Raw genomic sequence first — 56,507 nt, 5'->3', positions numbered from 1 at the left:
CTGCGCGGCGGTGAGCAGGCGGCCACTGCGTTGCAACTCAAGAAAAAACCGCAGGTCATTCCAGTCGAACATGTCGCCCCTCTCCCTTGGACATAAGTGCTTTCTGATGCCTGACCCGGCCCCTGTGGCAAGCGAGCTTGTGGTGGCCAACGAGCTTTTTGTGGCGAGCGAGCTTGCTCGCGCTGGGGTGCGTAGCAGCCCCAATAGCTACACCGCGTTTTACCGGCCCCACCGCGTTCACTTTGATGGGGCCGCTTCGCGGCCCAGCGCGAGCAAGCTCGCTCGCCACAGGGGGCTCTATTCATTTCATTTTTGTATGGCGCTGTTTAAAAACGCACAGCAGCTGGGTAAAAACTAACATTTTTAAGACGAAAACTAACAACTAGGATGGGGCCAATAAGAAAAACAAGCGAGACCTCAGATGCCCATTGCAGCTGCTGAATACGATTACGTGGTAGTAGGCGCCGGCCCCGCAGGCTGCCTGCTGGCCAATCGACTGTCCGCCAACCCCGCCCACCGCGTGCTGCTGCTCGAAGCCGGTGGCCGCGACAACTATCCCTGGATCCACATCCCCGTCGGCTACCTGTTCTGCATCGGTAACCCACGCACCGACTGGTGCTTCAAGACCGAAGCCCAGGAAGGCCTGCAAGGCCGTGCGTTGAGTTACCCACGCGGTAAAGTGCTGGGCGGTTGCTCGTCGATCAACGGCATGATCTATATGCGCGGCCAAGCTCAGGATTACGACGGCTGGGCGGCCGAGGGCAACCCGGGCTGGGCGTGGAAAGACGTACTGGCGTTGTTCAAGCAAAGCGAAAACCACTTTGCCGGTGGCTCGGAATTCCACAGTGACGGCGGCGAGTGGCGCGTTGAGCAACAGCGGCTGCATTGGCCGATCCTGGATGCCTTTCGCGATGCGGCGGCGCAAAGCGGTATCGCGCCGATCAGCGACTTTAACCAGGGCGATAACGAAGGCTGCGGCTACTTCCAGGTCAACCAGAAAGCCGGGGTGCGCTGGAACGCGGCCAAGGCGTTTCTCAAGCCGATCCGCCAGCGGCCCAATCTCACCGTGCTGACCGACGTGGAAGTCGACCGCGTGCTGCTGGAAAACGGCCGCGCTTGGGCAGTGGTCGGGCGCCAGCATGGCCAACAAATGAGCTGGAAGGCACGCAAAGAGATCGTACTGTGCGCCGGCTCCGTGGGCTCGCCGGGCATCCTGCAACGCTCAGGCATCGGCCCCTCCAACGTGCTCAAGCCGTTGGGTATCGATGTGCTGCACGAACTGCCGGGCGTGGGCGGCAACCTGCAGGATCACCTGCAATTGCGGCTGATCTACAAGCTGGAAAACGCACGCACCCTGAACCAGATCGCCGGCACCGTGTGGGGCAAGATGGGCATGGGCCTGCGCTACTTGTATGACCGCAGCGGCCCGCTGTCGATGGCGCCCAGCCAGCTCGGTGCCTTCGCTCGCTCCGGCCCGGAACAGACCTCGGCCAACCTTGAATACCATGTGCAACCGCTGTCCCTGGAGCGATTTGGCGAACCGCTGCATGCGTTCCCGGCGTTTACCGCGTCGGTGTGCGACCTGCGTCCGCAAAGCCGTGGCCGTATCGACATTCGTTCGGCCAACCCGGCAGATGCGCCATTGATTCGGCCCAATTACCTCAGCCATCCGGAAGATCTACGGGTGGCAGCTGACGCGATCCGCCTGACGCGCCGCATTGTTGCCGCGCCAGCCTTGAGCCAATTCAAACCGGTGGAATACCTGCCGGGCGACTCACTGCAAACCGAGGCGCAACTGCACGAAGCCGCCGCGCGTATCGGCACGACGATTTTCCATCCGGTGGGCACCTGTCGCATGGGCAACGACAAAGACGCCGTGGTCGACGCCCAACTGCGTGTGCATGGCGTGCCGGGCCTGCGCATCGCCGACGCCTCGGTGATGCCGCGCATCACGTCCGGCAACACCTGCTCACCTACACTGATGATTGCGGAGAAAGCTGCGCAGTTGATCCTTTCGCCGAACACAAGGAGCCTCGCCCCGCAAAAAGAAACGGTTCATGCAATCTGAATAGCGGCGCCGCACCCGGCGCCGACAGTGGAACAACAATAAATAATCACTGTGAGGGTTACCCGATGTCAGAACATGCTCAACCCCTGGGCTCGGCAGTCAGCGCGAGCACCGGTAGCGAATCAAGGAAAGTCATCTTCGCCTCGTCCCTGGGGACGGTGTTCGAGTGGTATGACTTTTTCCTCTACGGCGCCTTGGCGGCGGTGATCAGCAAGCAATTTTTCGCCGGGGTCAACGACACCACGGCGTTTATCTTTGCCCTGATGGCCTTTGCGGCCGGCTTTGTCGTGCGCCCGTTCGGCGCGCTGGTGTTTGGCCGCCTGGGCGACATGATCGGGCGCAAGTACACCTTTCTCGTCACCATCATCCTGATGGGCGTGGCGACGTTCTGTGTCGGGCTGCTGCCGACCTACGCCAGCATCGGCATTGCGGCACCGGTCATCCTGATCGTGCTGCGCATGCTGCAAGGCTTGGCGTTGGGCGGTGAATACGGCGGCGCAGCCACTTACGTGGCCGAGCACGCGCCGGCCGGTAAACGCGGCTTGCACACCAGCTGGATTCAATCCACCGCCACCCTCGGCCTGCTGCTGTCGTTGCTGGTGGTGCTGGCCTGCCGTTACTTCACCGGCGACCAGTTCGAAGTGTGGGGCTGGCGGATTCCTTTCCTGTTCTCCATCGTGCTGCTGGGCATTTCCACCTGGATCCGCATGAGCCTGCATGAGTCGCCCGCGTTCCTGAAAATGAAAGAGGAAGGCAAGGCCAGCAAGTCGCCGATCCGCGAGTCTTTTGGCAAATGGGAAAACCTCAAGGTGGTGCTGATCGCGCTGTTCAGCATCAATGGCGGGCAAGCGGTGACCTTCTACGCGGCGCAATTCTATGTGCTGTTCTTCCTCACCCAGTTCCTGAAGATGGACCCGGCCCTGGCCAACATGCTGCTGATAATCAGCGTGGTGATCGGCGCGCCATTCTTTATCCTGTTTGGCTGGCTGTCGGACAAGGTTGGCCGCAAACCAGTGCTGATGCTCGGTTTGCTGCTCGCTACGGCGCTGTACTTCCCGATCTTCAAGGGCTTGGCGCACTACACCAACCCGGCGATGGACCAGGCCAGCCATCAGGCCCCGATTACCGTGCTGGCAGATCCGGCCACGTGCACCTTCCAGTTCGACCCAGTGGGCAAGGCGCGTTTTGACAGCCCGTGCGACAAGGTCAAGACTTTCCTGGTCAAGCAAGGCCTGCCCTACAGCAGCAGCGCCGCGCCAGCAGGCAGCCCGGTGCAAGTGAGCGTGGGTGATGTGCGTATTGACGGCTTCGACGAAGCCGCCCTGCGCGGCGCCGTGACCCTGGCCGGCTACCCGAGTTCGGCGGATGTGGCTCAGGTCAACAAAGTCATGGTGGTGGTGCTGATCGTGGTGCTGATCCTGATCGCCGCCATGTGCTACGGCCCGCTGGCGGCGTTGATGGTGGAACTGTTCCCGACGCGTATCCGCTACACCTCGATGTCGCTGCCCTACCACATTGGTAATGGCTGGTTTGGCGGGTTCCTGCCCACCGTGTCGTTTGCCTTGGTGGTGTACACCGGCGATATTTTCTACGGCCTGTGGTATCCGGTGGTGGTGACCGGGGTGAGTTTGATTGTGGGGTTGTTCTGCCTCAAAGAAACGCGGCATGTGGATATCAATAACAACTGATCGTCTGCGGGAGGGCGTTGCTTGCTCCCTCCCACAGCTAGGTTTGGGTCAACCACACAAATTGCTGTACATCCATACAGATAATGGTTGCTCAAATCCTTCTGACTAAGCATCCTGCAAGGCATCAACCCAACCTGATGTGATGACCATGCGGCTGTACCTCTGTGAAAAACCCTCCCAGGCCAAGGATATCGCGGCCGTGCTCGGCGCCAGCCGACGCGGCGACGGTTGCTGGGTAGGTAATGGGGTCACAGTCACCTGGTGCATTGGCCACCTGCTTGAAACCGCCCCGCCCGATGCTTATGACGCCAAATACAAGCGCTGGGTGCTGGCCGACCTGCCGATCGTCCCGGAAAAATGGAAGATGCTGGTCAAGCCCAAGACCGCCAGCCAGTACAAAGCCGTAAAACGTTTGCTGGGAGAGGCCCAGGAACTGGTGATCGCCACCGACGCCGACCGTGAGGGCGAGATGATTGCCCGTGAACTGGTGGAGCATTGCCGCTATCGGGGGCCGATCCAAAGGTTGTGGCTGTCGGCGCTGGATGACGCCTCCATTCGCAAGGCCCTGGCTGCGCTCAAACCAGGCGCCGAAACCTTCAGCCTGTATCACTCGGCCCTGGGTCGCTCGCGCGCCGACTGGCTGATCGGCATGAACATGAGCCGTTTGTTCACCTTGCTCGGGCGCCAATCGGGCTATCAAGGCGTGCTGCCGGTGGGCCGGGTACAAACGCCGACCCTGCGCCTGGTGGTGGACCGCGACCGCAGCATTGCCGATTTTGTGCCGGTGGCTTACTGGGCCATTGATGTGGACCTGCGCCACGAGCGCATGACCTTCACCGCTCAATGGCGCGCGGCGGATGACGCCTGTGACGACCAGGGTCGTTGCCTTAACCCACAACTGGCGAGGGACGCGGCCGACGCCATGCGCAACGCTGCCACGGCGCGGCTGGTTAAGCTGCGTACCGAGCGCATGCGCGAGGTGGCGCCCCTGCCCTTCGACCTTGGCACCCTGCAGGAAATCTGCTCCAAGAAGCTGGGGCTCGGTGCCCAGGAAACCCTGGATATCGCCCAGTCACTCTATGAAACCCACAAGGCCATCACCTACCCGCGCAGCGATTGCGGCTACCTGCCGTTAAGCCAGCACGGTGACGCGCCGAAAATCCTGGCCGCGCTGGGCCGCGCGGATCAAGCGGTCAATGAGCTGATGCCGCATATCGACCCCCAACGACGCTCGCGGGCGTGGAACGACGCCAAGGTCAGCGCGCACCACGGCATCATTCCCACCGGCGCGGGCAAGGATGTCACGCAGCTCATCGGCAAGCATCGTGCGGTCTACACCCTGATTCGTGCGCGTTACCTGGCGCAGTTCCTGCCCAACCATGAATACGATCGCACCCAGGCCGATTTCGACTGTGCAGGCCAAGCCTTGCGCGCCGTCGGTAAGGTTGTGATCGAGCCAGGCTGGAAACGCGCCCTGCCCGAGGCGCTGGCCCCCGCCAAAGGCCTTGAGGCACCTGCGCCACAAGCCCTGCCAACGCTGGTGCAGGGCCAGGATTACGCGGTGGCCAAGGTCAACCTCAAGGACCTGTGGACCCAGCCGCCCAAGCCGTTCACCGAAGGCGACCTGATCAAGGCGATGAAAAACGTCGCCAAGCTGGTGGAAGACCCCCTGCTCAAGCAAAAGCTCAAGGACACCACCGGCATCGGCACCGAGGCCACCCGCGCCGGAATTATCCAGGGGCTGCTGGACCGTGGTTACCTGGTCAAAAACGGTAAGGCACTCTCGGCCACTCCAGCCGCGTTCAGCCTGATCGACGCAGTGCCTCGAGCCATTGCCGACCCGGGCACCACTGCGATCTGGGAACAGGCGCTGGACATGGTGCAAAGCGGTGAAATGAGCCTTGAGGAGTTCGTCGCCAAGCAGGCGGCGTGGATGAGCAAACAAGTGGCGCGCTGCAATGGCATGCGCATGACCATCACCGGCCCGGCCAGCCCGGCAGGCCGAGGCGCCACACCGTGGAAAAAGAAACGCAAGACGGCGCCACGCAAGACAACCGCCAACACCACGCGGGTGAAAAAGCCGACAAAAGCTGGATAAACGTCAAAAAAATCCGGCAAATGACGCTTTTCGACGGGTTTAACGCCGCTTTGGACCTTGCAGCACTGTAGGCCGTCTAGGATTCTGTAAGGATCCGCTGACTTCCTAACAACAACACCGGAGTGGCCGCCATGAAAACCGTCGCACAAGTGCTCAAAGCCAAGGACCAGAAAAACCAGGACGTCCACACCATCAAGTCACACCAGACAGTGATGGAGGCATTGATCCAGATGGCAGCCAAAAACGTCGGGGCCTTGCCGGTCGTGGACGAAGGCAATGTGGTGGGGGTGATCAGCGAACGGGACTACGCACGCAAGCTGATCCTCAAGGGCCGCTCTTCCGCGACCACCGCCGTCAGTGAAATCATGAGTTCGCCGGTAATCACTGTCGACAAGCACCAGAGTGTCGAAAAGTGCATGAACATCATGACGGACGGTCACCTGCGCCACCTGCCGGTGGTCGAAGATGGCAAGCTGATCGGCCTGCTGTCCATTGGTGACTTGGTGAAAGAAGCCATTGCCGAACAGGCTGACCTGATCAAGCAACTGGAGCAGTACATCCGCGGCGAATAGGGGAACCCATGCTCGACACGCTGGAACATCAAGAGGACTACCTCGACACCCTGTACCGGGCGATGGCTGAAAGGCGCTTTGTGGTGTTGACCGGTGCAGGCATCAGTACATCGTCGGGCATCCCGGATTATCGCGACAGCGAAGGCGTGCGTCGGGGCAAGGCGCCAATGATGTACCAGGAATTCCTGGCCACCCCACAAGCGCGACGCCGTTATTGGGCACGGGCGATGCTGGGTTGGCCACGGGTGCGCGTCGCGCAGCCGAACAAGGCCCACCTGGCACTGGCCACGTTGCAGCAACGCGGGCGCATCAATGGGCTGATCACGCAAAACGTCGATACGCTGCATGACCAGGCCGGTAGCCATGATGTGATCGAGCTGCATGGCAGCCTGCACCGCGTGCTGTGCCTCGATTGTCAGCAGCGTTGCGAGCGCGATGTGATCCAGCGGGCGATGGAAGATCAGAACCCCTACCTGGCCGGCGTCGATGCCGTACAAGCACCCGATGGCGATACGTTGCTCGATCCTGCCTTTGAAGAACGCTTTCAAGTCCCCCACTGCCCGCACTGCAACGGCGAACGGCTGAAACCCGACGTGGTGTTTTTTGGTGAGAACGTCGCCCAAGAAACGGCCGCCAAGGCAATGGCTGCGGTGCAGCAAGCAGAGGGCTTGCTGGTGGTAGGCTCCTCGCTGATGGCCTATTCCGCGTTTCGCCTGTGCAAGGCGATGGTGGAACAAGGTAAGCCGGTGATTGCCATCAACCTGGGTAAAACGCGCGGGGACGAACTGTTGCAGGTGAAGATCGAGGCCTCGTGCGAGCGATTGTTGCCCTTGCTGGTCGAGCGACTGGGATAGCGACACACCGCCAATCAATAGGTAGGAACTGGCTTATGTGGGAGCGGGCTTGCTCGCGCCCACAGGTTTCCCGGCTGAATTGAGGACCGCGCCCCTTCGACCCACCGCACAAAAAATGACGCCCAAGTCACGTTTTTCCGCATTCTCCCGCCCCCACTACGATTTATGTAGTGCTATAAAAAAATCACTACATAACCGTTGACGTAACCTTTTTACCCTTGCATTATCGAGACGTCTCCCGGATCGGGAGCGTTGGTAACAAGCGTTTTGAACAAGCTCGTCTGACCGCCGAGCTGTTTTTCCCGGATGTGCACTGCCCACAAGGCAGATTGATGAAGCTGACCGGCCCGCAAGGATCGGTACAAGGCGCTCAAACGCTGCTTGTCTTCGTTATGAAACCATTGCGTAGCAGTTCATCAGCAAGACTACATGCATCAGGTTCAAGACCCTGCCCGTATTCGGCAGACAGTCACTGACGCCCGATTTTCGAAGCCGCAGACATAAGCAGTTTTAACGGAATCAACTGATAGATCGCCAACTGGTCAAGGGGCTTACATTATGAATCTGAACAACCAACCCACTATCGATGAATTGGCTGAGATGTTCGCAGCGCAGAAAGACACACTCGACGACCATATCCTGTGGGTAGGCAAATCGGGCGAAGTCCAAATTGACTGCCTGGCGCCCCACACCGAAGAAGCCGAGTTCGACCGTAATCACCGTGAACTGGCAGCGCGCCTGAAGATGTACCGCCGCGGCCAGGGTTATGTCGGCAAGAAAGCGGCGGCCGATCGTAACTTTATCGAGCAGGTCTTCCACACACTTAATACCGAATGGCAGAACCTCAAAGGCCAGTCGCAGGTTAAAGTGATTGATCGTTACTGCTGATCATTGCGCAGTAAACATTTAAGCCCGCTTGTTTATTCAAGCGGGCTTTTTAATATGCAGTTCTAATTAACCTTATATCAACGCGGGAAACCGGCCCTTCCCTGCTTCATCGCGGAAAATATCAAACAACACCTGCGCTGCCGCCGACAGCTCATGCCCGGGTTTGGTCAGCACCCCAATCGGGCGCTCGATCACCGGGTCACTCAAGGTGATGCACTGGGCACCCGCCTCCTCCATCTGTCTTGCGCACAATGCCGGTACAGCGCTGACGCCCAGACCACTGGCGACCATCTTGCCCACCGTTGCCAACTGGTGGCTTTCCAGCGCCACCGGCAATTTCATCTGCAAGGCGCCCAAGTGTTCCTCCAGCATCACCCTTACCGTGGAGGGCCGCTGCAAGGTAATAAACGGCTGTTCCAACAAGGTTTGCCAGTCGATTTCGCTGCGCTGGGCCAAAGGTGAATCACCCGGCACCACCGCAATGAACCGGTCCAGGTACAACGGGGTGAACGCCAGCGACGAACCTTCGGACGGCTCGAACGCCACGCCCAACTCCACCTGCCGGTCACGCACCATCTCCAGCACTTGCTCGTTGATCAGGTCATGCACCGTCACGTTCACCTGAGGGTAACGCGCGCGGAATATCTTCAGGATTGGCGGCAGCAAGTTGCCCGCAAACGATGGCATCGCGGCTACCGTGACACGCCCCCGCTGCAGGGTGAAGCGCTGGCGCAGTTCATCCTCGGCATTGTCCCAATCGGCGATCAAGCGACGCGCCAATGGCAGCAACGACTCACCTTCAGGCGTCAGCGCGACATTGCGCGTATTACGGCTGAACAGGCGACCGCCCAGCCCTTCCTCCAGCCCCTTGATGGTCAGGCTCAGCGCCGACTGGGAAAGGTGCAGGCGCTCGCAGGCAGCGGCGAAACTAAGGCTCTGGGCCACGGCGAGAAAGGCACGCATCTGTTTAACGGTCATGAGGCTGCTCCGGAGGACGGGTCGACTATGCTGTTTTCTAAATCAATCAACCTTAAAAAACAACTTAACAAATCAATCCGTCGGCGCAACACTCAAGTCATTGGCTGGCCCACAAACAATAAAAGAGGTGCATATGGCAGGTTTCGATAAACGCGTGGCGTCCTATGAAGAAGCGCTGGCAGGCCTGGAAGACGGCATGACCGTGCTCTCCGGAGGCTTTGGCTTGTGCGGCATTCCGGAAAACCTCATTGCCGAGATCAAGCGCAAAGGCACCCGCGACCTGACCGTGGTTTCCAACAATTGCGGCGTCGACGGTTTCGGCCTGGGCGTGCTGCTGGAAGAAAAACAGATCAGCAAAGTGATCGCGTCCTACGTCGGTGAAAACGCCCTGTTCGAAAAGCAACTGCTCAGCGGCGAAATTGAAGTGGTGCTGACCCCCCAAGGCACCCTGGCGGAAAAAATGCGCGCAGGCGGTGCCGGCATTCCGGCCTTCTTCACCGCCACCGGCGTCGGCACCCCCGTCGCTGAAGGCAAGGAAACCCGCGAGTTCAACGGCCGCCCGTATCTGATGGAAGAATCCATCACCGGCGACTTCGCTATCGTCAAAGGCTGGAAGGCCGACCACTTCGGTAACGTCATCTACCGCCATACCGCCCAGAACTTCAATCCGTTGGCCGCCACCGCGGGCAAGATCACCGTGGTCGAAGTTGAAGAAATCGTCGAACCGGGCGAGCTGGACCCGGCGCATATCCATACCCCAGGGATTTACGTCGACCGGATCATCTGCGGCACCTTCGAAAAGCGCATCGAACAGCGCACCGTCCGCAAATAATCCGCCAGCCCAAATAATAAGGAGACAACACATGGCCCTTACCCGCGAACAAATGGCTCAACGCGTCGCCCGCGAAATGCAGGACGGTTTCTACGTGAACCTCGGCATTGGCATTCCGACCCTGGTGGCAAACTACATCCCCGAAGGCATGGAAGTGATGCTGCAATCGGAAAACGGCCTGCTCGGCATGGGCCCGTTTCCGACCGAAGAAACCATCGATGCCGACATGATCAACGCCGGCAAACAGACCGTGACCGCGCGTATCGGCGCCTCGATCTTCTCCTCTGCCGAGTCCTTCGCGATGATTCGCGGCGGCCACGTCGACCTCACCGTGCTCGGCGCATTTGAGGTGGACGTACACGGCAACATCGCCTCGTGGATGATCCCCGGCAAGCTGGTCAAGGGCATGGGCGGCGCGATGGACTTGGTAGCCGGTGCAGAAAACATCATCGTGATCATGACCCACGCGTCCAAGGACGGTGAGTCCAAGTTGCTCAGCCAATGCAGCCTGCCGCTGACCGGCGCCAAGTGCATCAAGCGTGTATTGACTGACCTTGCTTACCTTGAAATCGAAAATGGCGCTTTTGTCCTCAAGGAACGCGCACCTGGCGTCAGCGTTGAAGAGATTGTGAGCAAGACCGCCGGTAAACTGATCGTCCCGGACCACGTTCCAGAAATGCACTTCCAGTGAGGACAGATTCCATGCAAGACGTCGTGATTGTTGCTGCCACCCGCACCGCCGTGGGCAGCTTTCAAGGTTCGCTGGCCAGTATCCCGGCGCCGGAGCTGGGTGCGGCTGTGATCCGTCGCCTGCTGGAGCAGACCGGCCTGGACCCGGCCCAAGTGGATGAAGTGATCCTCGGCCAGGTGCTCACCGCAGGCAGCGGCCAGAACCCCGCGCGCCAGGCGTCGATCCTCGCCGGCCTGCCCCACGCCGTGCCAGCCTTGACCCTGAACAAGGTCTGCGGTTCGGGCCTCAAGGCCCTGCACCTGGGCGCCCAGGCCATCCGTTGCGGCGACGCGCAGGTGATCATCGCCGGTGGCATGGAGAACATGAGCCTGGCGCCGTACGTATTGCCCGCCGCGCGCACCGGTTTACGCATGGGCCACGCCAAGATGATCGACAGCATGATCACCGACGGCCTGTGGGATGCGTTCAATGACTACCACATGGGTATTACCGCCGAGAACCTGGTGGACAAGTACGGCATCAGCCGTGAAGCCCAGGACGCTTTCGCCGCCGCCTCCCAGCAGAAAGCTGCTGCCGCGATTGAAGCGGGTCGGTTTGTCGATGAAATCACGCCGATCCTGATTCCTCAGCGCAAGGGCGACCCGGTAGCCTTCGCCGTGGACGAACAGCCACGCGCCGGCACCACCGCCGAGTCACTGGCCAAACTCAAACCCGCCTTCAAGAAAGACGGCAGCGTCACCGCCGGTAACGCCTCCAGCCTCAATGACGGTGCCGCCGCCGTGTTGCTGATGAGCGCCGACAAGGCCCGGGCCCTCGGCCTGCCCGTTTTGGCACGTATCGCCGGCTACGCCAATGCCGGCGTTGACCCGGCCATCATGGGTATCGGCCCGGTATCGGCGACCCGCCGCTGCCTGGACAAAGCCGGCTGGAGCTTGGGTGATCTGGACCTGATCGAAGCCAACGAAGCCTTCGCCGCGCAATCCTTGGCGGTGGGCAAAGAGCTGGAGTGGGACGCCGATAAAGTCAACGTCAATGGCGGCGCCATCGCCATCGGCCACCCGATCGGCGCATCAGGCTGCCGCGTACTGGTGACCTTGCTGCATGAAATGATCAAGCGCGATGCCAAGAAAGGCCTGGCGACGCTGTGCATCGGTGGCGGCCAAGGCGTAGCCCTCGCCCTCGAACGCAGCTGATTCACAGAGCAACGTTTAAAAGGTCCGTTGTGGTGAGGGAGCTTGCTCCCGTTGGGCTGCGCAGCGGCCCCTTTGATAAGAGCAACATGAGAACAGGCCCGATTCCACGAAAAATCGGGCCTTTTCTTTTTGCACGGTAGCCCTGAAAAACCACAGACCAACTGTGGGAGCGGGCTTGCTCGCGAAAGCGGTGTGTCAGTCGATAGACGCTTCACTGACACTCTGCTTTCGCGAGCAAGCCCGCTCCCACATTAGATCTGTATTGTCACTCCGAGCGAGGCACCGCAAACACCGCATTCGCCCGCGCCACCACCTTCTCGCCCACCTGCAAGCTCACCGTGGCAAACGCCATCTGCCGCCCCCGCTTGTGATGTTCCAGACGCACCACAATCCACTCCCCTACCTGCACCGCCCCCAGGTAGTCCAAAGTCATGCTCGCAGTAATCAACGGCAACGGCGGCTCACTGGAAAACGCCATCGCATAACCCATGCCGATATCCGCCAGAGTCGCCAATACCCCGCCATGCACCGTGCCCCGCCCATTCGCGTGACGGTTGTCGGCGCGCAGGCCGATTTCCAGCTGCAGGCCTTCGCCCCGGCAATACGCCGGGCCTAACAAATCAAGAAGCGGGCTACTGCGTGGCAGCGAAACGAATCCTTCGGGCACAGCGTGGGCGATCATGGCGAGTTCTTCCCAGGAGTCAGGCTTGAGGTGTACGCCAGCCCCTACTTGAGGGCCATCACCATCAGCCACGCAAATCCCATGGGATGCTTTGCGTAAATCCGCCAGACCCGCTTTAATCGCGGTCAATTTCCCCTGTACCCCCAAAGGAACTGCAATGCGCCACCTGGACGGCACGCCCACACCGCTTCTTCTGATCTTACTGGCTGGCCTGGCCCTGGGCGGTTGTTCGCCCAAGGAACACTCCCGCGCCACCGTGATCAACGGCGAACAAGGCCGGGCCGGCGCGCAATTGGCCTATGAGCATGCGCTGACCCTGGCGCTGCCCGGCGCCCTGCTTGCACCGCGTATGCAGGCAACCCGTGAGGCCTGTGAATCGGCACGCTTTGGCGCCTGCAATATTCTGGGCATCACTGAAGAGGGCAACGGTGGCGAAATCATCCTGCGCATTGCGCCCACCGGCGTGGAGCCGATGGTCGCGATGGCCGCTGAAGGTGGAAAACTCGGCCAGCGCATCACTACCGCCGAAGACCTGGCCGACGCAGTCGCCGATGTGCGCCGTCGACAGGGCCGCCTGCAAACCCAACAGCAACGCCTCGATGAACTGGCCAAGCGCAAGGACATCACCGTCAGCGACCTGATCGCCTTGAGCAAGGAGCAGGCGGCCATCGAAAACGAATTGCAGGAGCTCGCCCAAGTCGCCGCCGGCCAGCAACGCCGCCTCGATACCAACCGCGTGACCCTGAATTTCCGCTCATCCGATGGTGCGAACCAGCAGTCACGCTTGAGCCGCATGTTCAGCAACCTCGGCGACAATCTCGTGAACGGCACGGCAGACGCCCTGGAACGCGCCAGTTATGTGTTGCCGTTCGTTATCCTGGCGTTCCCGGTGGTATGGCTCTGGGTGTGGCTGTGGCGTCGCTTCGTCAAGCGCCGCACTTGATCAGCGCTTCATGCAGCGCTGATACCGCTCATCCACGCGCTTGGCAAACCACGCAGTGGTCAGGTTGCGGGTGATCTTTGGGCTCTTGAGCACAATGCCCGGCAAGATCGCCCGCGGCATTGGCTTGCCGGCAGCTTTATCAGCCAGGGCAAACACACGTTTGTAGAGAGTGGTTTCCTCAAAGTCCAGTTGCTCGCCCTTCTCCAACTGGCTGCGGATGCTGGGGTTGCGCATGTCCAGCTTCGCGCCCAGGGAGCGCACCGCCAACTCAGTGGTGCCAGGCAGCAATGAGCCATAGCGGATCAAGTCCCCATCCAACGCCAGCTCGGTGCCGGTGACACGGCTGACGGCCGCCTGGAACGCGGCGTTGCGGCTGGCATACCAGCCCGCATTAAAGTCGGCAAAGCGATACAACGGCTGGTCATAATTGACCGGGTAGCCCAGCAAGTGGGCGATGCCGAAATACATGCCGCCGCGCCGCGTGAAGACTTCTCGGCGAATCGTGCCGTCCACCGTGTAGGGATAACCCCGCGCCTGTTTCTGCGCAAAGTCGATGCTCACTTGCATCGGGCCTGCCGTATGCACCGGGTTGAAACCGCCAAACAGCGTACTGCCCAAAGGCACCCCACTGATGAAGTCGTCAAAGATCCCACTCAGGTCCTTCTCTGTACGCGCAGCATTCAAGCGATCTGCGTAGGACTTGCCGGTGGGCGAGCGCAATTGCAAGGCGCTGCGTACCACAAAGGCCGGCACATGGACCTTGCCGGCGCGCCGCAGGATTTCATCCTGGGCGATCTTGCCCATGTTTGGCACCGGTGGGTCGACTTGATAGGTGGACTCTTGCTCGGTCACCGCCAGCACGGCGCAAATATTTTCGGTGCTGGGGTAGATTTTCTGGGTGTCGAAGGCCGTGTAGATATCCTGAGCCCAGCCTTTACGGTCCGGCACTGTCGCCGGCAGCAGCCGCACAATCTGCGCTTTCACCTCGGCCTCGCTGCGCTCCGGCTGTTGCGGACTGCGTGAGGTGGAGCAACCGGCCAGCACCAGCAACGTGGTGAGGAACAGGATCAGGCGGTTTGAATACATGAGGCTTCCTTGGATAACGACGGGCCGGGCATTGCGGATATCGACAGGTAAGTCTAACCGGGGTTCGCTGACCTGCTGCACTCGCCAGCCGCAAACTAACGTGACAGGATCTGTCATCGACCATTCCTACACGGAGTTTGAATGCCATGCTGAGTATGAACTTCTTCGTCACCTGCCTGATTGTCGTGCTGATCCCCGGCACTGGTGTGATCTTTACCGTCTCCACCGGCCTCACCGCCGGCAAGCGCGCCAGCGTGTTTGCCGCGCTGGGCTGTACGGCGGGAATCCTCCCGCACTTGCTGGCATCTGTGCTCGGCCTTTGCGCGCTGCTGCACACCAGCGCGTTGGCGTTTGAAGTACTCAAATATGCTGGCGTCGCCTACCTGCTCTATCTGGCCTACGCCACCTGGCGTGACCGCTCAGCCTTCGCCATGAATGACGCGCCGACGGTAGCAACCGCACACAGCTTGATGCTGCGTGGTTTCTTGCTGAACATTCTCAACCCGAAACTGACGATTTTCTTCCTGGCTTTTCTTCCTCAGTTCGTCACGCCAGGCAGCACGGCGCCCGCCTTGCAAATGCTGGTATTGAGCGGGGTATTCATGGCCATGACGTTTGCGGTTTTCGTCATCTATGGCTTGTTGGCCAATAACTTCCGTCGCGCTGTGATCGAATCACCACGGGTACAGAACTGGCTGCGCCGCAGTTTTGCGGCCGCCTTTGCGGGGTTGGGGTTGAACTTGGCGTTTGCGCAGCGCTGACAAGGACTACTGAAACATCCCACGTAACCGCCAGATAAGCTCTACAGATAAAGCCTGAAAACCTCTGCAAAGTCCTTCGCCTGATCACACAGTGCGAGGGATTGCAGATGGTTTTTTCCGTTAAGGCCCCGGCTTTTGGGGCTGCCTTTTGATCGCCGCCACCAGCCAAGCCATTGGCCTTCTGGTGCTGGCCGCCATGGATTCAAAGACGCGCGACGTCGAATCCGTTCTCGGCGATTTCAGACGCTGCCTCAATTCCTACGAAATCTGGGCGGAAAGCTTCTTCAGTTTTTCGGCGCTGGATGTCGAGCAGGTTTTCAAGGTCGGGGATGAGGTGGCGCTGGTCGCGCCGATCAATCGCTCCATCATCCCCAGCTCGACCGTTGCAGCGTGCAAGCAAGACGGCACCTTGACTCTGGTGCACATGTTCCAGAGTGCTCAGTTCGTGCCCATTGGCAACACGCCCGTGGTGTTGCAACGCATCGACCCCAACGGTGGCCCCCTGGGCGAGCCCATCCATAAAGTCATTGGGCCCAGCGGCATCCTGGAAATCACCGAGTGTGATCGCAACCAGAAGTACCGGGTCAATTTTTACCCCAACGTTTCCAAAGAACACTTCAAGGCGTTGTATGCCTCCTATCAGTCGGTCATCGCCCCGCTGGAGCGCTGGCTGCGCAGCGAGTGGGATGGCACCTTTGCGCCGCTGTGGAAGAACTACTCCGAGGCAAACTTTCTCAAACGCTATCTCTCGCTGCACCAGGCCTATGCCAAAGGCTTTGGCGATGCACTGTACTCGCTTTGGGAAACCCTCCAAGAGCTGGTTGAGTGGCTGGCGCACCCACTGGCGAATGCCGAAAAGCTGCTGCACTACCTGTCCCAGGCCGAGTTCGAAAAACTGCTGAAGGTCAGCGCCGAAACCCTCGCCAAAGGCCTTCTGGTGCTGAGCGATGAGCCGCTGCTGTTCATCTACGTGGCGGCCATGGTCAGTTGGATGCGGATGATGCCGCCGCCGTATATGAACGAGCTGCTGGGCTCGATCAGCGTCGAAGTGCTGATCAACGTGTTGCTGGGCCTAGCCACTGCCGGCATGGGTATTGTGATTCGCCTGAGCACCAAGGTGCTGGGCGGCATCAAGTCTCACCGTGCGCGCCAGTGGCTGGAGCATATGGCCAGCCAGTTCGGGAAGTCTCGTCTGGATGCCCATGTTGAGGCGGCTAAGCCGATATTGCTCGCCGGGCCGGCGACTTCGATCAATACCGTAGCGGGCGTGCCGTTGAAGGCTGGAGATAACCTGGTTGCGAACGCGGTGCCTGCGGTTCGTAAGAAGACCCAAAAGACGGCGTTGGTGCGCCAGGAACCTGTCGATGATGTGCCGGCCTCTGCGAAGAATCCCCAGGGCGATGCGGCAGCGCCTGCGGACAAGACCGCCACCAACGGCTGCCCGGTGTCGATGGTCACCGGGGAGGAATTGCTGACCCTTACCGATGGTGCGCTGGACGGGATTTTGCCGTTTGAGTGGACGCGGTTGTACCGCACCAGTGCGGTCGAAGTGGATTGCGGGTTGGGGTTTGGTTGGAGTCATGCGCTGGCGCAGCGGTTGGTGGTGGACGGTGATTCGGTGGTTTGGACGGATCATGAGAATCGCTCGACTGCCCTGCCCTTGCCGACTGTGGCGCGACCGGCGATCACCAATAGCTTGGCCGAAGCGGCGATTTATTTGGGGGCTCTGCCCGATGAGTTGGTGCTGGCGCAGGCGTCGCGTTTCTACCATTTCCGCGACGGTGTGCTGACAGCGATCAGTGATGCGTATGACAACCGGCTGCGCATTGCTCGTGATCGTTTGGGGCGGATTGAGCGGCTGGATAACGGTGTCGGCCGTTGTTTGTTTTTGCGCTACGAACTGGGCCGCATTGTGGCGGTGGACTATCAGGTTCATCGGGCCAAAGGCCGTGAGCCGTATGTGTGGGTGACGGAGCAGAACGTCGTTTCCTACACCTATGACGAGGCGGGACGACTGGTTTCGGCGACCAACGCTGTCGGTGAAAGCGAGGTTTATCGGTACGACGACCAGCACGTCATTCTTGAGCGGCAGTTGGCCGGTGGGGCGAGTTTCTTTTGGGAGTGGGAACGGTCTGGTAAGGCTGCGCGGTGTGTTCGACATTGGGCCAGTTTTTCGCAGATGGACACGCGGTATGTCTGGGATGACAACGGCAGGGTCACGGTTCACAACGCTGATGGCAGCCAGGAAGTGTATGTCCATGACCAGCGCGCGCGGCTGGTGCAGCGGATTGATCCCGATGGCGCTGAACACTTCAAATCCTATGACGACAAGGGCCGGCTGACGGTTGAGCAGGACCCGCTGGGGGCGGTGACGGCGTATCAGTATGACGACGCCGGGCGTCTAGTGGCGCTGTTTCCGGGAGAGGATGAGCCGACTTCCTACGAGCATGACAACGGGTTCGTACGGGTTGTGCGGCGGGGTGAGGCGGTCTGGAAATACGAACGTAATGATCAGGGAGACGTTACGCGTAAGACAGATCCTGACGGCAACGTTACGGACTACACCTACAACAAACACGGGCAACTGTCCGGCGTTTGGTATCCCGATCACAGTTGTCATCGGCTGGTTTGGAATGAGCGTGGGCAGCTTACCGAAGAGCAACTGCCCAATGGCGGGATCAAGCGTTATCGCTATGACGATGTGGGACAGCAGGTTGCGCGTGAGGATGAACATGGGGCGCTGACCCAGTATCAGTGGGACGCGGCCGGGCGCTTGTTGAAACTGACCCAGCCCGATGGCGCCACGCGCGAATTCAGCTACAACCCCTACGGAAAAATCACCTCTGAACGTGACGAATTGGGCCACGTCACCCGCTACGAATACGCCGACGGCCTGCACCTGATCAGCCGCCGCCTCAACGCTGATGGCACCCAGGTCAACTACCGCTACGACAACACCCGGTTACTCCTGACCGAGATCGAAAACGAAGTCGGCGAAACCTACCAACTCGACTACCACCCCAACGGCCTGATCCAGCAGGAAACCGGGTTTGACGGCCAGCGTACGGCTTACGTCTACGACCTCAACGGCAACCTGCTGGAGAAAATCGAACACGGCGACGATGGCAGTCAGCTAACCACCCGTTACGAGCGAGACCCTTCCGGCCGCCTCGTACGAAAAACCCTCCCAGACGCTGGAGTTGTTGATTACACCTACGACCGCCAAGGCAACCTCCTCAGCGTCGACGACGGCCACTGGGCGTTAGCCTACGAGTACGACAGCCAAAACCGCCTCACCGCCGACCACCAAGGCTGGGGCACCCTGCGCTACGGCTACGACGCCTGCGGCCAACTGAAAAACCTGCGCCTGCCGGACAACAACCGTCTCACCTTCAACCACGACAAAGGCGGCCACCTCGCCACCGTCGAGCTAAATGGCAAAACCCTCACCTCCCACCTCTTCAACACCGGCCGCGAACGCCAACGCCAACAAGGCGAACTGCTCAGCCACTATCACTACGACGAACAAAACCGCCTGCACGCCCACGCAGTGACCCAAGAGGACCACAAGCACTACCGCCGCCACTACGACTACGACAAAACCGGCAACCTCACCCGCCTGCTCGATACCCGCAAAGGCGAACACCACTACCACTACGACCCCCTCGCCCGCCTGACCCGCGCGGATCACTCGCAAGACCAGCAGGAACGCTTCGGCCACGACCCGGCCGGCAACCTGCTGATGCAGGACCGCCCCGGCCCGGACATCGTGGCCGGGAATCGGTTGATGATCCAGGGCGATCATCATTACGACTATGACGCGTTCGGTAATCTGATCCGCCAAAGACGCGGCAAGGGCCACCAACTCGTCACCGAATATCGCTACGACTGTCAGCATCGGCTGATTGGTATCACCCAGCCCAACGGGCAAACCGCCAGCTATCGATATGACCCGTTTGGTCGGCGCATCAGCAAAACCGTCGACGGCATAACCACCGAGTTTTTCTGGCAAGGCGACAAGCTGATTGCCGAGCATCACTCGGATCGCCATCGCAGCTACATCTACGAACCGGACAGTTTCCGCCCGTTGGTTCTGCTGGAAGGCTACGGCCCTCAAGATACCCAGCCCTTCCACTACCAACTCGACCACCTCGGCACGCCGCAGGAGCTCACCGCCCCTGACGGCGAAATCGTCTGGTCCGCGCATTACCGTGCCTACGGCCAAATCAGCCGCCTGGACATAAACAAAGTAGACAATCCGCTGCGCTTCCAAGGCCAATATTTCGATCACGAAAGCGGGCTGCACTACAACCGCCATCGCTACTACAATCCAGATATTGGTCGATACCTGACGCCGGATCCAGTGAAGCTGGCGGGTGGGATCAATGCGTACCAGTACGTGCCCAATCCCACCGGATGGGTAGATCCACTAGGCTTGAACACATGCCCAGGAGGGGATGGATGTAAACCTCAGGCCCAAAAAGAGAGCCCCTCCGGGAAGACAAGGGTTGATGATAAGTCGCCATCGGCGCCAACCCCACAGAAAAAACGACGGTATTTATATCGTGGGGATTTAAGAGAACCAGATGAAATCTTTGAAAAGGGATTTGACAGTCGAGGGTCGAGCACAGACCTTTATCTACACTCGGTAAACAACGCTAGCCCTCCGAGTAACTTTGTACCCACGTCGACTTCCAGCACCCAAGCGTTAGTATTCGCATCCAATTATGGATTTGAAGAAGGATTTCTTTATACACTAAGAAAAATCCCTGGCAGAGACGTAAATAAAGAACTTGGGGTGCGTTCCAAACACAAAAATGAATTAGAAATTGCAATTCCAGAACGTATAGACACTAAAGATATTTTAGGTGCTTCGCCAGTCAACGAAGACGGCACTTATAAGGGATATACCATATTGAACCCTAATAGGAAGTTCCCATGAAATCCCGTGAAATCACCATCATAAAAAACGGTGTACGTGAAAACGCAATCATCGAATACGAAGGGGGTAAACCTACCCTTTACCTAGTAATGAGCGATGAAACACGAAAAACCTACACAGCACTGGATCTGTACGACTGCTTCGGCTTAATGAGGGCAGACTTGAAACATATAAAGTTTTTATGCAAAGGCGCAAAAATCAACGTCCACACATCAGGAATGTCTTCGCACATGTCCAATGGACTTGTCGCCTACGAGATGACTATGGGGGTTCCGGAGGGTGAGCTTGTGCATATTTTCTCTTATGAAGAAAACGATCTCACCAACGACATACAGGAGCAACACGACTTTTGTCAGCGCTGGGCTGAATCGGTGTAGGCGTTGTGCGAAGCGCCTGCAGCGAGCAAACGTGCCCGCCACAGAGTTAAATTGCGCCCTTAAATCCCCGCCAACGCCAAATCCATCGCAAAGTACGTGAAAATCAAATCCGCCCCCGCTCGCTTGATCGACCCCAACGTCTCCCGCACCACCCGCGCCTCATCGATCGCGCCCGCCTGGGCGCCAAATTTGATCATCGCGTACTCACCACTCACCTGATACGCCGCCACCGGCAAGCGCGAGGCTTCGCGGATGTCGCGGATGATGTCGAGGTAAGCACCGGCCGGCTTGACCATCAGCGCGTCTGCGCCTTCTTGCTCATCGAGCAGCGACTCGCGCACGGCTTCGCGGCGGTTCATCGGGTTCATCTGGTAGCTTTTACGGTCGCCTTTGAGCGCGCTGCCGCCGGCTTCGCGGAACGGGCCGTAGAGGGCCGAGGCGAATTTGGTGGAGTAGGCCATGATTGGAATATGCGTGAAGCCGGCGTCGTCCAGGGCGCGGCGAATCGCCTGGACCTGGCCGTCCATGGCGGCGGATGGCGCGATTACGTCAGCGCCGGCGCGGGCGGCTGCCACGGCTTGTTTGCCGAGGTTGACCAGGGTCGCGTCGTTGTCGACGTGGGCACCGTGCATCACGCCGCAGTGGCCGTGGTCGGTGTATTCGCAGAAGCAGGTGTCGGACATTACGATCATTTCCGGCACGGCGTCCTTGATGATCGAGGACATGCGCGAGACCAGACCACGTTCCTTCCAGGTGTCGCTGCCGTTGGCGTCCAGGTGGTGGGACACGCCGAACGTCATGACTGACTTGATCCCGGCGCGGGCATAGCGCTCGATCTCACCGGCCAGTTTCTTCTCAGGGATACGCACCACGCCCGGCATGCTGGTGATCGGCACGAAATCGTCGATTTCTTCTTCGACGAAAATCGGCAGTACCAGATCGTTCAGCGTGAATTCGGTTTCCTGGAACAGGCCACGCAGCTCCGGGGAGCGGCGCAGGCGACGTGGGCGGGCTTGGGGGAACTGGCTGGTCATGGCTGTCCTGGATAGCGGCAGAAATAGTTGGGGCAAAAGCTTATGCCCCTTGGCCCCGGCAGCACAAACGCCAAGGGGCCAACAGTGTATTGCGCAGCGCGTAACAATTCATTGATCTAGAGCTGTACTCGCCCTTCAATACACACCGCTACCGCGCCGCCGATCCAGATTTCATCGCCGTGGCGCTCCACACGAATACGCCCGGCGCGCCCCATGGCCGTGCCTTGGCTGACCACGTAACGGCTCGGCGCAAGGCCTTCACCCAATAGCCACTGGGCAATGCCGGCATTCAGGCTGCCGGTGGCCGGGTCTTCCTGGGCGCCGTCGCCGGCGATAAAGGCGCGGACCTCGAAGTGTGTGTCCACGGCGTCGCGCGCCGGGTCACACGGTGCGATGACGCCAATGGCCAGGCCGTGCAGTTGCGAGTAGTCGGGCTGTAAAGCCAGCACTTGGTCGCGATCAGCGAGCATCACCGCCAGCCAGCCCGCGCCATTGTCGACCCATTGGCTGCGCACAATGGCCTCGGGCGCCAGGCCCAGCCCTAGACGAACACGTTCCAGCACGGGCGCTTCGACTGCGCCAGTACGCAATAACGGTGGGGCGATAAACGCCAGCTCATCGCCTTCGCGACGGACACGTACCAGGCCGATTTCGCACTCCTGGATAATCTCCTCACCTTTCGCAACGCCCCCCGCTTGCAGCCACGCATGGCAACTGCCCAGCGTCGGGTGCCCGGCGAACGGCAGCTCTTTGAGCGTGGTGAAAATCCTCACCCGGTAGTCGGCCCGCGGGTCGCGCGGCGTCAGCAAAAACGTGGTTTCGCTGAGGTTGGTCCAATTGGCGAAATCGGCCATTTGCTGGTCGGTGAGGCTGTCAGCGCCGAGCACCACCGCCAGTGGGTTGCCCTTCAGGGAAACGCTGCTGAATACATCCAGTTGCTTGAAATCGAAAGTCGGCATGCGTCAGCTCGGTATGTTCAGGCCACGGATCACCGCAGGGCGGGCGACAAAGCCGTCCAGCGCACGCAGTACGTTAGGGAAATCGGCAATGCCGACCAGGTCGCCGGATTCATAGAAGCCGATCAGGTTGCGAATCCACGGAAAAGTAGCGATGTCGGCGATGCTGTACGCGTCGCCCATGATCCAGGTGCGGCCCAGCAGGCGTTTTTCCAGCACATCAAGCAAACGCCGGGCTTCGGCGGCGTAGCGATCACGCGGGCGTTTATCTTCGTAAGCCTTGCCGGCGAATTTGTTGAAGAACCCCACTTGGCCGAACATCGGGCCGATGCCGGCCATCTGGAACATCAGCCATTGCAGGGTTTCGTAGCGGGCGGCGGGGTCTTCGGGGAGCAATTGGCTGGTTTTTTCCGCCAGGTAGATCAGGATCGCGCCGGACTCAAACAACGCCAGCGGCTGACCGCTGGGGCCATTGGGGTCGATGATCGCGGGGATTTTGTTGTTGGGGTTCAGGGACAGGAACTCGGGCGACAGCTGGTCCTGGGTCTCGAAACTGACCTTATGCGCCTCATAAGGCAGGCCCAGCTCTTCAAGCATGATCGACACTTTGACGCCGTTGGGCGTGGGCAACGAATACAGCTGAAGGCGCTCGGGGTGCTGGGCGGGCCATTTGCTATTGATCGGGAAGGCGGCGAGTGCGTTCATCGGGAAATCCCCAGGCGGAAAGCCCCCATAATAGCCACCTGCCCGGCGTCCTGCATGGGTCATCAACGCGCAACATAGCCGCGCTAATCTTGCGCGCAGGCGAACCAAAGCGCCGATGCGCACTCTTAAGTGCGCGATTACGGTGAAAGGAGACACCTTGTTACAACGACACGGAAAAACCGCAGGACGCCGGATGCGTCACTGGGGCCGGGCTTGTCCGCCTTAATCCGATGCACTGAAGACTCGAACCCACAATGAGAATCAAGCCTCTGTGCCTTGCGCGACGTCTTAAACGTTATTCATACATCATGCTGCCGCTGCTCGTGGCTGGCGGTGCAATTGGCCTGACCCTGGAATCACGGGTCAGCAGCGCCGGCCCCGTGGACGGTGTGCAAACCCTGGTGTTCCTGCGTCACGGCGAAAAACCCGCCGGCGGCCTCGGCCAGCTCAACTGCCAAGGTTTAAACCGCGCGATGAACCTGGCCACCGTGCTGCCAGACAAATTCGGCAAGGCCAATTACGTGTTTGCCCCGAACCCGACACGCAATGTCGAGGAAGGCGAGAAGGACAACTCCTACAGCTACATCAGGCCGCTGATGACCATCAGTCCCAGTGCCATCAAGCTCGGCCTGCCGGTAAACATCAAGTTCTCTGCCAATGACACCAGCGACCTCGCTGACGAGCTGGTCGAAGACAAGTACCACAACTCAATCATTTACACCGCCTGGTCTCACGGCTACCTGCCGGAGCTGATCAATAAGGTGGCCAGTGAAGCCTCGGGTGAAAAACACACCATCACTGACGATTGGTCGGGCAGTGACTACGACACCCTGTATGTGCTGACATTGACCTGGCATAACGGCAAGGCCTCCCTGCTGAGCCGCAACTACAAGCAAGGCCTGGATAACGGCCAGCAGACGTGCCCGGACGCAACTCAAACGGCTGCGGATATCTGACACAGGCGTATGATGCCCCGCTATTGAATCATCTGCGGATTTGCAACATGCCCAACCTCATCTCTACCCAGCCCAACCGGGGCTGGTCGTTCTGGTGGAAACCAGCGCTGTTCCTGCTGGTGGCCTGCATCGGCCTCTACTACGTGAAGTGGTCGCCCTACTACCTCAAGGCGTTTGTGGCGGCGGACAACCACAGCATCGGCGCCTCGATTCTCAATGACCAACAAACTGCGCCGCTGACTGCCGCGCTGGCCTATGCCCAGGTGTATTTCCTGGCGATCTGGAAGGCTGCCGTGCTGGCGGTAATTCTGGGTTCGCTGCTGCAAGTGTTGATCCCCCGTGACTGGCTGTTGCGCCTCTTCGGACGCGCCGGGCTGGGGTCGACCCTGCGCGGCGGGCTGTTCGCCTTGCCGGGGATGATGTGCAGTTGCTGCGCGGCACCGGTGGCCGCGGGCATGCGCCGTCAGCACGTGTCGGTGGGCGCGGCGCTGGCGTTCTGGATCGCCAACCCGGTCTTGAACCCGGCGACGCTGGTGTTTATGGGGTTTGTCTTGGGCTGGGGCTTTACCGCGTTACGGCTGGTGGCGGGAATTGTGCTGGTGGTCGGCGTGTCGCTGGTAGCGCAGCGGATTGCGCGGCCCGACCAAGTGCCCGAAGCCGCGTTGGACGCGGTGGCCGACGTCAGCCAAATCGAGTCGCAACCGTTTCTGAGCCGTTGGCTGCGTACGCTGTGGCAGTTGTTCTGGAGCACGATCCCGGTCTACATCCTCGCCGTGTTGGTATTGGGAGCCGCGCGGGTCTGGCTGTTCCCCCATGTCGATGGCGCCATGGCCAACAGCCTGATGTGGCTGGTGCCGCTGGCAATCGTCGGCACGCTGTTCGTGATTCCTACCGCCGCCGAGATCCCTATCGTACAAACCATGATGACCCTGGGCATGGGCACCGGCCCGGCCGTGGCCTTGCTGATGACTTTGCCGAGCGTGAGCCTGCCGTCACTGTTGATGCTGCGCAAGGATTTCGATGCGCGGGTGCTGGTGACAGTGGCCGGGTTGACCATGTTGATGGGCGTGGTGTGCGGGTTGATCGGGGCGCTGATTCTCTAGCTTTTGGGTGAGGCGCAGGGCCCCTCCGCAGGCAAGCCAGCGCCCACATTCAACCGTGTTTATCCTGGAGGAACGCGGTCAAAATGTGGGAGCGGGCTTGCTCGCGAAGAGGCCCTAAACCCACCGGTTATGCTTGCCTGGCACTGCGCTCGCGCAAGTACTCCACCACGGCGCCCTGCTCGCCCGCAAACTCGATCCGCGCGCCTTTGCTCTCACGCTGGAAGGCGTACATCGGGTCGTAATACTCACGCAGCAACCCTTCGATCCACACCCGGTGCAAGTCCACCGCGCCACTGCGCGCCTGCTCTGCCAAGGCCTCCTGCAGGACCGCCTGCAATCGCTGGAAGCGTTCGCCACCCAGGCGTTTGTGGATATTGGCCAGGCTCTGGGTCAGGCGCTCGGCAAACAGCACCTGGCCGTTTTCGCCGAACACCTGAATGAACTCGGCGCACAGATCGACCACGTAATCGCGCAGGATTCTTTCGACGCGGCCTTCGACACTGTCTTCCAACCACACCATCGGGAAGGTTTGCATGCTTTTGTGCAACGGCAATGGCAGCGCGCAACTGCCGATCATGCGGCTCTCATCCTCGACCACGAATTGCTCGAGGCCGCCCGCGCGTTTTTTCAGCAGGTCCACGGCCAAGCGGTTTTCGAAGTCGATGTTGGATGGCTGGGCCGTGGCGCGCTTGCCGAAACTGGAGCCGCGATGGTTGGCATGGCCTTCCAGGTCCAGTGCGTTGCGCAACTGGCCGAGCACTTCGGTTTTGCCGGTGCCGGTCATGCCGCCCAACAACACGAAATCACACTCAGCCGTGGCGTGCTCCAGCGTCTCCAGCAAAAAGGTGCGCATAGCTTTGTAACCACCGCCGACACGGGGATACTCAATACCGGCTTCGGTCTTCAACCACTGCTGCACGATCTGCGAACGCAGCCCGCCGCGAAAGCAGTACAGAACTCCGTTGGGGTTGGCCTGGGCAAACCGCGCCCACTGTTCGATGCGCTCGTCCTTGATCGCCCCGGACACCAGTTCATGCCCCAAAACGATTGCCGCCTGCTGGCCCTGCTGCTTGTAGCAGGTGCCGACCCGCTGGCGCTCGTCGTCGGTCATCAGCGGCAAGTTGATCACGCCAGGGAAAGCGCCCTTGGTGAACTCGATCGGCGCGCGGGTATCCATCATCGGCCGGTCGTTGAGAAAGATGTCGCGGTAGTCGGTGATGTCAGTTGCCATCAAAACACCTCTACCGCGTGGGTCTGTCGCTCAACCAGTTCACCGATGGGCTCAAGGCTCAGGCCCAGCTCGGCGGCCACGGTGTGGAACTCGGCGTCGCCTTCAGGGGTAACGGCGATCAGCAAGCCGCCGCTGGTTTGCGGGTCGCACAACACACGCTTGTGCAGCTCTTGCAGGCGCCCGAGCTTGCTTGAATAGCTGTCGAAGTTGCGCAGCGTGCCACCCGGCATGCAGCCCTGATCCAGGTAGTCTTCAACCCCTGGCAGGCGTGGGACTTTTTCGTACTCGATGCGCGCTGTCAGGCCGCTGCCGTCTGCCATCTCCACCAGATGGCCGAGCAGGCCGAAACCGGTGACATCGGTCATGGCGGTGACGCCGGCCAATTTGCCGAAACGGCTGCCAGGCTTGTTCAGCGTGCACATCCAGTCACGGGCCAGGCCGATATCCGCCTCGCGCAATTTGCCCTTCTTCTCGGCGGTGGTGAGGATGCCGATGCCCAGTGGCTTGGTCAGGTACAGCTTGCACCCGGCAGTGGCGGTGTCGTTGCGCTTCATATGGCGCTTTTGCACGATGCCGGTCACGGCGAGGCCGAAGATCGGTTCCGGGGCGTCGATGGAGTGCCCACCGGCCAGCGGAATGCCAGCGGCATCGCAGACCGAGCGGCCGCCACGGATCACTTCGCGGGCAATCTCCGGCGCCAGCACATTCACCGGCCAACCCAGAATCGCGATGGCCATTAATGGGTCGCCGCCCATGGCGTAGATATCGCTGATCGCGTTGGTGGCGGCAATGCGCCCGAAGTCGAAGGGGTCATCGACGATCGGCATGAAAAAATCAGTGGTGGAGACCACGCCACGCTCGTCGTCGATGGCATACACCGCTGCATCGTCGCGTGAGGCGTTACCGACCCACAGGTTGGGGTCGAGGTTCTGCGCGCCGCTGCCGGCGAGGATCACTTCCAGCACCTGGGGTGAAATCTTGCAGCCGCAACCCGCGCCGTGGCTGTACTGGGTGAGGCGAATCGGCTCGTTCATGGTGGACCTCAAGGTAACAAGTGCGCAGATTCTATCAGACAGCAAAAAGCCGGTTGGGCGCTTGCGAGCCCAGCCGGCTTTTTGCGTTTCTGGCGTTACTGCCTGGCGGCGAGCAAACGCTGATGGCGATTGCGTCGTGCGATGTTCAAGCACTCAATCGCTGCCGAGAACGCCATGGCCGCATACACATAGCCTTTTGGCACATGGGCGCCGAAGCCTTCGGCAATCAGCGTCATGCCGATCATGATCAGGAAGCCCAGGGCCAGCATTACCACGGTCGGGTTGTCGTTGATGAACTTGGCCAACGGTTCAGCCGCCACCAGCATCACGATGACCGAGGTCACCACGGCAATGATCATGATTGGCAAGTGCTCGGTCATACCCACCGCCGTGATGATGCTGTCGATGGAGAACACCAGGTCGAGCAACAGGATCTGGCCAATCGCCGCAGCGAACCCGATGGACACCACAGCACCTGTGCTGGCTTTCTCCTCAGGCTCCGGGTCCATGCTGTGATGGATCTCGGTGGTCGCCTTCCACACCAGGAACAGGCCACCGGCGATCAGAATCATGTCTTTCCAGGAAAACGCCTGGCCGAAGACTTCAAACACCGGCGACGTCAACTGCACAATAAACGCGATGGTGCTCAACAGGCCCAGGCGCAACACCAGCGCCATGCTGATACCGATACGGCGTGCCTTGGCCCGGTGTTTCTCGGGCAATTTGTTGGTGAGGATCGAGATAAAGATCAGGTTATCGATGCCCAGCACGATTTCCATGACGATCAAGGTGGCCAGTGCGACCCAGGCGGTGGGGCTGGCGGCCAGTTGTAAAAGGTAATCCATAGGTCAGTCCTGACGTTGTGCTGGGAAATTAGGCTTCTTTACTGCTCGAACCTGGTTCTTCTTCTGGCTGATCATCCTTTTTCTGCGGGCTGATCAAGCCTTGTGTCGCTTCACTCAATGCCTGCTCGGCAGCCTTGTGGGTGTCATCGATGGCTTGCTTGGCAGATTCGGTCGCCTTGCCCAGCACTTGCTGCGCACTCTTCTCGACTTGATCACAGCCGCTGACCATTACCAATGAAAGCGCAAGCAGCGACGCGGCGCCCAGGGAATTGAGTTTCATGATGTATTCCTCGTTAGAACCATTGGGTCCAAATAGTGGCCCCTCGATAGCGAGGCATTCTATGCACGCGAACAGTTCAGGAAAATTCGTATTTTTCTCACGTATACTTCGATTTTTACGAAGTGTAGGTCGCCCATGCTCAATTACCGACAACTGCATTACTTCTGGGTGGTGGCCAAGACCGGCAGCATTGTGCGCGCCTGCGAGCAACTCAACCTTACGCCGCAGACCATCAGCGGGCAGATCAGCCTGCTCGAGCACACCTTTGGTATAGCGCTGTTTCAGCGCGTCGGGCGCCAGTTGGAACTCACCGAAGCCGGGCGCCGCGCCCTGCCCTATGCCGAGCAGATGTTTCAGACCGGTAATGAGTTGGAGGCGTTGTTGCGCGCAGAGCCCAATGAACAGCAGATCCTGTTTCGGGTCGGGGTCGCGGACGTGGTGCCCAAATCCATCGTGTACCGGCTGATCGCACCGACCATGGAATTGAGCGAACCGATCCGCATCACGTGCCGAGAGGACAAGCTCGAACGTTTATTGGCTGACCTGGCGATCCAGCGCCTGGACCTGGTGATCTCCGACAGCCCCATGCCGACGCACTTGGACATCAAAGGCTACAGCCAGAAATTGGGCGAATGCGGCATCAGCTTTTTCGCCACCCAGGCATTGGCTGACCAGTACGGCGGCGATTTCCCACGCTGCCTGCAGGGCGCGCCACTGTTGATTCCGGGTGCGGAAACGGTAGTGCGCAGCCGCTTGCAGCGCTGGTTTGCCGAGCAGCAGATTCAACCGAAGATCATTGGCGAGTTCGACGACAGCGCCTTAATGCAGGCGTTTGGCCAATCCGGCAGCGGAATCTTTATCGCCCCCAGCGTGATTGCCGACGAGGTGGTGCGCCAGTATGGCGTGGCGCTGATCGGCCAGACCGATGCGGTGACGGAGTCGTTCTATGCGATCTCGGTGGAACGCAAGGTCAAGCACCCCGGTATCGTGGCGATTACCGAAGGTGCACGGCGCGAGTTGTTTACCGCCCTGCCCTGATGGCAGTGTGGCGAGCAAGCTTGCTTGCGCTGGGGGGCGAAGCGCCCCCAAAAAGCCCGCACCCACAAGCGTCAGGCACAGGTGGATACCGGTTTAGCCGTCATCAGCCACAGCGCCAGCAGGATCGACACCAGGATAAACCCCGACGCGGCAAAGCCCACGCTGCCCAGGCCGAGGGTGTCGATCACATGCCCACCCACCATGGCGCCCAGGCCAATGCCTAGGTTGGCCCCGGCTATGTTCAACGACGCGGCAAACGCCGGCGCATGGGGCGCGGCCTTCATCAACCGCACATGACTGACCAGGAACATCGCCGCCTGGGTCACGCCCCACACCGCCATCGCCGCCGCCAGGCCAATCGTTGAGTGAATCGCCGGGACCAGCGCCACCATGCCCGCGATCATGAACCCGCAGAACAGCATGGAGGCGATCAACGGGTGGCGGTCCACCGCGCGCCCGCCCAGGGAGTTGCCGAGCAGGCCGACCGCACCAAAGCCCATCAGGCACCAGCCCACCAGCGTACCGTCGAACCCAGCCAGGCGCTCGAGGATGTCGGCCAAGTAGGTGTAGGCGGTGAACATGCCGCTGAACACCAGGACCGACAGCAAAATATGCCCCTGCATCACCGGGTTGCGCAGGATCTTGAATTGCGAGCGCAGCGTCACCTGATCGTTCTTCGGTTTCGTCACGGGCAGATAGATGAACAGCAGCAAGGCCTTGGCCAGCGCCACCACCGCAAGGATGGCAAACGCGGTGCGCCAGCCGAACATGTCGGAAATCAGGGTGCCCACGGGAATACCGAACACCGTGGCGCAGACAATACCGAAGCCGATCTTTTCGATGGCGCGCCCGGCGTATTCCGGGCCGACGATGTCCACGGCGGTTTCACTGGCCAAGGCCCAAAACACAGGCAACCCGAGCGCCGGGATCAACCGTGCGAACGCCATCACCCAGATATTCGGCGCCAACGCTGCCACGGTATTGGCTACGCCGAACATGATCAGGATGCTGATAAACAGCCGCTTGCGTGGGAAGCGCGCGAAGTACGCCGTGAGAAACGGGCCGAAGGCGGCCACGGTAAAAGCGAACAGCGTCACCAGCAGCCCGGCCTGGGACACGCTGACATTCAAGTCCCGGGCAATGGACGGCAACAGGCCGACGATGATGAATTCTGTGGTCAGCACAGTAAAGCCGGCGGCCGACAGCAGCAGGATGGGAAACAGCATGAAAACTCCAGAAACGACGACATCAACGACAGCCCGAAGGGCTCGCTGACGGATAGGAAAGGTGAGAGGCAAGAATGTTAACAGAGTATGTCGGGGTTTGGCCAAAGCCTACGGCTGCGGTGACGGAATGTCGCACTGAGCGGGACGTTTCCTACAGCATGTTAGACTTTGCGCCTGCTTCCTACAGCGCTTCCTGCCTGCAATGCTGCTTCCCACTAAAAGAACTAGAGACAACTGTTTATGACTGCCGCCCCTTCCCTCTTCCAGCGCCTGGCACGTGTCAGCCTGGTCACGCAAATCCTCATCGGCCTGGTCGCCGGCATTCTGCTGGCCCTGCTGTTGCCGGAGGCGGCCAAGGCCACCGGTTTTATCGGCAAGGTGTTTGTCGCCGCACTCAAGGCCGTGGCGCCGATCCTGGTATTCGTGCTGGTGATGGCCTCGATTGCCAGCCATAAGCATGGCCAGGAAACCCATATCAAACCGATCCTGTTCCTGTACCTGCTCGGCACCTTTGCCGCCGCCGTGGTCGCGGTGATTGCCAGCGCGCTGTTCCCTTCGACGCTGGTGCTCGCCACCCATGACCTGACCGTCAGCGCCCCCGGTGGCATCGGCGAGGTGCTGCAAAGCCTGTTGCTCAGCGTGGTGGACAACCCGGTCAGTGCGCTGATGAATGCCAACTTTATCGGGATTCTGGCGTGGGCCATCGGCATGGGCGTAGCGATTCGCCATGCCGGTGAAACCACCCGTACCGTGCTTGAGGATTTGTCCAACGGCGTGACCTTGATTGTGCGCGTGGTGATTCGCTTTGCACCGCTCGGCATCTTCGGCCTGGTGGCTTCGACCCTGGCCACTTCCGGTTTCGGCGCCCTGCTCGGCTACGCTCACCTGCTGGCGGTGTTGATCGGCTGCATGCTGTTCGTGGCGTTGGTGGTCAACCCGGCCATTGTGTTCTGGAAACTGCGTCGTAACCCGTACCCGCTGGTGCTGATGTGCCTGCGTGAGAGCGGCATTACCGCGTTCTTTACGCGCAGTTCGGCGGCGAATATTCCGGTGAACCTGGCGCTGAGCAAACGCCTGGGCCTGCATGAAGACACCTACTCGGTGTCGATCCCACTGGGCGCGACCATCAACATGGCTGGGGCCGCGACTACCATCACCGTGTTGACCCTGGCCGCCGTGCACACCCTGGGGATTGCCGTCGACCTGCCGACCGCCGTGCTGCTCAGCGTGGTTGCGGCAGTATGTGCCTGTGGTGCGTCGGGGGTGGCCGGCGGTTCGCTGTTGCTGATTCCGCTGGCGTGCAGCCTGTTCGGCATCCCCAGCGAGATCGCCATGCAGGTGGTGGCCGTCGGTTTCATCATCGGCGTGCTGCAGGATTCGGCGGAAACCGCGCTCAATTCGTCCACCGATGTGCTGTTTACTGCGGCAGCTTGCCTGGGCAAGGAAGAACAGACGGCTTAAACGGCAGGCGAAAAAAAGCCCGGGGCGGCTCATTGAAGAACCACTCCGGGCTTTTTTGGCTTGGAACGCAGCTTTTTAGAAAGCGGCTATTTAGAACGCGGCTTTCTTAGAAAGCGCCCATGTAATCACGCTTGCCCACTTCCACACCGTTGTGGCGCAGCAAGGCGTAAGCGGTGGTGACGTGGAAGAAGAACTGCGGCAGGCCGTAGGTCAGCAGGTAGGACTGGCCGCTGAAGCGCTTCTCTTTCGGGGTGCCTGGGCGGGTGATGATCTCGATGCCTTCCTTGCCGTCGACTTGCTCAGGCTTGATGGTGTCGACAAACGCCAGCACCTTGGCGATCAGCGCTTGCAGGTCGGCGAAGGTCACTTCGCTGTCTTCGTACTTCGGCACTTCGATCTCGGCCAGGCGTGCGGAAACGCCTTTGGCGAAGTCGACAGCGATCTGTACCTGGCGCACCAGCTGGAACATGTCCGGGAACAGACGCGCTTGCAGCAAGGCATTAGGTTCGATGTTCTTGGCGGTGGCGTGGGCTTCGGCTTTGTTCAGCACATCGCTCAAGGCGTTGAGCATTTGCTTGAAGACCGGGATGGAGGCGGCGTACAGGGAAATAGTCATGACAGTCTCGCGGTTATGGCAGGGTTTGGAACCAGCGGCGATTATAGACATGCCAGCTGCTTGTCTTTTATTTTTTCGGGCTTAGGCTAGTGCATTCACTGCATAGGGAAAGCGCGATGACCGCCGAGCACGACACCGAGACCCCTGAGCCGCGCCTGAACAGCACGGAAATCCGCATCCTGGGCTGCCTGATCGAAAAACAGGCGACCAACCCGGAAACCTACCCCCTGACCCTCAACGCCTTGGTGCTGGCCTGCAACCAGAAGACCAGCCGCGAGCCGGTGACCAACCTCAGCCAAGGCCAGGTCGGCCAAAGCCTGCGTGCGCTGGAAGGCCAAGGCTTTACCCGCCTGGTGATGGGCAGCCGCGCCGACCGCTGGGAGCATCGTGTGGAAAAGGCACTGGAGCTGGTGCCGGCCCAGGTGATCCTGATCGGGCTGCTGTTTTTACGTGGGCCACAAACGGTGAATGAACTGCTGACCCGCAGCGGGCGCATGCATGATTTTGAAGATGCCGAACAAGTGGTGCACCAGCTGGAGCGTCTGATCGCGCGCGGTCTGGCGCTGCTGGTGCCGCGTCAGGCCGGGCAGCGGGAAGACCGTTATACCCATGCGCTGGGGGATCCGGCGGATATCGAGGTGATTCTGGCGGCGCGCGGCAGCCCGGTGGAGCGTTCCGCGGGTGCCGTCTCTGTGGATCGTATCGAAGAGCTTGAAGCCAGGATTGCAGCGCTGGAAGAGCGCCTGGCCCAGCTGGAACAGGCTTAACTCGGTCAAAATGTGGGAGCGGGCTTGCTCGCGAAGGCGGTGAATCAGTCGTATATGCGGTGACTGACACTACGTCTTCGCGAGCAAGCCCGCTCCCACATTTGGATCTGCGCTGACCGTTATCCTCGGGCGAAGGCTACTGCTGCCTCGAACTGCTCATCAGTCGGCCGCACCCCGGTGTACAACACAAACTGCTCCAACGCCTGGATCGCGATCACTTCCAGCCCGGTAATCACCCGCTTGCCTTTGGCACGCCCGCGCACAATCAGCGGCGTTTCGGCGGGGATCGCTACCACATCGAAGACAGTGTCAGCCGCATCCACCGCTTCAGCGTCAAAGGCCAATTGGTCCGCCTCTGCCCCACCCGTCATGCCAATCGGCGTTACATTAACCAACATCTGCGGGCGTAAATCACCCAGCTCCGCCTGCCACTCATACCCAAGGCTCTGGGCCAACGCGCGGCCCGCCGCCTCGTTGCGCGCCACGATCAGGCCGTTGGCATAACCGCCGTCACGCAAGGCACTGGCCACGGCCTTGCCCATGCCGCCGCTGCCACGCAGGGCAAAGGTCGAATCCTTCGGCACCGCGTGCTTTTTCAACAGTTGTTCGACAGCGATGTAGTCCGTGTTGTAAGCCTTGAGGTGGCCATCGGTGTTGACGATGGTATTGAGGGACGCAATGGCCTTGACCGAGTCATCGAGCTCATCGACCAGGGCGAGACTGGCCTCCTTGAACGGCATGGAAACACCGCAGCCACGTACACCCAGGGCCCGTATACCGCCGATCGCACCGGGTAAGTCCTGACTGCTGAAGGCTTTATAGTAAAAATTCAAACCCAGCTGTTCATACAGATGGTTATGGAAACGCAAGCCGAAATTACCGGGGCGCGCCGACAATGACATGCACAGCTGGGTGTCCTTGTTGGGGTGCATCTGCATGGATAACTCCTTTGAGTAAGCAATTGGGTACAGACCTTACACAACCTTTACCTACCGGCTGTGCTGTTTTTCAGAAATACGTTGTCTTAAAAGTATCCCCGCGACAATCCTTGAGTCTATTGATTGCAGACCACAAGCGCAGGGGCTAACCGAGGAATGACCATGATTCGTAAAATCCCCAAAATCGCCTTGCTGATCGGCGCACTCGCTATGGCAGGCCAAGCCTCCGCCCACGGTGGTGGTTGGGGTGGCCCGGCCGTATTGGGTGCACTGGTCGGCGCAGCCGTTGTCGGCTCCGTGGTTGCCAGTCAATCCCAGCCGGTCTACGTGCAGCAACCGGTGTATGTCCAGCCGCAACCGGTATATGCCGCGCCTCCGCCGGTCTACTACGCACCGCCGCCACCGGTGTATGTGCAACAGCAGGTTTATTACCGCCCGGCGCCGGTCTATTACGGCCCACCACGTGGCTACTACGGCCATCCCCACGGCTATTACGGCCGCGGCTGGTAACGCTGAAGTGACATGACAGGAACAGGCCTCGCCCACACGCGGGGCCTTTTTTTGCCTGTAACGTCCGGTTTCATAAGGCCAAGGTCGCTATGAGGACAATGGGCGAGCCGTAATCGCACATGATTAAGGCCAATGTCTACTTGCCGGGCCGGTACGCGCGCTGTCATGTTTACGTCACGAAACAGACTCACTATTGACCCTGTCCACCCAATAACAACAAGGACGACTGATCATGCCCACGCAAAACCCGCACCGCACCGCCGGCCTGTGCACGTCCAGCAAGGTTTACAGCGCGCTGACCGAACTCAAGCACCTCGAAGGCCACCGCAGTGCGAAGTTCCTTTCGCTGCTGGCGGAAAACCTGGTGCGCAAAGGCCTGCTCAGTGAGCAGGAAGTGGTGAATATGCTGGATCAAGTGGTGGATTGACGCTTGGCGTTGATGTCGACTATCGAGCCAGGTGATTTTTCCTGCGCGTGCTCACACCGTAAGGTGGCCTCCATAGCAAATGGAGGTATTTATGCCCACTGTTCAGATCATGTCCGTCATCGGCAGCGCCGTCCCCGCCTCCCTTCGGGAGCACGGGTTGCTGGCCTGTTGGTACTTGGTACGCGATGGCGAGCCCATCAGCGGCCCGCTCACCTCGTTATCCGCCGCCGAAAAACAGCTGCAACAAGCGTCGACGTTCAGGCTGCACGCCTGATATTCAAGGCAGCGGCAGCTTTACCCGCGGCTTGCTCTCCACGAACAGCGCCCAGCTGGACATAAACAACGCCGCCACCAGTGGCCCGATCACAAACCCGTTCAAGCCAAACACCGACAGCCCGCCCAGGGTCGAGATCAGGATCAGGTAGTCCGGCATCTTGGTGTCCTTGCCCACCAGGATAGGGCGCAGCACATTGTCCACCAGCCCGATCACGAATACCCCGAACAAGCCCAGCACCACGCCCTGCCAGATCGAACCGCTCAACAGGAAGTAGGCGGCCACCGGCGCCCAGACAATCCCCGCGCCCACTGCCGGCAACAGCGATAGAAACGCCATCAACACCGCCCAGAGCAACGCACTGGGAATATCCAGAAACCAGAAAATCAAACCGCCCAGCGCACCTTGGGTCACGGCCACCAGTACGTTGCCCTTGACCGTGGCCCGCACCACCCGGTTGAACTTGAGTTGCAAACGGCGCTTTTGCGGCTCGGCCAGCGGCACCGCCGTGCGTACCTTGCGCACCAGCTCGGGGCCGTCGCGCAGCAAGAAAAACAGCAGATATAGCATGATGAAAAAGCTCACCAGGAAATCAAACGTGCCCTGGCCGAAGCTGAACGCCTGGGTCGCGAAGAACTGGCTGCCCTGCATCGCGCTCTTGACGATCTTTTCGCGCAGGCCTTCCAGGTTGCCCATGCCGAAGCGGTCCAGCAAATGCTGGAAGTACGGCGGCAGGATGTTCTTGAATTGTTCGATATACCCCGCCACGTCCAATTTGCCGCTTTCGATGTTTTTGTAGAGGTTCGCGCCCTCTTGCACCAGCAACACGCTGGTGATGATCACCGGCAAAATCGCAATCACCAGGCACACCGTCAGAGTCGCCAGCGACGTCAGGTTGCGGTTCCAGTTGAACCGCTGCTGCAGGCGGCGCTGCATCGGGGCAAAGATAATGCCGAGGATCACCGCCCAGAACACCGCACCGTAGAACGGCAGCAATATCCAGATAAAAGCGATGGTCACCAGGGCCAGCAGCAACAGCAGGGTTTTGAATTGCAGGTTGGTTTGATTCATGTCCGGTCCATGTCAGAAAAGCCCAGGCCCTGTGTGGGCCCTGTTGCTTAGTCCGCTGCGAAACGTGGGAGTGCCCTTGATTCTCCAACAAGCATAGACCGCTTGATTCAACGGCTTGAAGCATCCTTCCTGGCCTCACTCAACAGCGTCTGGATCATCTGCTCCTGAGCGTCATAACGGCCTTCGCCAACGTGGCTGTAACGCACCTGCCCCGTGGCATCAATCAGGTAGTGGGCCGGCCAGTATTGGTTATTGAAGCTGCGCCAGATCGCATAGTTGCTGTCGATGGCCACCGGGTAGGTGATGCCCAGCTTGCGCACCTGCTCCCGGACGTTGCCGGTGATGTGTTCGTAGGCGTATTCCGGGGTGTGCACGCCGATGACCACCAGGCCGTCCTTCTCGTACTGCTTGGCCCAGGCCTGCACGTACGGCAGCGCGCGTCGGCAGTTAATGCAGTCGTAGGTCCAAAAGTCCACCAGCACCACTTTGCCTTTAAGTGCCTCGGTGCTCAGCGGTGGCGAGTTGAGCCATTCGACCGCGCCCGCCAGAGATGGCATGGCGCCCTGCACAGGGTCAGCCTCACGGCTGGCCACCTGGTTGGCTACCAGGGCGAAGGCCAACAGCAGGCCGGCGAACAGCACGCAGATAAGTCGCATGGTAATGACCTTGTGGAGACGGGGTGCACCATTGGACCCCCCTGACGTATCGCGCCTATGTCGAAAACCGCTGGCCGATACACACCGATACAAAACCCGCAAAGGGCGACCTGGATCAATAAATCCCCGATCAAGCTCCGCTACCCTCGCGACCTTTTGCGACGTAAGCCCATGCCCCCCGTGATCGCCCCCGAACTGCTCGCCCCCGCCGGCACCCTGAAAAACATGCGTTACGCCTTCGCCTACGGCGCCGATGCGGTTTACGCAGGCCAACCGCGCTACAGCCTGCGCGTACGCAACAACGAGTTCGACCACGCCAACCTGGCGCTTGGCATCCAGGAGGCCCACGCGCTGGGCAAACGCTTCTACGTGGTGGTGAACATTGCGCCGCACAACGCCAAGCTGAAGACCTTCCTCAAAGACCTGGCCCCGGTGATCGCCATGGGCCCGGATGCGCTGATCATGTCCGACCCGGGGCTGATCATGCTGGTGCGCCGCCACTTCCCACAGGTGCCCATTCACCTCTCGGTGCAGGCCAACACGGTGAATTGGGCCAGCGTCGAGTTCTGGCAGCAGCAAGGCATCTGCCGGGTGATTCTGTCGCGGGAGTTGTCATTGGAGGAGATCGACGAGATCCGCCAGCACGTGCCGAGCATGGAGCTTGAAGTGTTTGTGCACGGCGCCTTGTGCATGGCCTATTCCGGGCGCTGCCTGCTCTCGGGCTATATGAACAAGCGCGACGCCAACCAAGGCACCTGCACCAACGCCTGCCGCTGGAAATACCAGGCCACGCCTGCCGTGGAAAACACCACGGGGGATATCGTCCAAACGTTTCAGCCTACCCTGGGCATCGGCGCGCCGACCGATCAGGTGTTCCTGTTGCAGGAAGCCAATCGCCCGGATGAGCAAATGCCCGCCTTCGAGGATGAACACGGCACCTACATCATGAACGCCAAGGACCTGCGTGCGGTGCAGCATGTGGAGCGCTTGACGCACATGGGCGTGCATTCGCTGAAGATCGAAGGCCGCACCAAATCGCACTTCTATTGCGCGCGCACCACCCAGGTGTATCGCCAGGCCATCGACGATGCAGTGGCCGGTCGCGCCTTTAACCGTAACCTGATGACCGATTTGGAGTCACTGGCCCAACGCGGCTACACCGAGGGTTTCCTGCGCCGCCACGTGCACGACGAATACCAGAACTACCAGAACGGCAGCTCGGTGTCGGAGCGTCAGCAGTTTGTCGGCGAATTGACCGGCGAGCGCCGCGGCGAGTTGGCCGAGGTCAAGGTGAAGAACCGCTTTGCTGTAGGCAATCACCTGGAATTGATGACGCCTACCGGCAACTTTCACTTTGACCTGGCCACCCTGCACAACGCCAAAGGCGAAGCCGTCGAGGTAGCGCCGGGGGACGGGCACACGGTGTACGTGCTGCTCCCGGCCGAGATGGATCTGCGGTTTGGCCTGCTGATGCGCGACCTTTAACGCGTCGCCGCGCAGAATCGCCGGATCGCCTCGCGTCTTCGTCGGTTTGCAGCAGCTTACCGGGAGGCGTGGTGCGCCCCAGTGGCGAAACCGATGCGCCAGCCGGTCATGGCGCAGGGTTTTGCCAGGGCCAGGCGCTTATTCAACGTCTTCACGAGTCCTGCCTCTGCAGCGTGTGATAACCCAGCGATTCGCGGGCTTGCTTGAGGGTCTTGCCCGCCTCGAGCTGCGCACGGATCTGCGATTCCACTGTTTCAATCTGCCGTGCGGTGCGCGCCACTGCTTCGGCGCGTGCGCGGGGCACCACCAGCACGCGGTCATCCGTGGTGATTGCGTCGATCACCGGGGAAATCAGGTGCACGCCGGGTGCCGCGTCGGTCTTGGGCGCCAACTTGACCGTGCTGGCCCGGCCGACCACCTTGGGGCAGTCCCACAACGGCCGAATGCCGACGACAGCGCCGGGCAGTTGCAGGAAGTCCAATGCGTCGCAGACCGCATGGGTGTCGAGTTCAGCCAGGCGCTGTAGCGGGTCGGGATGCGGCATTGAGGTGAGCCCCTATTGTGGTTGGGGCTCAAGTCTTACCGAGAGGCAGTGATAGGTATATTCGTCTATCCGTTAGGCAAACATACGTAAAACCTATGAAAGATCAGATCCTGAACTGGCCTACCAATTGCCCCAGGCGCTGGCCCAAGTCAGCCAGGCTGCGGGATGTCTGGGCGCCCAGTTGGGTTTCATCGGCCACGCTGTCTACCGCCACGGCAATCTGATGCACGCTGCGGTTGATCTCTTCAGCCACGGCCGTCTGCTCTTCGGCAGCGCTGGCGATCTGTGCGTTCATCGAGTTGATGGTGCCGATCAGCTGCGCCATGCTGTCCAGCGAGGCCCCGGCCTGGTTGGCCTGGGCCGAGGTGCCGTCACCGGCATCGCTGGAACGGCGCATCGCTTCCACGGCGGCCTCGGTGCCTTTTTGCAGGCGGTCGATCATGCCCTGGATTTCCTGGGTGCTGGTCTGGGTGCGGCTGGCCAGGGCGCGCACCTCGTCGGCGACCACGGCAAAGCCACGCCCGGCCTCACCTGCCCGCGCGGCTTCGATAGCGGCGTTGAGCGCGAGCAGGTTGGTTTGTTCAGCAATCGAGCGGATCACGCCGAGTACGCTGACAATCGACGATACGTCTTGTTGCAGGCTGTCGAGGGACACACCACTGCTGCGGATATCGTTCACCAGTGCATGGATCTGCGCGATGCTGCCGTCCACCACACGCTTGGCGGCCTGGCCTTCCACATCGGTTTGTTGCGCGGCCACCGAAGCACCCTGCGCACTGCGCGCCACTTCTTGCGCAGCAGAAGACATTTCATTGATCGCGGTGGCGACTTGGTCGGTTTCGTGACGTTGGCGCTCCATCGCCTGCTCAGAGCGCTGGGCCTGGTCGGACACTTGGCTCACTAACCCCGTGAGTTGGCTGGTCATCTCGGTGATCTGGCGCACCAGGCCGTGAATCTTGTCGACAAAGCGGTTGAACGCGCCGGCCAGATCGCCCAGCTCGTCCTGGCTGGTGATGGCCAGGCGGCGGGTCAAGTCGCCCTCGCCCGCAGCAATATCGTCGAGGTTGGCTTTCATCAAGCTTAGCGGACGCAAGATGGTATTGGCCGTGACCATGCCCACGGCGGCAATCACCAACAGCACCACCACCGCCAGGCCGAGGATGCTCAGCAGCACGCCTTCCATGCGCGTCTGAACCTTGGCCTCAACCACCGCCACCTGCGCTTCGATGCCGTCGAGGTTGACCGACGTGCCAATCACCATGTCCCACTTCGGCAAGTACTCGGTGTAGCCGAGCTTGGGCACCAGTTCGGTCTGCCCCGGCTGGGTCGAACTGTATTGCAGGTAGTGAGTGCCATCCTTGCCGACCTTGACCAGGTCGCGGTTGACGTAGACACCGTTGGGGTCGCGGTTGTCCTTGAAGCTTTTACCTACGCCGTCCGGGCTGTTGCCCTTGAACAGGCGGATGGTCTCGGAATCGTAGCCGAAGAAGTAGCCGTCCTTGCCGTAGCCGGTGTTGGACAGCAACTTGACCACCTGCGCCCGCGCGGCGGTGTCGCCGGGGGCGGCAGCGTCGTAGAGCGGCTTGATGGTGGTCATGGCCACTTCTACGTAACTTTGCAGGGTGGCTTTGGCGTCGTTGAGCAGGCGCTGGCGGGTTTCATCCACCTCGTTGCGCGCCTGGCCCTGGAGGATCCACACGGTGGTCAGGCTGATGACCACGGCAAACAACAACACCGGCACAACGGCGAGGGACAGGACTTTGGCCTTCAAACTCAGACGCATGGCTTTTCTCTCTTATTAGGCGACTTGAGAGGCTATCGGCCAGTTGCCAGGGATCTGTAGGACACTAAGCACTTGTGGCAGGGAAAGTGTTCCAGCCAACTTAAAGGGTCATGGCGGCCAGCCAACCAAACGCCAGCAATGGAATGTTGTAGTGCAGAAAGGTCGGCACCACGGTGTCCCAGATATGGTGATGCTGGCCGTCGATGTTCAAGCCGGAGGTCGGGCCGAGGGTGGAATCCGATGCGGGCGAACCGGCGTCACCCAGTGCACCGGCGGTGCCGACAATGCACACAATCGCCAGCGGGCTGAAGCCCAGCTGCACACACAGCGGTACAAAGATCGCGGCGAGGATCGGCACGGTGGAAAACGACGAACCGATGCCCATGGTCACCAGCAGCCCCACCAGCAACATCAGCAACGCGCCCACGCCACGGCTATGGCCGATGAACGCCGCCGAGGTTTCCACCAGCGAACGCACGTCACCGGTAGCCTTGAGCACTTCGGCAAACCCCGAAGAGGCGATCATGATGAAGCCGATCATCGCCATCATCTTCATGCCTTCGGTGAACAGGTCGTCGGTTTCGCGCCAGCGCACGATGCCCGACACCGAGAAGATCAGGAACCCGGCCAGGGCGCCGATGATCATCGAATCCAGCCACAGCTGAATGATGAACGCCGAGGCAATCGCCAGCCCGGCCACCAGCAGCGTCAGCGGGTTGTACTGCACCGCGACTTGCTCGACCCGCTCGATTTTTTCCAGGTCATACACGCGTTTTTTGCGATAGCTGACAAACACCGCCACCAGCAAACCGACGACCATGCCCAACGCCGGCAAACCCATGGCGTGGGTGACGTTGACCTGGCTGATGTCCACGCCGCTCTTGGCCACGTTGGCCAGCAGGATCTGGTTGAGGAAGATATTGCCGAAGCCCACCGGCAGGAACATATACGGGGTGATCAGGCCAAAGGTCATCACACAGGCGATCAGGCGGCGGTCCAGTTGCAGCTTGGTCAGCACGTATAGCAGCGGCGGCACCAGCAGCGGGATAAACGCGATGTGGATCGGCAGGATGTTCTGCGAAGCAATCGCTACCACCCAGAGCAGACCGATCAGCAACCATTTGACGTGGCTGCCGCCAGTGGCTTCCTGGCGATCGACCAGCATCAGTGCCTTGTCCGCCAGCGCATGGGCCAGGCCGGATTTGGCAATCGCCACCGCGAAAGCGCCGAGCAAGGCGTAGGACAACGCCACGGTCGCGCCGCCGCCCAAACCACCGTTGAAGGCCTTGAGCGTGGCTTCGATGCCCAGGCCACCGGTCAAGCCACCCACCAGGGCGCCGACAATGATGGCGATGACCACATGCACACGGGACAAGCTGAGCACCAGCATGGTGCCGACCGCGGCGATGACTGCGTTAATCATGGTTACCTCAAGACAGAAACATAAAAAACAGGCATGCCCGCGCCCGGGCGGCCATGGGGTGGGCTGCCGGCGTGCAGGCTTTAAGAGGTCTTATTAGAGGGCGCGCACTTTGCAGCAGGTGGGCGCGCATGTCAAAAACTGTGGCGAGGGAGCTTGCTCCCGCTGGGCTGCGTAGCGGCCCCACACAGATAGGAGCGCTGCGCACTCCAGCGCGAGCAAGCTCGCTCGCCACAAAAGCAACTTTCAATTGAACGTTTAAATAATAAAGAACGGCAAAACACGGCCGATAGACTGACTCTCTGTGTTTTCAGGTTAAGGATGCTCCTCGATGTCCCTCAGACAGCTCTCCATTCAATGGAAAATCACCCTGCTGGCCGGCCTCTGCCTGCTGGGGATAGTGACCCTGCTGGTGGGTCTGTCGCTGTATCGCATGGAGCACAGCTCGCAGCAGGTCAAAGCGTCGAGCATGCAAATGCTCGACGAATCCGCCCAGGCGCGCATCGAAGCGCAAGGTGAAGTGCAGGCCCTGGGGATTCGCCAGCAATTCATGGACGCCTACCAATACGGCCATGGTTTTTCCCGCCAAGTACTGTTTTTGCGCGAGCAGGCGGAAAAACGCTTCCTCGACGCCTTCGACACCCGCGAAGACCTGACCCGCCAGGTCAAGGCCGCGCTGCAGGCCAACCCCGACTTGCTCGGTTTGTCACTGGTGTTCGAAGCCAATGCGCTGGACGGCAAGGATGAACTGTTCGCCAACCAGGCGGAGCTGGGCAGCAACGACAAGGGCCGCTTTGCCCTGTACTGGTCGCAACCGACGCCGGGCAAACTGACCTCCATGTCGCTGCCCGAAAGCGACATGGCCGACACCAGCACAGGCCCCAGCGGCGAGAAAGCCAACGCCTGGTTCACCTGCCCGCGCACCACGCTGAAACCCTGCGTAATCGAGCCGTACTTTTATGTGATCGACGGGCAAAACGTGCTGATGACCAGCATCGTTTTCCCGCTGATGGTCAACGGTAAAGTCATCGCCTCGCTCTCGGTGGACATCAACCTCAACAGCCTGCAGGCCGTGAGCCAACAGGCCAGCCAGAAGCTGTATGACGGCCAGACCCAGGTCAGCATCCTCAGCCCCACCGGTTTGCTCGCCGGCTACAGCCCGGACGCCAGCAAACTCAGCCAGCGCCTGGACCAGGTCGACACCACCAGCGGCACGCAATTAATCAGCGCGTTGGCGGCCAGCACGCAGATCCGTAGCCTGCGCACCGACCATCAACTCAAGGTACTGGCACCTTTCGCACCGATTCCCGGTGGCAAGCCATGGGGCGTGTTGCTGGATGTGCCGGAAAAAGTCCTGGTCGGCCCCGCCGAAGCGCTCAAAGCGCAACTCGACGCCGATAACACCCGTGGCACCTTGCTGGAACTGAGCCTGGGCCTGCTGGCCGCCGTGGTCGGCCTGATCCTGGTGTGGTTGATGGCGCGCAGCGTGACCCGGCCGATCCTTGGCGTGGCGCACATGTTGGAGGACATCGCCAGCGGCGAAGGCGACCTGACCCGCCGCCTGGCCTACGACAAGCAGGATGAACTGGGGCAACTGGCCGGCTGGTTCAACCGCTTCCTCGACAAGCTGCAGCCGATTATTGCCGAGGTGAAACGCTCGGTGCAGGACGCCCGTGGCACCGCCGACCAATCCGCCGCGATTGCCACCGAAACCAGCGCCGGCATGGAACAGCAATACCGCCAGGTCGACCAAGTCGCCACCGCCTCCCACGAAATGAGCGCCACCGCCCAGGACGTGGCCCGCAGCGCCGCCCAAGCGGCACACGCCGCGCGCGACGCCGACCAGGCCACCCGCGAAGGCTTGACCGTAATCGACCGCACCACCACCAACATCGGGCACCTGGCCGCCGACATGAGCACCGCCATGGCCCAGGTCGAAGGCTTGGCGGCCAACAGCGAGAAAATCGGCTCAGTGCTGGAAGTGATTCGTGGCATTGCCGAGCAGACCAACCTGTTGGCGCTCAACGCCGCCATTGAAGCTGCGCGTGCTGGCGAGGCTGGCCGTGGGTTTGCCGTGGTCGCCGACGAAGTGCGCAACCTGGCGCGACGCACCCAGGAATCCGTAGAGGAAACCCGTGTGGTGATCGAGCAACTGCAAAACGGCACCACCGATGTGGTGGGCTCCATGGGCAACAGCTATCGCCAGGCCCAAGGCAGTGTCGAGCAGGTCGGCCAGGCGGTCACCGCCCTGCGCCAGATCGGCGAGGCAGTCACAGTGATCAGCGACATGAACTTGCAAATCGCCAGCGCCGCCGAAGAGCAAAGCGCGGTGGCCGAAGAGATCAACAGCAACGTGGCGACGATCCGCGATGTGACCGAGTCGCTGTCGGAGCAAGCGAATGAATCGGCGCGGGTCAGCCAGGCGTTGAACAGCCTGGCGAATCAGCAGCAGGGGTTGATGGATCAGTTCAGGGTATAAATCTTCAAGATGACACATGCCTAATGTGGGAGCCGGGCTTGCCCGCGATGCAGACACCTCGGTGTATCAGTGGCGCCGAGGTGATGCTATCGCAGCATAGGTATCTACAGATCTTTTTTACGAATTTAGTTCTGTGGTGTTGCGGGGGCCGCTGGGTACATATCCGTTGTTGGGTGATGGCGGATATTGGTTCCGCTCTTACAGCGGGTCACTTTTGGAAAAGAGCCCCAAAAGTAACCAAAAGGGCTCTTGCCCCACCACTCGGCACCTCGCTTAGGCTCGGTGTGCCCTCACTCCGGCTTTGGAGCGGGGGCCGCCGCGATGGGCCATCCTTGGCCCAGCGCGGCTAAACCGGCGTCCTGCCGGTTTACCCCCGCTCCAAAGCCTGCGTTCGGCCAGCGTGGTTGACGGGGCGCCTAAGATCAAAATCAAGATCAAGATCAAGATCTACAGCACGGCGGCCTAGTAGCCGACCTGAGTGGTTGAATCAAAAGCAAACTCGAGGCGGCCTGACAGCCGACCTGTTCTTGGAAGCTGAACTCGGTTAAATGTGGGAAGGGGCTTGCTCCCGAATGCGGCGTGTCAGTTGATGCATCTGTGAATGGCCCGCCGCATTCGCGAGCAAGCCCGCTCCCACATTTTGAGCTCAGTACATCAGGTAGATGTGTGTACTCGGTCCAATGTGGGAGCTGGCTTGTCGGACCGCCGAACCGCTGCGAAGGCATCAACTCGGTGTACCTGATGTACCGAGGTGTCTGCATCGCAGGCAAGCCAGCTCCCACACAAAAGCAGCTCTGCTTCTGATCTGTTTTTGCTCTGCTGTTGCCCTGCTTTTGCTTCAACCACTCAGGTCGGCTACTAGGCCGCCGTGCTCTGCTTTTGATCTTGATTTTGATCTGACAGGCCCCGTTAACCACGATGGCCGCAAGTAGGCACGGTGGAGCGGGTAAACCGGCAAGGATGCCGGTTTAGCCGCGCTGGGCCAGGGATGGCCCATCGCGGCGACCCGCGGAACCGGGCCGGAGTGCGGGCATGCCGAGCCTTAGCGAGGCACCGAGTGGTGGGGCAAAGACCTTTTGGTTACTTTTGGGGCGCTTGCCAAAAGTGACTCGCTGTAAGAGCGAAACCATAAGCGGCCGTTACCGCAGCAACGGATATGTACTCAATTTACCTAACCCCATCACAGGCTGAGCACCACACAAAAAGTTGCGTAGATACCTATGCCATCGCAGGCAAGCCAGCTCCCACATTTTTTTCGGTGGTGTGTCAGACCTGCCGTTTGGGCAATTCGATCAGCACCTTCAACCCACCCAGCTCACTCTCCTGCAACTGCAACACCCCGCCCCACACCTCGACGATATCGCGCACGATGCCCAGCCCCAGGCCATGGCCGTCAATCTGTTCATCCAGCCGCGTGCCACGGCTGAACACTTGGTCGCGCTGGCTCTGCGGAATGCCTGGGCCGTCGTCTTCGATGGCCAGCAGGTAGCTGTGTGGCGTTTCGCTGATGCTCAAGCGTATTTCGGCATCCGCCCATTTGCAGGCGTTGTCCAGCAGGTTGCCCAACAGTTCCAGCAGGTCCTCGCGGTCCCAGGGTAATTGCAGGCCTTGCGTGACGTGGTAGCTCAACTCCAGGTGTTCACCGTGGATCATATTCAGCGTGGCCAGCAGGCCGGGCAGCTCTTTTTCGCAATCAAACAAGGCACCCGGCAAGGTTTCGCCGGCAAGACGTGCGCGGTTGAGTTCGCGATTAAGCCTTTGCTGCACCTGTTCCAACTGTTCGCGCAACAGTTTGCCCAGTTCGGGATGGGCCTTGAGCTGCTCGCTGGATGCCACGCTCAACAGCACGGCCAACGGTGTTTTCAGCGCGTGCCCCAAGTTGCCCAGCGCGTTGCGCGAGCGCTTGAGGCTGTCTTCAGTGTGGGCCAGCAAGTGGTTGATCTGCGCCACCAGCGGCTCCAGTTCCAGCGGCACTTGGGTGTCGAGTTGCGAGCGCTGGCCCTGTTGCAGTTGGGCGATCTGGTTGCGCGCGGTTTCCAGCGGGCGCAAGGCACGGCGCACGGTGACCCGTTGCAGGATCAGCACCAGCATCAATGCCGCGAGGCCCATTACCAGGCCGATCTGACGCATCAAACGAAAACTTTCCCGCACCGGCGTGTAGTCCTGGGCCACGCTGATGGAAATCGACTGGCCAAAGCGCTTGTAGTCCGCGCGCAACACCAGCAATTGCTGGCCTTCCGGGCCCAGTTGCAGGTTGCCCTTGAGCCCGGCCTCGGGCAGGCGCGGCAACTCCTGGTCCCACAGCGAGCGGGAACGCCAGTGAATATCGGCAAAATCGATACGGAAATAATGCCCGGAAAACGGCCGCTGATAAGCCGGTGACAGGCGTTGTTCGTCCAGCTGCACGCCGTTGGGCCCACGCACCAGCGCCACCAGCAGGTTCTCGGCGTCATTACGCAACCCGGCTTCCAGGTAGCGCTGCAAACCGGCCTCGAACAACCACAAACTGGTTTGCGCCAGCACCACGCCGACGATCACCATCACGCTGATCAGCCCCAGGCTCAGGCGCCGTTGAATGGACATCATGCAGGGCCGGCGCCAAACCGGTAACCCTGGCCGCGCCGGGTCTCAATTACGCTGCGGCCCAGCTTGCGGCGCAGGTGGTTGACGTGGACTTCCAATACGTTGGAATCACGCTCGGTCTCGCCGTCATATAAATGCTCGGCCAAGTGGCTTTTCGACAGGATTTGCTCCGGGTGCAGCATGAAGTAGCGCAACAGGCGGAATTCGGCGGCGGTCAGCTGGATCTCGTCGCCATCACGCAGCACGCACTGGCGGCCTTCATCCAGGTGCAGCCCGGCGGCTTGCAAGGTCGGCTGGTTGGCGTGGCCGTGGGAGCGGCGCAGCAAGGCCTGGATGCGCAGGTGCAGCTCTTCGGGGTGAAAGGGTTTACTCAGGTAATCGTCGGCGCCGGCCTTGAGCCCTTCGATACGCTCAGCCCAGGAGTCGCGAGCGGTGAGGACCAGCACCGGGGTAGCGAGGGCGGCCGCGCGCCACTGCGCCAATACCTCCAAGCCCGGCAGGCCGGGTAAGCCAAGGTCGAGGATAATCAGGTCATAGGGTTCGCTGCGGCCTTGGTACGCGGCATCGCGCCCATCGGCCAGCCAATCGACGGCATAACCCTGACGCTGCAGGCCGGCCAACAGCTCATCGGCCAGGGGTACGTTGTCTTCCACCAGAAGCAGGCGCATCAGTCGTCTTCCTTATCTTTGAGCAGCACACCGGTCGTCGCATCCAGCTTGATCTCACGCACCACGCCCTCGGTGGTGACCAGCTCCACTTCATAGGCATATTGGCCGTGTTTTTTTTCAAGCTCGGCTTCCAGCAGCCGGGAGCCGGGGTAGCGCGCCATGGCCTGCTGCAGCAGTTGCTCCAGCGGCAGGATCACACCCTGCTGACGCAGTGCCAAGGCTTCATCCTGGTTGAGGTCGCGGGCGGCCAGGCTGGAACAAAAAGCCAGCAGCACCAGCACCATCCAACCGCTGGCGCGTCGATATACCTTCATTACGTATCCTGATGATTCTTGAGCACGTGCCCGGTGAGCGCGTCCAATTCGACTTCCCACTCGATGCCGTCGGCATCTTCCAGTTCAACTTGATACAGGTACTTGCCGTAAGCCTCGTCCAGATCGGTGTCGACCAGTGTCGAACCTGGGTGCAGCGCCAGGGCCGTGGCTTCCAGCTGATCAAAGGCGACAATTGTAACAGTGCCAGGCAATTTCAGTGGTTTGTCGGGGTCCACTGTTCGGGCCTGTGCCGCCGTGGAGGCAATGATACCGGCGGCGACCAGCGCTGTAAGGCGCTTCATGATGAGTCTCCGTTTCAGGATGTATTTCCTACGCAGGCCACCGTACCCGCTGCAACTTAACTGAAACTGAATTGCCACCATGGCATTTTTCAATCGGCATCTTTCCCCATTACCCGCGAGTTTTCCTATACTGCCCCGCTCGCTTAAAAAGAGACTGGTATGACAGCCATCCACATCAAGTTTCCCGCCCTGACGCTCAAGGCCGGTAAACGTGCGTTTGCGCGCATTCGCGAACAGGGCCTCCAGCCTGCGGATGTCGGCATCCTCCCCGGCGCGGCCGGTGGCCCCAAGGCGCTGGGCATCCAGGGCCTGGACCTGGCACTGTTCGGCGATTGGCTGCCGCGCGCGCCGCGCGAGCGCGCATTGATCGGCGCATCTATCGGCTCCTGGCGGTTTGCCAGCGCCTGCCTGCCCGACCCGGTGCAAGGCCTGCTCGACCTGGGTCGCCTGTATAACGAACAAAGCTTTGCCAAGGGCGTGACCATGGCCGAGGTCAGCCGCAGTTGCCAACGCATGCTCGATGACCTGCTTGCGGGCCGCGATGCGCGGGTGTTGGACAACCCCGACTATCGCCTGAACATCATGGTGGTCAAAAGCCACGGCCTGCTGGCCGATGACCATCGCGGCCGGCTCGGTTTGGGCCTGTCGTCAGTGATCGCCGACAACCTGCGCGGCCGTGCACGGCTGTCGCGGCATTTCGAACGGCTGATCATCCACGACCCGCGCCAGCCGCCACCGGTGCACCCGCTGCAGGATTTCCCCTCGCGCTTTGTGGACCTGGAGTTGGGCAACCTGCGCCAGGCGCTGCTGGCGTCCGGCTCGATCCCCATGGTGATGCAAGGCGTGCGCGACCTGCCCGGCGCCGGCGTTGGCACCTACCGCGACGGCGGCCTGCTGGACTACCACCTCGACCTGCCCTACCACGGCGACGACATTGTGCTGTACCCGCACTTCACCGACCGAGTCATCCCCGGCTGGTTCGACAAGGGCCTGCCGTGGCGGCGCAGCAACCAGCAGGGCTTGCAGGATGTGTTGCTGCTCGCACCGTCCAAGGACTACCTGGCCCGCCTGCCCCACGGCAAACTGCCGGACCGCAGCGACTTCAAGCGTTTCATGGGCGATGACCCCAGCCGCAACAAGTACTGGCAGACGGCGATGAGCGAGAGCCAGCGCATGGGCGATGAGTTCCTCGACTTGGCGGATAACGGCAAGTTGGGCGAGCACTTGCAGGCGCTTTGACCAAGCGGTATGCGCGACGAGGGATCAAGCTGTTAAACTCGCCGCCTGCCAGATACCTGACCGAGCTGAAAATACTGTGGAAATCTTCAAAGAGTTTACCTTCGAGTCCGCCCACCGCCTGCCGCACGTACCGCAAGGCCACAAATGCGGGCGCCTGCATGGGCATTCGTTCAAGGTGGCGATCCACCTGAGCGGCGATCTGGACCCGCATACCGGCTGGATTCGCGACTTCTCGGAGATCAAGGCGATTTTCAAACCGCTCTATGAACGCCTCGACCACAACTACCTCAACGACATCCCAGGCCTGGAAAACCCGACCAGCGAAGTGCTGGCCAAGTGGATCTGGAATGAGCTCAAACCCCTGCTGCCGGAACTCAGCGCGATTCGTATCCACGAAACCTGCACCAGCGGCTGCATCTATCGCGGCGAGTAAGTCGACGTTGTGAAAAAACCACCCTTACGGTGGTTTTTTTATGGCCGGCTACCATACAGTCAAGGCTCCCGGCCGAAACGAGCACGCGTTGATGCCCCCTTCGATACGCCCCGCCACTGCCGACGATGTCGCCGCCATCGAGACCATCGTCCAGATTGCCTACTCACCCTACATCGAGCGAATCGGGCGCAAGCCCGGGCCGATGCTTGAGAACTATCACACGCTGGTCGAGACCGGTGGGGTGCACGTGCTGGAGAACGCCGGGCAGGTTCAAGGCTTTATTATCCTGCTCGAGGACGATAACGCCTTGCTGCTGGACAACCTGGCCGTGGCCCCGGAGGCACAAGGCCTGGGATTCGGGCGGCTGTTGATGAACTTTGCTGAACAACAGGCCATCGACGCCGGCTACGCAGCGATCCGCCTGTACACCCATGAAACCATGACCGAAAACATCACGCTGTACACCCGCCGCGGCTATGTCGAAACCCATCGCGCCGTGGAACATGGCCTGCACCGCGTGTACATGTCCAAGCGCCTTCAGGAGACCCCCATGGAAAATATCTGGCTGGCGCAGGCCAAGCGCCTGCAGGCACTGGCCTCCACGGGGCTGCACTTTTGCACCGACGCCTTTGAGCGCGAGCGCCTTGAGGAAATCGGCGAGATTGCCCACAGCATGCTGGCGCAACTGGCGGATGTGCCCTTGGAGCGCATCACCGGGCTGGTCCCGGATTTCGCCAAGCGCTATTCAACGCCCATGATCGATGTGCGCGGCGCGGTGATCGAGGGCGAGCGCATTCTGCTGGTGCGCGAGCTGACCGATGGCTGCTGGGCGCTGCCAGGGGGCTACGCCGATATCGGTTTGTCGGCGGCGGAAAACATCGTCAAGGAGATCCGCGAGGAAGCCGGGTTGAGCGTTACCGCGCGGGCGCTGTACAGCGTCACGCACAAGGCCAAGGGCTTGTATCGCCCGGATGTGCGCGACTTCTACAAGCTCTATTTCCTGTGTGACCGCGTAGACCAGCTGGCGCCGATGGCGGGGTTCGAAACCACGGAAGTCGGTTTTTTTGCCTTGGACGATCTGCCGCCACTGTCCCGTGGGCGCACCATCGAAAGCGATCTGCACGCGGCGTTTGCCTTTCATCGCGGCGAGACGACCCAGACGCTCTTCGACTGATCCAATTTGTACCACCGCTGCACCGCTTTCGTGCCCGACTGGGCATAAAGAACACTGCTCCCGGCGATTCACCACGGTTTGGCTATAAATACTGTGCACGGTGCACAGCGCCCACCGTGCGCTCGTCACTGCCGCTGATTTGGCACGCGCGGTGCAATAGGCCTGCGTCACTCATTCAGGAGCAAGGCACATGACGCAGCAAGAACCGGGCAACGATTACCCCCTCAGCGAAGTGCCGATGCATGCGCGCAAAGGCCTGGCGTCCACCGCCATGGTGCTGCTGGGGTTTACGTTTTTTACCGCAACCATGTTTGCCGGCGGCAAGCTGGGCGTAGCGTTCAGTTTTACCGACATGCTCGGCGTCGTGGCCTTGGGTAACCTGCTGCTGGGCATTTACGCCGCAGGCCTGGGTTACATCGCGTTCAAGAGCGGCTTGAACTCGGTGCTGATGGGGCGCTTCTGCTTTGGCGAAGTCGGCAGCAAGCTCAGTGACTTGATCTTAGGCTTCACCCAGATCGGCTGGTACGCCTGGGGCACCGCCACCGCCGCCGTGGTGCTGGGCAAGTATTTCGAACTGAGCCAGGGCAGCGTGCTGGGGTTGATGGTGCTGTTCGGCATGGTGTTCTGCGCCACGGCGTATGTGGGGTATCGCGGGCTGGAGATCCTGTCCTACATCGCAGTGCCAGCCATGGGCATTTTGCTGTTCTTGTCGATGTGGGTCGCCACGGTAACAGTCGGCGGGCTGGACGGCCTGCTGGCCGTGGTGCCGACGGGTGAGATGGACTTGTCCATGGCGATCACCCTGGTGTTCGGCACCTTTGTCAGCGGCGCGACCCAGGCCACCAACTGGACGCGATTTTCCCGCTCCGCCAAGGTCGCGGTGCTGGCCAGCCTGATCGGATTTTTTATCGGCAATGGCTTGATGGTGTTGATCGGCGCGTATGGCGCCATCGTCTATCAGCAACCGGACGTGGTGGAAGTGTTGCTGCTGCAGGGCTTCGCCATGGCGGCAATGGCCATGCTGCTGCTGAATATCTGGAGCACCCAGGACAACACCATCTACAACTTCGCCGTCGCCGGCTGCAACCTGCTGCGCACTAAACGCCGCAAGACCGTGACGCTCGCCGGTGCAGTGATCGGCACCCTGCTGGCGCTACTGGGTATGTACGACATGTTGGTGCCCTACCTGATTCTGCTGGGCACCGTGATTCCGCCGATTGGCGGGGTGATCATGGCCGACTTCTTTTACCGCTACCGCGGCCAGTACCCGCGTCTGGCCGAGACACGCCTGCCGGCATTCAATTGGCCTGGGCTGGTGGCCTATGTGGTGGGCACGGTGCTGGCGTTCCATTCGCCCTGGGTGGCGCCATTGGTGGGAATTGTCGCTGCATCGCTGACCTATATCGTGCTGACGTCAGTGTTACGCGTACGCTCGCCACTGGCTGATGCCTCGGCATGAGCCTGACGGTCGCGGATGTGCTGGCCCTGCCCGGCCTGGAATCGTTGCGCCTGCGCGCGGGTGATGCAGGCCTCGATAACACCGTGCGTTGGCCCTATGTCGCGGAGAACAGCGGGATCGCCGAGTGGGTGCTGGGTGGCGAGCTGGTGTTTGTCACGGGCATCAATCACCCACGCGATGAGGCCAACTTGCTGCGCTTGCTGGATGAAGCCTGTCAGCGTCAGGTCGTCGGGTTGGTGATCCTCACCGGGCCGACCTATATCCAGGCAATTCCCCAACGCTTGCTGGAGGCCGCCGAAGCCGCCGGCATGCCGCTGATCGAGCAGCCCTACTCGCTGAAAATGGTACTGGTGACCCAGGCGATTGGCTCGGCGCTGATCCAGTCCGAGCAATTGGGCCGTTCACGGCATGATGTGCTGGAGCGCTTGCTGGCCGGTGATTATCAATCCCTGGACGTGTTGCTGCATCGGGCTGTGCAACTGGGCCTGTCATTGGCAGGGCATTGGCAGATCGTCCAGTTGCACCTGGAGGGTGGTGAGGCGTTGTTTGCCCAAAACGACACGGCGCAGGTGGAAGCACAGTTGGCCCGTCAGCACGACAGCATCGGCCGTCGATTGCGCCAGTTTTCGGCACAGCATCATGCGGCGTTGCCGGTGTTGGGCCGGGCTGGGCAATGGACCGTGCTGCTGCCGGCCACTGATGCGGTAGCGGCGTTGGGCAATCGTCAGCAATTGGCCGCGTGGCTTAACCCGTTGAACCTGCGCCTGGCGCCCTTAAAGCTGTTTATCGGCATGAGCGCCGCCGCACACCCGCCTGCACGCCTGCCTCAGGCACACGATGAAGCCCGCCAGGCACTGACGGCTGCGCGACGTTTCAGCGACCGCGCCGGGCTTTGTGTATATGACGAACTGGGCGTGCTGAAACTGCTCAGCGGCGTACGTGATCGCGCCCTGCTCGATCAGTTCCTCAACGAGCGCCTGGGCCCGCTGCTACGCCACGACCTGCATCATGGCCCGAGCCTGATGCCAACCCTGGAAGCCTGGTTTCACGAGAATGGTAACCTAGTGGCCGCCGCCCAGCGCCTGGCCGTACACCGCAACACCCTGACACACCGCGTCCAACGCATCGAAGCCCTGTGTGGGCTGAGGTTGGACAACTCATATGACCGCCTGGACATCGGCATCGCCCTGATGATCTGGCGGCTGTCTGCCTGACTGTCTTTAGCCAAGAGGAACTTGCCCATGCATATCATCAACGCCCGCCTGCGCAACCGTGAAGGCCTGCATGATCTGCACCTGGAACACGGCCGGATCGCCAGTATCACCGCACAAACGGCGGTACCTGCTTTAACGGCCGGCGACTTGGACGCCGCCGGCAACCTGGTCATACCACCTTTTGTTGAGCCGCATATTCACCTCGACGCCACCCTGACCGCCGGCGAACCGCGCTGGAACATGAGCGGCACGCTGTTCGAGGGCATCGAGTGCTGGGGCGAGCGTAAGGCCACCATCACCCAGGAAGACACCAAGACCCGCGCCAAGAAAACCATCCAGGCCCTGGCCGCCCACGGTATCCAGCATGTGCGTACCCACGTGGACGTCACCGACCCCGACCTCACAGCACTCAAAGCCATGCTCGAGGTGCGCGAGGAAAGCTCGCACCTGATCGACCTGCAGATCGTCGCGTTTCCCCAAGAAGGCATCGAGTCCTTCCGCAATGGCCGCGAGCTGATGGAAGAAGCCATCCGCCTGGGTGCCGACGTGGTGGGTGGCATCCCCCACTTTGAATATACCCGCGACCAAGGTGTGAGTTCGGTGAAGTTCCTGATGGACCTGGCCGAGCGCACCGGTTGCCTGGTGGACGTGCATTGCGATGAAACCGACGACCCGCACTCGCGTTTTCTCGAAGTGCTCGCCGAAGAAGCCCGCAGCCGCGACATGGGCGCGCGCGTCACCGCCAGCCACACCACGGCAATGGGCTCCTACGACAACGCCTACTGCGCCAAACTGTTTCGCCTGCTGGGGCACTCGGGCATCAGCTTCGTCTCCTGCCCCACCGAAAGCATCCACCTGCAGGGCCGCTTCGACAGCTTCCCCAAACGCCGCGGCGTCACCCGCGTCAACGAACTGCTCGAAGCCGGCATGAACGTGTGCTTCGGCCAGGACTCGATTGTCGACCCCTGGTATCCGCTGGGTAACGGCAACATCCTGCGCGTGCTCGAAGCCGGCCTACACATCTGCCACATGCTTGGCTACCGCAACCTGCAAAGCGCCCTGGACCTGGTCACCGACAACAGTGCCAAGGCGATGGCCCTGGGTGACCGTTATGGCCTGGAGCCTGGACGACCGGCCAACCTGTTGATCTTATCGGCAGACAGCGACTACGAAGTCATTCGCAGCCAAGGCCTGCCGCTTTACTCGGTACGCAATGGCAAGGTGTTGATGAAACGGCAACCGGCGCAGGCGGCGTTTTTGTAAGCGGCCCGGCTAAACAATCGAATCGATATCCAGTGGTTGTGCCCTCCCACGGTCGTTGTGGGAGGGTGGCGGGATACTGGCGACTTGGGCTAGCTCGCGGTTCTCACGGTGGCTTAACCAACGCTTGAGGCTGGGCTGCAGCTGGGTGGCGTGGGCTTGACTGCCGTATACATCACGCGCCTCCAAGCGACGCCAGCGTAGAGATTCCAAACGCTGGCGACTGGCGCGCAATCGGTCGATTTCAGCGTTCAATGCCTGGTTATGTTCATGCCCATAGCTGCGCTGGTTGGTTGGACGCCGCCGATCAAGCTCACGGTTCTTGTCACGCAATTGCTGAGTCATGATTTGCAGCGCACGGTCGATCAA

Annotated in this window: 52 protein-coding genes and 4 pseudogenes (2 of these 56 running past the window's edge); 31 read left to right on the top strand and 25 right to left on the bottom strand. The window is 60.6% G+C overall.

The window, feature by feature from the left end:
• Positions 1-72 carry the 5' portion of a LysR family transcriptional regulator gene (locus tag ACA065_RS10890; protein ID WP_497694493.1) on the bottom strand. Its footprint begins 828 nt before the window's first position, so the window shows 72 of its 900 coding nt (coding positions 1-72); its start codon is at positions 70-72; the stop codon falls past the left edge of the window.
• A 349-nt stretch (positions 73-421) separates the two neighbouring features.
• Between ACA065_RS10890 and ACA065_RS10885 the strand changes: the two genes are divergently transcribed.
• The 6 genes from ACA065_RS10885 to ACA065_RS10860 all read left to right on the top strand — a co-directional run bounded on the left by ACA065_RS10885 (position 422) and on the right by ACA065_RS10860 (position 8,168).
• Positions 422-2,068, top strand: a complete 1,647-nt coding sequence (locus ACA065_RS10885) for a GMC family oxidoreductase (RefSeq protein ID WP_497694492.1) — start codon at positions 422-424, stop codon at positions 2,066-2,068.
• Positions 2,069-2,133: 65 nt separating this feature from the next.
• On the top strand, positions 2,134-3,756 hold the full coding sequence (locus ACA065_RS10880) for an MFS transporter (RefSeq protein ID WP_497694491.1): 1,623 nt from the start codon (positions 2,134-2,136) through the stop codon (positions 3,754-3,756).
• A 148-nt stretch (positions 3,757-3,904) separates the two neighbouring features.
• Positions 3,905-5,854, top strand: a complete 1,950-nt coding sequence (locus ACA065_RS10875; RefSeq protein ID WP_497694490.1) for a DNA topoisomerase III — start codon at positions 3,905-3,907, stop codon at positions 5,852-5,854.
• 131 nt (positions 5,855-5,985) lie between these two features.
• Positions 5,986-6,426, top strand: coding sequence for a CBS domain-containing protein (locus tag ACA065_RS10870; protein WP_497694489.1), 441 nt, complete (start codon positions 5,986-5,988; stop codon positions 6,424-6,426).
• 8 nt (positions 6,427-6,434) lie between these two features.
• Positions 6,435-7,280, top strand: a complete 846-nt coding sequence (locus ACA065_RS10865) for an NAD-dependent protein deacetylase (RefSeq protein ID WP_497694488.1) — start codon at positions 6,435-6,437, stop codon at positions 7,278-7,280.
• Between the two features lie 558 nt (positions 7,281-7,838).
• Complete coding sequence (locus ACA065_RS10860; RefSeq protein ID WP_497694487.1) at positions 7,839-8,168, top strand: hypothetical protein; 330 nt, start codon at positions 7,839-7,841, stop codon at positions 8,166-8,168.
• Between the two features lie 72 nt (positions 8,169-8,240).
• On the opposite strand, the gene ACA065_RS10855 is transcribed toward ACA065_RS10860, so the two are convergent.
• Positions 8,241-9,146 (bottom strand): LysR family transcriptional regulator, encoded by a 906-nt coding sequence (locus ACA065_RS10855; protein ID WP_497694486.1) that lies wholly within the window; start codon positions 9,144-9,146, stop codon positions 8,241-8,243.
• A 133-nt stretch (positions 9,147-9,279) separates the two neighbouring features.
• Between ACA065_RS10855 and ACA065_RS10850 the strand changes: the two genes are divergently transcribed.
• Genes ACA065_RS10850 through ACA065_RS10840 form a run of 3 tightly spaced genes read left to right on the top strand, consistent with a single transcriptional unit; the run spans position 9,280 to position 11,862 of the window.
• Positions 9,280-9,978, top strand: coding sequence for a CoA transferase subunit A (locus ACA065_RS10850; RefSeq protein WP_395608183.1), 699 nt, complete (start codon positions 9,280-9,282; stop codon positions 9,976-9,978).
• A 31-nt stretch (positions 9,979-10,009) separates the two neighbouring features.
• Positions 10,010-10,669, top strand: a complete 660-nt coding sequence (locus ACA065_RS10845) for a CoA transferase subunit B (RefSeq protein ID WP_053255447.1) — start codon at positions 10,010-10,012, stop codon at positions 10,667-10,669.
• 11 nt (positions 10,670-10,680) lie between these two features.
• Positions 10,681-11,862: an acetyl-CoA C-acetyltransferase gene (locus ACA065_RS10840; RefSeq protein WP_497694485.1), complete on the top strand. Its 1,182-nt coding sequence runs from the start codon at positions 10,681-10,683 to the stop codon at positions 11,860-11,862.
• Positions 11,863-12,127: 265 nt separating this feature from the next.
• Here ACA065_RS10840 and ACA065_RS10835 read toward each other — a convergent pair whose 3' ends face one another.
• Positions 12,128-12,544 carry a PaaI family thioesterase gene (locus ACA065_RS10835; RefSeq protein ID WP_497694484.1) on the bottom strand — a complete coding sequence of 139 codons (417 nt, stop codon included), beginning with the start codon at positions 12,542-12,544 and terminating at the stop codon, positions 12,128-12,130.
• Between the two features lie 157 nt (positions 12,545-12,701).
• On the opposite strand from ACA065_RS10835, the gene ACA065_RS10830 reads away from it, so the two are divergent.
• On the top strand, positions 12,702-13,487 hold the full coding sequence (locus tag ACA065_RS10830) for a DUF4349 domain-containing protein (RefSeq protein WP_497694483.1): 786 nt from the start codon (positions 12,702-12,704) through the stop codon (positions 13,485-13,487).
• On the opposite strand, the gene ACA065_RS10825 is transcribed toward ACA065_RS10830, so the two are convergent.
• Positions 13,488-14,573: a DUF1615 domain-containing protein gene (locus ACA065_RS10825; RefSeq protein ID WP_497694482.1), complete on the bottom strand. Its 1,086-nt coding sequence runs from the start codon at positions 14,571-14,573 to the stop codon at positions 13,488-13,490.
• A 146-nt stretch (positions 14,574-14,719) separates the two neighbouring features.
• On the opposite strand from ACA065_RS10825, the gene ACA065_RS10820 reads away from it, so the two are divergent.
• From ACA065_RS10820 to ACA065_RS10810, 3 genes are all read left to right on the top strand, one after another.
• A complete protein-coding gene (locus ACA065_RS10820; RefSeq protein WP_497694481.1) occupies positions 14,720-15,334 on the top strand; it encodes a LysE family translocator in 615 nt (204 codons plus the stop codon).
• A 196-nt stretch (positions 15,335-15,530) separates the two neighbouring features.
• A complete protein-coding gene (locus ACA065_RS10815) occupies positions 15,531-20,276 on the top strand; it encodes an RHS repeat-associated core domain-containing protein (protein ID WP_497695333.1) in 4,746 nt (1,581 codons plus the stop codon).
• Complete coding sequence (locus ACA065_RS10810) at positions 20,273-20,653, top strand: hypothetical protein (RefSeq protein ID WP_497694480.1); 381 nt, start codon at positions 20,273-20,275, stop codon at positions 20,651-20,653. Before ACA065_RS10815 ends, ACA065_RS10810 begins: the two co-directional genes overlap by 4 nt.
• 59 nt (positions 20,654-20,712) lie before the next feature.
• On the opposite strand, the gene hemB is transcribed toward ACA065_RS10810, so the two are convergent.
• From hemB to ACA065_RS10795, 3 genes are all read right to left on the bottom strand, one after another.
• Positions 20,713-21,687: a porphobilinogen synthase gene (gene hemB, locus ACA065_RS10805; protein WP_159955279.1), complete on the bottom strand. Its 975-nt coding sequence runs from the start codon at positions 21,685-21,687 to the stop codon at positions 20,713-20,715.
• 116 nt (positions 21,688-21,803) lie between these two features.
• Entirely contained in the window at positions 21,804-22,646 is an 843-nt protein-coding gene (locus tag ACA065_RS10800; protein WP_497694479.1) for a PhzF family phenazine biosynthesis protein, read from the bottom strand.
• A 3-nt stretch (positions 22,647-22,649) separates the two neighbouring features.
• Positions 22,650-23,348 carry a glutathione S-transferase N-terminal domain-containing protein gene (locus tag ACA065_RS10795; protein WP_497694478.1) on the bottom strand — a complete coding sequence of 233 codons (699 nt, stop codon included), beginning with the start codon at positions 23,346-23,348 and terminating at the stop codon, positions 22,650-22,652.
• 254 nt (positions 23,349-23,602) lie between these two features.
• On the opposite strand from ACA065_RS10795, the gene ACA065_RS10790 reads away from it, so the two are divergent.
• Both ACA065_RS10790 and ACA065_RS10785 read left to right on the top strand, forming a co-directional pair.
• Positions 23,603-24,304, top strand: a complete 702-nt coding sequence (locus ACA065_RS10790) for a histidine phosphatase family protein (protein WP_497694477.1) — start codon at positions 23,603-23,605, stop codon at positions 24,302-24,304.
• A gap of 47 nt (positions 24,305-24,351) precedes the next feature.
• Entirely contained in the window at positions 24,352-25,407 is a 1,056-nt protein-coding gene (locus ACA065_RS10785) for a permease (protein ID WP_497694476.1), read from the top strand.
• 127 nt (positions 25,408-25,534) lie between these two features.
• Here the strand turns inward: ACA065_RS10785 and mnmH are convergent, their stop codons facing one another.
• The 4 genes from mnmH to ACA065_RS10765 all read right to left on the bottom strand — a co-directional run bounded on the left by mnmH (position 25,535) and on the right by ACA065_RS10765 (position 28,797).
• Positions 25,535-26,638, bottom strand: a complete 1,104-nt coding sequence (gene mnmH / locus ACA065_RS10780) for a tRNA 2-selenouridine(34) synthase MnmH (protein ID WP_497694475.1) — start codon at positions 26,636-26,638, stop codon at positions 25,535-25,537.
• A complete protein-coding gene (gene selD / locus ACA065_RS10775; RefSeq protein ID WP_094952555.1) occupies positions 26,638-27,672 on the bottom strand; it encodes a selenide, water dikinase SelD in 1,035 nt (344 codons plus the stop codon). Before selD ends, mnmH begins: the two co-directional genes overlap by 1 nt.
• Positions 27,673-27,767: 95 nt before the next feature.
• Positions 27,768-28,517, bottom strand: coding sequence for a TerC family protein (locus tag ACA065_RS10770; RefSeq protein WP_497694474.1), 750 nt, complete (start codon positions 28,515-28,517; stop codon positions 27,768-27,770).
• A 28-nt stretch (positions 28,518-28,545) separates the two neighbouring features.
• The gene (locus tag ACA065_RS10765; RefSeq protein ID WP_497694473.1) at positions 28,546-28,797 is read right to left on the bottom strand and encodes a hypothetical protein; all 252 of its coding nucleotides are present in this window, start codon (positions 28,795-28,797) and stop codon (positions 28,546-28,548) included.
• 135 nt (positions 28,798-28,932) lie between these two features.
• On the opposite strand from ACA065_RS10765, the gene nhaR reads away from it, so the two are divergent.
• Positions 28,933-29,835 carry a transcriptional activator NhaR gene (gene nhaR / locus ACA065_RS10760; protein ID WP_497694472.1) on the top strand — a complete coding sequence of 301 codons (903 nt, stop codon included), beginning with the start codon at positions 28,933-28,935 and terminating at the stop codon, positions 29,833-29,835.
• A 71-nt stretch (positions 29,836-29,906) separates the two neighbouring features.
• Here the strand turns inward: nhaR and ACA065_RS10755 are convergent, their stop codons facing one another.
• The gene (locus tag ACA065_RS10755; protein ID WP_497694471.1) at positions 29,907-31,061 is read right to left on the bottom strand and encodes an MFS transporter; all 1,155 of its coding nucleotides are present in this window, start codon (positions 31,059-31,061) and stop codon (positions 29,907-29,909) included.
• A gap of 240 nt (positions 31,062-31,301) precedes the next feature.
• Between ACA065_RS10755 and sstT the strand changes: the two genes are divergently transcribed.
• Positions 31,302-32,522, top strand: coding sequence for a serine/threonine transporter SstT (gene sstT / locus ACA065_RS10750; protein WP_497694470.1), 1,221 nt, complete (start codon positions 31,302-31,304; stop codon positions 32,520-32,522).
• A gap of 106 nt (positions 32,523-32,628) precedes the next feature.
• Here the strand turns inward: sstT and ACA065_RS10745 are convergent, their stop codons facing one another.
• Positions 32,629-33,138: a DUF1993 domain-containing protein gene (locus ACA065_RS10745; protein ID WP_083359185.1), complete on the bottom strand. Its 510-nt coding sequence runs from the start codon at positions 33,136-33,138 to the stop codon at positions 32,629-32,631.
• A 116-nt stretch (positions 33,139-33,254) separates the two neighbouring features.
• Between ACA065_RS10745 and ACA065_RS10740 the strand changes: the two genes are divergently transcribed.
• Positions 33,255-33,905: a YceH family protein gene (locus ACA065_RS10740; protein ID WP_497694469.1), complete on the top strand. Its 651-nt coding sequence runs from the start codon at positions 33,255-33,257 to the stop codon at positions 33,903-33,905.
• Between the two features lie 119 nt (positions 33,906-34,024).
• On the opposite strand, the gene ACA065_RS10735 is transcribed toward ACA065_RS10740, so the two are convergent.
• Positions 34,025-34,843 (bottom strand): shikimate 5-dehydrogenase, encoded by an 819-nt coding sequence (locus ACA065_RS10735; RefSeq protein WP_497694468.1) that lies wholly within the window; start codon positions 34,841-34,843, stop codon positions 34,025-34,027.
• A gap of 156 nt (positions 34,844-34,999) precedes the next feature.
• Between ACA065_RS10735 and ACA065_RS10730 the strand changes: the two genes are divergently transcribed.
• The 3 genes from ACA065_RS10730 to ACA065_RS10720 all read left to right on the top strand — a co-directional run bounded on the left by ACA065_RS10730 (position 35,000) and on the right by ACA065_RS10720 (position 36,054).
• Complete coding sequence (locus ACA065_RS10730) at positions 35,000-35,353, top strand: hypothetical protein (RefSeq protein WP_128591675.1); 354 nt, start codon at positions 35,000-35,002, stop codon at positions 35,351-35,353.
• A 232-nt stretch (positions 35,354-35,585) separates the two neighbouring features.
• Positions 35,586-35,780: a hypothetical protein gene (locus tag ACA065_RS10725; RefSeq protein WP_197629488.1), complete on the top strand. Its 195-nt coding sequence runs from the start codon at positions 35,586-35,588 to the stop codon at positions 35,778-35,780.
• A gap of 91 nt (positions 35,781-35,871) precedes the next feature.
• Complete coding sequence (locus ACA065_RS10720) at positions 35,872-36,054, top strand: hypothetical protein (RefSeq protein ID WP_497694467.1); 183 nt, start codon at positions 35,872-35,874, stop codon at positions 36,052-36,054.
• A 3-nt stretch (positions 36,055-36,057) separates the two neighbouring features.
• Here ACA065_RS10720 and ACA065_RS10715 read toward each other — a convergent pair whose 3' ends face one another.
• Both ACA065_RS10715 and ACA065_RS10710 read right to left on the bottom strand, forming a co-directional pair.
• A complete protein-coding gene (locus ACA065_RS10715; RefSeq protein ID WP_497694466.1) occupies positions 36,058-37,125 on the bottom strand; it encodes an AI-2E family transporter in 1,068 nt (355 codons plus the stop codon).
• A gap of 107 nt (positions 37,126-37,232) precedes the next feature.
• Positions 37,233-37,781, bottom strand: coding sequence for a thioredoxin family protein (locus ACA065_RS10710; RefSeq protein WP_497694465.1), 549 nt, complete (start codon positions 37,779-37,781; stop codon positions 37,233-37,235).
• Positions 37,782-37,952: 171 nt separating this feature from the next.
• Between ACA065_RS10710 and trhP the strand changes: the two genes are divergently transcribed.
• Entirely contained in the window at positions 37,953-39,266 is a 1,314-nt protein-coding gene (gene trhP, locus ACA065_RS10705) for a prephenate-dependent tRNA uridine(34) hydroxylase TrhP (protein WP_497694464.1), read from the top strand.
• 151 nt (positions 39,267-39,417) lie between these two features.
• On the opposite strand, the pseudogene ACA065_RS10700 reads toward trhP, so the two are convergent.
• The 4 genes and pseudogenes from ACA065_RS10700 to ACA065_RS10685 form a co-directional block, all read right to left on the bottom strand.
• Positions 39,418-39,579: pseudogene (locus ACA065_RS10700) on the bottom strand (RraA family protein); the annotation flags it as partial.
• A pseudogene (locus tag ACA065_RS10695) lies at positions 39,568-39,810 on the bottom strand (RraA family protein); the annotation flags it as partial. The pseudogenes ACA065_RS10700 and ACA065_RS10695, both read right to left, overlap by 12 nt.
• Before the next feature lie 103 nt (positions 39,811-39,913).
• Positions 39,914-41,593, bottom strand: a complete 1,680-nt coding sequence (ctpM, locus tag ACA065_RS10690) for a methyl-accepting chemotaxis protein CtpM (RefSeq protein WP_497694463.1) — start codon at positions 41,591-41,593, stop codon at positions 39,914-39,916.
• A gap of 100 nt (positions 41,594-41,693) precedes the next feature.
• Positions 41,694-43,013, bottom strand: coding sequence for a Na+/H+ antiporter family protein (locus ACA065_RS10685; RefSeq protein WP_164487975.1), 1,320 nt, complete (start codon positions 43,011-43,013; stop codon positions 41,694-41,696).
• Positions 43,014-43,344: 331 nt separating this feature from the next.
• Here ACA065_RS10685 and ACA065_RS10680 point away from each other — a divergent pair.
• Positions 43,345-44,586 (top strand): annotated as a pseudogene (locus tag ACA065_RS10680) (PDC sensor domain-containing protein); the annotation flags it as partial.
• A gap of 150 nt (positions 44,587-44,736) precedes the next feature.
• Positions 44,737-45,492: a methyl-accepting chemotaxis protein gene (locus ACA065_RS10675; protein ID WP_497695332.1), complete on the top strand. Its 756-nt coding sequence runs from the start codon at positions 44,737-44,739 to the stop codon at positions 45,490-45,492.
• Between the two features lie 1,266 nt (positions 45,493-46,758).
• Here ACA065_RS10675 and ACA065_RS10670 read toward each other — a convergent pair.
• The 4 genes from ACA065_RS10670 to ACA065_RS10655 are packed head-to-tail and all read right to left on the bottom strand — an operon-like array spanning position 46,759 to position 49,359.
• Complete coding sequence (locus tag ACA065_RS10670) at positions 46,759-48,078, bottom strand: ATP-binding protein (RefSeq protein WP_497694462.1); 1,320 nt, start codon at positions 48,076-48,078, stop codon at positions 46,759-46,761.
• The gene (locus ACA065_RS10665; protein WP_094953709.1) at positions 48,075-48,743 is read right to left on the bottom strand and encodes a response regulator transcription factor; all 669 of its coding nucleotides are present in this window, start codon (positions 48,741-48,743) and stop codon (positions 48,075-48,077) included. Before ACA065_RS10665 ends, ACA065_RS10670 begins: the two co-directional genes overlap by 4 nt.
• Positions 48,743-49,057 carry a PepSY domain-containing protein gene (locus ACA065_RS10660; RefSeq protein WP_497694461.1) on the bottom strand — a complete coding sequence of 105 codons (315 nt, stop codon included), beginning with the start codon at positions 49,055-49,057 and terminating at the stop codon, positions 48,743-48,745. Before ACA065_RS10660 ends, ACA065_RS10665 begins: the two co-directional genes overlap by 1 nt.
• Positions 49,057-49,359: a PepSY domain-containing protein gene (locus ACA065_RS10655; protein WP_497694460.1), complete on the bottom strand. Its 303-nt coding sequence runs from the start codon at positions 49,357-49,359 to the stop codon at positions 49,057-49,059. Before ACA065_RS10655 ends, ACA065_RS10660 begins: the two co-directional genes overlap by 1 nt.
• 159 nt (positions 49,360-49,518) lie before the next feature.
• Here ACA065_RS10655 and ACA065_RS10650 point away from each other — a divergent pair, with 159 nt between their 5' ends.
• The 7 genes and pseudogenes from ACA065_RS10650 (at position 49,519) to codA (ending at position 56,141) form a co-directional block, all read left to right on the top strand.
• Positions 49,519-50,598, top strand: coding sequence for a patatin-like phospholipase family protein (locus tag ACA065_RS10650; RefSeq protein ID WP_497694459.1), 1,080 nt, complete (start codon positions 49,519-49,521; stop codon positions 50,596-50,598).
• Between the two features lie 76 nt (positions 50,599-50,674).
• Complete coding sequence (gene queD / locus ACA065_RS10645) at positions 50,675-51,031, top strand: 6-carboxytetrahydropterin synthase QueD (protein ID WP_122720764.1); 357 nt, start codon at positions 50,675-50,677, stop codon at positions 51,029-51,031.
• Positions 51,032-51,122: 91 nt separating this feature from the next.
• A pseudogene (locus ACA065_RS10640) lies at positions 51,123-51,569 on the top strand (GNAT family N-acetyltransferase); the annotation flags it as partial.
• A gap of 12 nt (positions 51,570-51,581) precedes the next feature.
• Positions 51,582-52,205, top strand: a complete 624-nt coding sequence (locus ACA065_RS10635) for an NUDIX hydrolase (protein ID WP_497695331.1) — start codon at positions 51,582-51,584, stop codon at positions 52,203-52,205.
• Positions 52,206-52,395: 190 nt separating this feature from the next.
• A complete protein-coding gene (gene codB / locus ACA065_RS10630; protein WP_497694458.1) occupies positions 52,396-53,664 on the top strand; it encodes a cytosine permease in 1,269 nt (422 codons plus the stop codon).
• Positions 53,661-54,878 (top strand): PucR family transcriptional regulator, encoded by a 1,218-nt coding sequence (locus ACA065_RS10625; RefSeq protein ID WP_497694457.1) that lies wholly within the window; start codon positions 53,661-53,663, stop codon positions 54,876-54,878. The genes codB and ACA065_RS10625 overlap by 4 nt, the downstream gene beginning before the upstream one ends.
• Before the next feature lie 27 nt (positions 54,879-54,905).
• Complete coding sequence (gene codA, locus ACA065_RS10620; protein WP_497694456.1) at positions 54,906-56,141, top strand: cytosine deaminase; 1,236 nt, start codon at positions 54,906-54,908, stop codon at positions 56,139-56,141.
• A 9-nt stretch (positions 56,142-56,150) separates the two neighbouring features.
• On the opposite strand, the gene ACA065_RS10615 is transcribed toward codA, so the two are convergent.
• A protein-coding gene (locus tag ACA065_RS10615) for a lipase family protein (RefSeq protein WP_497694455.1) crosses the window boundary here: on the bottom strand, positions 56,151-56,507 show its 3' end. The gene runs 1,800 nt beyond the window's last position; only the last 357 of its 2,157 coding nucleotides appear in the window; the start codon falls outside the window, past its right edge — the gene reads right to left on this strand; the stop codon is at positions 56,151-56,153.

The sequence above is a fragment of the Pseudomonas sp. LBUM1640 genome, assembly GCF_059716225.1.
Note: the sequence above shows the minus strand (reverse complement) of the source record. Positions and strands in the feature narration are given on the sequence as shown.

Excerpts from the sequence above, each read along its gene's own strand:
- ACA065_RS10860 (WP_497694487.1), top strand. The coding sequence starts at position 7,839 with ATGAATCTGAACAACCAACCCACTATCGATGAATTGGCTGAGATGTTC.
- ACA065_RS10730 (WP_128591675.1), top strand. The coding sequence starts at position 35,000 with ATGACCATGATTCGTAAAATCCCCAAAATCGCCTTGCTGATCGGCGCA.
- ACA065_RS10875 (WP_497694490.1), top strand. The coding sequence starts at position 3,905 with ATGCGGCTGTACCTCTGTGAAAAACCCTCCCAGGCCAAGGATATCGCG.
- ACA065_RS10855 (WP_497694486.1), bottom strand. The coding sequence starts at position 9,146 with ATGACCGTTAAACAGATGCGTGCCTTTCTCGCCGTGGCCCAGAGCCTT.
- ACA065_RS10865 (WP_497694488.1), top strand. The coding sequence starts at position 6,435 with ATGCTCGACACGCTGGAACATCAAGAGGACTACCTCGACACCCTGTAC.
- ACA065_RS10870 (WP_497694489.1), top strand. The coding sequence starts at position 5,986 with ATGAAAACCGTCGCACAAGTGCTCAAAGCCAAGGACCAGAAAAACCAG.
- ctpM (WP_497694463.1), bottom strand. The coding sequence starts at position 41,593 with ATGCGTCTGAGTTTGAAGGCCAAAGTCCTGTCCCTCGCCGTTGTGCCG.
- ACA065_RS10675 (WP_497695332.1), top strand. The coding sequence starts at position 44,737 with ATGGAACAGCAATACCGCCAGGTCGACCAAGTCGCCACCGCCTCCCAC.
- ACA065_RS10765 (WP_497694473.1), bottom strand. The coding sequence starts at position 28,797 with ATGAAACTCAATTCCCTGGGCGCCGCGTCGCTGCTTGCGCTTTCATTG.
- ACA065_RS10845 (WP_053255447.1), top strand. The coding sequence starts at position 10,010 with ATGGCCCTTACCCGCGAACAAATGGCTCAACGCGTCGCCCGCGAAATG.
- ACA065_RS10755 (WP_497694471.1), bottom strand. The coding sequence starts at position 31,061 with ATGCTGTTTCCCATCCTGCTGCTGTCGGCCGCCGGCTTTACTGTGCTG.
- mnmH (WP_497694475.1), bottom strand. The coding sequence starts at position 26,638 with ATGGCAACTGACATCACCGACTACCGCGACATCTTTCTCAACGACCGG.
- ACA065_RS10825 (WP_497694482.1), bottom strand. The coding sequence starts at position 14,573 with ATGTATTCAAACCGCCTGATCCTGTTCCTCACCACGTTGCTGGTGCTG.
- ACA065_RS10790 (WP_497694477.1), top strand. The coding sequence starts at position 23,603 with ATGAGAATCAAGCCTCTGTGCCTTGCGCGACGTCTTAAACGTTATTCA.
- codA (WP_497694456.1), top strand. The coding sequence starts at position 54,906 with ATGCATATCATCAACGCCCGCCTGCGCAACCGTGAAGGCCTGCATGAT.
- ACA065_RS10830 (WP_497694483.1), top strand. The coding sequence starts at position 12,702 with ATGCGCCACCTGGACGGCACGCCCACACCGCTTCTTCTGATCTTACTG.
- ACA065_RS10800 (WP_497694479.1), bottom strand. The coding sequence starts at position 22,646 with ATGCCGACTTTCGATTTCAAGCAACTGGATGTATTCAGCAGCGTTTCC.
- ACA065_RS10725 (WP_197629488.1), top strand. The coding sequence starts at position 35,586 with ATGCCCACGCAAAACCCGCACCGCACCGCCGGCCTGTGCACGTCCAGC.
- ACA065_RS10735 (WP_497694468.1), bottom strand. The coding sequence starts at position 34,843 with ATGCAGATGCACCCCAACAAGGACACCCAGCTGTGCATGTCATTGTCG.
- ACA065_RS10820 (WP_497694481.1), top strand. The coding sequence starts at position 14,720 with ATGCTGAGTATGAACTTCTTCGTCACCTGCCTGATTGTCGTGCTGATC.
- hemB (WP_159955279.1), bottom strand. The coding sequence starts at position 21,687 with ATGACCAGCCAGTTCCCCCAAGCCCGCCCACGTCGCCTGCGCCGCTCC.
- ACA065_RS10650 (WP_497694459.1), top strand. The coding sequence starts at position 49,519 with ATGACAGCCATCCACATCAAGTTTCCCGCCCTGACGCTCAAGGCCGGT.
- ACA065_RS10740 (WP_497694469.1), top strand. The coding sequence starts at position 33,255 with ATGACCGCCGAGCACGACACCGAGACCCCTGAGCCGCGCCTGAACAGC.
- nhaR (WP_497694472.1), top strand. The coding sequence starts at position 28,933 with ATGCTCAATTACCGACAACTGCATTACTTCTGGGTGGTGGCCAAGACC.
- ACA065_RS10785 (WP_497694476.1), top strand. The coding sequence starts at position 24,352 with ATGCCCAACCTCATCTCTACCCAGCCCAACCGGGGCTGGTCGTTCTGG.
- ACA065_RS10625 (WP_497694457.1), top strand. The coding sequence starts at position 53,661 with ATGAGCCTGACGGTCGCGGATGTGCTGGCCCTGCCCGGCCTGGAATCG.
- ACA065_RS10660 (WP_497694461.1), bottom strand. The coding sequence starts at position 49,057 with ATGAAGGTATATCGACGCGCCAGCGGTTGGATGGTGCTGGTGCTGCTG.
- ACA065_RS10670 (WP_497694462.1), bottom strand. The coding sequence starts at position 48,078 with ATGATGTCCATTCAACGGCGCCTGAGCCTGGGGCTGATCAGCGTGATG.
- ACA065_RS10880 (WP_497694491.1), top strand. The coding sequence starts at position 2,134 with ATGTCAGAACATGCTCAACCCCTGGGCTCGGCAGTCAGCGCGAGCACC.
- sstT (WP_497694470.1), top strand. The coding sequence starts at position 31,302 with ATGACTGCCGCCCCTTCCCTCTTCCAGCGCCTGGCACGTGTCAGCCTG.
- ACA065_RS10745 (WP_083359185.1), bottom strand. The coding sequence starts at position 33,138 with ATGACTATTTCCCTGTACGCCGCCTCCATCCCGGTCTTCAAGCAAATG.
- trhP (WP_497694464.1), top strand. The coding sequence starts at position 37,953 with ATGCCCCCCGTGATCGCCCCCGAACTGCTCGCCCCCGCCGGCACCCTG.
- ACA065_RS10885 (WP_497694492.1), top strand. The coding sequence starts at position 422 with ATGCCCATTGCAGCTGCTGAATACGATTACGTGGTAGTAGGCGCCGGC.
- ACA065_RS10710 (WP_497694465.1), bottom strand. The coding sequence starts at position 37,781 with ATGCGACTTATCTGCGTGCTGTTCGCCGGCCTGCTGTTGGCCTTCGCC.
- ACA065_RS10720 (WP_497694467.1), top strand. The coding sequence starts at position 35,872 with ATGCCCACTGTTCAGATCATGTCCGTCATCGGCAGCGCCGTCCCCGCC.
- ACA065_RS10835 (WP_497694484.1), bottom strand. The coding sequence starts at position 12,544 with ATGATCGCCCACGCTGTGCCCGAAGGATTCGTTTCGCTGCCACGCAGT.
- ACA065_RS10810 (WP_497694480.1), top strand. The coding sequence starts at position 20,273 with ATGAAATCCCGTGAAATCACCATCATAAAAAACGGTGTACGTGAAAAC.
- ACA065_RS10770 (WP_497694474.1), bottom strand. The coding sequence starts at position 28,517 with ATGGATTACCTTTTACAACTGGCCGCCAGCCCCACCGCCTGGGTCGCA.
- ACA065_RS10840 (WP_497694485.1), top strand. The coding sequence starts at position 10,681 with ATGCAAGACGTCGTGATTGTTGCTGCCACCCGCACCGCCGTGGGCAGC.
- codB (WP_497694458.1), top strand. The coding sequence starts at position 52,396 with ATGACGCAGCAAGAACCGGGCAACGATTACCCCCTCAGCGAAGTGCCG.
- ACA065_RS10635 (WP_497695331.1), top strand. The coding sequence starts at position 51,582 with ATGGAAAATATCTGGCTGGCGCAGGCCAAGCGCCTGCAGGCACTGGCC.
- ACA065_RS10850 (WP_395608183.1), top strand. The coding sequence starts at position 9,280 with ATGGCAGGTTTCGATAAACGCGTGGCGTCCTATGAAGAAGCGCTGGCA.
- ACA065_RS10715 (WP_497694466.1), bottom strand. The coding sequence starts at position 37,125 with ATGAATCAAACCAACCTGCAATTCAAAACCCTGCTGTTGCTGCTGGCC.
- ACA065_RS10665 (WP_094953709.1), bottom strand. The coding sequence starts at position 48,743 with ATGCGCCTGCTTCTGGTGGAAGACAACGTACCCCTGGCCGATGAGCTG.
- ACA065_RS10815 (WP_497695333.1), top strand. The coding sequence starts at position 15,531 with ATGGATTCAAAGACGCGCGACGTCGAATCCGTTCTCGGCGATTTCAGA.
- ACA065_RS10655 (WP_497694460.1), bottom strand. The coding sequence starts at position 49,359 with ATGAAGCGCCTTACAGCGCTGGTCGCCGCCGGTATCATTGCCTCCACG.
- selD (WP_094952555.1), bottom strand. The coding sequence starts at position 27,672 with ATGAACGAGCCGATTCGCCTCACCCAGTACAGCCACGGCGCGGGTTGC.
- ACA065_RS10795 (WP_497694478.1), bottom strand. The coding sequence starts at position 23,348 with ATGAACGCACTCGCCGCCTTCCCGATCAATAGCAAATGGCCCGCCCAG.